Source organism: Komarekiella delphini-convector SJRDD-AB1, from assembly GCF_014831675.1.
In the GTDB taxonomy this organism is placed as follows: domain Bacteria; phylum Cyanobacteriota; class Cyanobacteriia; order Cyanobacteriales; family Nostocaceae; genus Komarekiella.
Genome location: NZ_VJXY01000002.1, coordinates 1 through 57,671, shown reverse-complemented (window position 1 = coordinate 57,671; position 57,671 = coordinate 1). Strand labels below are relative to the sequence as shown.

Genomic DNA, 57,671 nt, shown 5'->3' with positions numbered 1-57,671 from the left:
CCGCTTTCCGCAGCCCAGAAGTACCGGGCTTCTGATCAAGAAAAGGAGTAGTAGAGATTTGCTGACTGATATTCATAGATAATATTTAACAAAGCCTTTTTCACTATCCAGCTTTGCATAAGTTCGTAGCGAAAAAAATTGCCCCGCATTAAACCTTTGCGTTTCCTCTATGTCCCTGGAGTGTTTCGCGCGATCGCAACACTCAAAGGTATGACCACTATCAGACTGAATACCCAACTTAACTGAATGAATCAAAATCGGATCGAGCAAATTGAGTTGAACCTACGCGCAAAAGCACTTAATCAGCGCAAAGCCGCCTTAGATGAACTGGCAGAGTTTCCATCTGAAGTGGCTGTCCCCATACTCCAGAAGCTTGCTAATGAAAAAGATGTTGCGCTTTGTCGCCTTGCTGTAATGGGTTTGGGCAACCATCAAACTGAGGCTTCATTTCAAGCGTTGCTACAGATTCTAGAGCATAACCAAGATGGTAACGTGCTAGCGGAAGCGGCAAATTCTCTTTTTGAATTTGGTGATGTGGCGATTCCCTTGCTCCAACAGCTATTTGAGCGGTCTGACAATTGGTTAGTTCGCCAAACAGTGATTTCTCTGCTGATGGAAACCGAGCATTATGAGGTTTTATTTGCTGTTGCGGTAGAATCCCTGAAAGATGATACACAAACGGTTAAAGAAGCAGGTATTCTTGCTCTTGGTCAAGTGTTAAAGACATCTTTGCAGAATCAAGCCTTAGCCCTGTTAACAGAGTTTGCAGAAGATTCATACTGGCGAAACCGATGGCAAACAGCGATCGCTCTCCACGGCTGTCAACACCCCCAAGCCAGGTATTTAATGGCCCAACTTCAGCAGGATGAACATTTTCGAGTAGTGGCAGCTGCCTTAGAAAGTGCATCAGGATAGGAGTTTGATATTAGCAGTCAATCAAAAGTCGCAGTGCTAAGCTGTTACGCATTTAAATTAGATTTCTTGCATAAGTCGAGATACATTAAATCGAACCATAGATGAACATAGATAAATATCAGTATTCATCCGTGTTCATCTGTGGCTTGGTCTAACTTACCTTTTTTAGCCTCTGATAACAGTTTTTTGAATTTAAACAGGACTTACGCACTCAGATCCCCCAACCCCCTTCAAAAGGGGGCTTTAGAAGTTCCCCCCTTTTGAAGGGGAGCCAGCGCGGTCTTCTTTCAAAGGGAGAGGCTAGCGCCAAGGGGGTTTCCACGCCACTCCCCACAACGGATAGCGCAGCGAAGCGCGAGTCTTGTCTGCGACACGCTGCGCGAACGAGCGTCGGGAACCTCCGCAAGGGGGTGACTCCCCATGAGCGACTGGCGTGGGCTAGGGGGGATCTAGGTTTCAAGATTCAGTGCGTAAGTTCTATTAAAGACAACACAATTAAGTTAAATCAGTTTTTAAAGTTGATGGGTATAGTGCCAACTGGAGGGTAAGTCAAGCTAATGATTCAAGGTGGCGATGTCCAAGTAAACGGTATGCTTGAAACCCGACGAGGGCGGCGACTAGTACCAGGTGATCAAGTTACAGTGGAAGGACAGACTTTTGAGGTCAATTTAGCTTAAACAGGTTGAAATCTTTTTCAGGCTCCCAAAGTTACCACTGCATGATGAAATATACTTTAATTAAGTCATGAGATTTTGATATTCCTTAATAATAAGAAAATATACTCATAGCATTTTTTGAATAAAGAGTGAAAATGTCTAAAAAGATTATTAAATAAGAGTTTCATGAATTATGGAATCGGACATAAGTGTTCTTCTAAGAGATATAAAACGAAGTTAACTTAACATCTCAATTCCTGAACCTGATATAGGATTTACTTCCAAAAAGTAACTATCCATCATCAATAGAGTCTTTTGAAACTTTGATTAACAAGGCTTTTAGCTAATTAGACCTTGCTCAAAATTCCTCAAAGTAACTGAATTTACATTAAGTAGATCGGTTTAGTGATCTTGAAATAGCCAAAATTCTAGTAGCTATTGATTTCTCCAAAATAAAGTTTTAGCTTAATATTTAGTTCGCTATTCTACCGAACTGTAAAAATAAGGAAGTTACTCTTATGATGACTGAATCTATACTTACCGAAATGCAAGCTTGTAAACAAACATGTATCGAATGTCAAACTATTTGCATTGATACCCTCAAATACTGCAAGAGTCAGGGAGGGAAATATTCAGATATGACTATGATGTCTATGATGCGCGACTGTGCCGAAATGTGCATGATCTGCGTCAATATGATTAATGACGGTTCTGAATTTATGGGAAACACCTGTAGTTTGTGCGCCGAGATCTGCGATCGCACTGCAATAGCTTGCGAAAATATGGGTAGCGATGCAACGATGATGTTTTGTGCCGCTATTTGCCGCAGATGTGCTGAATATTGCAAAACGATGGGGCTAAATTCTGCTTCCTATTTCCGCAGGTCAAGTTTGGTGACGGAAGATACACTATTATCTAGCTGAATTACCCCAGTTCAGGTAGATTGAGTAGTAAAAAAGCACTAATAGCAAGAGCAGGTCTTAGCGAATTGGCAAGGCGATCGCAAATTCAGTTCCTTGACCTGCTTGAGATATGAAATTGAGTCGGCCCCCGTGTTTCTCTTCCACAATTTGACGAGAAATCGATAATCCCATTCCTGTACCCTTACCAACCGCTTTGGTTGTAAAAAGGTAATCAAACATTTTCTGCTGAACTTCTGGCAACATACCAAAACCGTTATCTATAATCCGAATTACAACATACTGATCAATCACGGTTGTTTGAATCCGAATTTGAGGAGTGACGGGTAAAGTTTCTTCTAAAGCATCGATCGCATTCGCAAGAATATTCATAAACACCTGGTTCAGTAGTCCTGGATAACACTCTACGTTAGGTAGCTCCCCGTAGTCCTTAATCACTTCAATTGCAGGACGATTTCCCACAGCTTTCAAGCGATATCCCAAAATGGTTAGTGTACTTTCCAATCCATCATGTACACAGAAGCGCACTTTCGCTGTGGCATCAGAACGTGAGAAATTTCGCAGAGAAATCGAGATCTCTTTAATTCGCTCTGTACTCAATTTCATGGAATTCAGCAGTTTTGCCAAATCTTGTAGTACAAACTCAATATCAACTTCTGTTAGTGTTTGCTCTAACTTCAGTGCTGCTTCAGGATAAGACTGTTGATAAAACTCAATTATTTGCGTTAAATAAGACACATACTCAAACGCTGGCGACAGGTTGCTCACAAGACATCCAATCGGATTATTGAGTTCATGAGCGATACCCGCAACCAGTTGTCCCAAGGCTGACATCTTCTCGCTTTGAACCAGATGCAGATGCGATCGCTGTAAATCCTGCAAGGCTTGAGACAATTCAGCAGTTCGCTCACTCACGCGCTGTTCAAGAATTTCATTTCCCTGCTGTAATTGTGTATTCTTCTCCTCTAAAGTTTTAGTCAGATACCGTAGTTGTAAGTGAACTTTTACCCTAGCAAGAACTTCCTGTTCTTCAAAAGGTTTGGTGATATAATCCACTGCACCTAATGATAGGCCCTTGACTTTGTTATCTGTATCTGCCAGGGCCGTTGTAAAAATAATTGGAATGGTTTGAGTTGATGGATTTGCTTTTAAGCGGATACAAGTTTCAAAACCGTCGATTCCCGGCATTTGCACATCCAACAAAATCAATTCAGGAGATTGCTGCTGAGCAATTTTGATGGCACTGACTCCATCCATCGCCATCCGAACTTTCAGCCCCACCTGTTTGAGTGCTTGAGACAGCACAGACAGATTTGTTGAATTGTCATCTACGATTAAAATAAATCCGGTCGTTGAGTTATCCATAGCCTATAAAATAATTCGTAATTTGTAATTCATAATTCATAATTCATAATTCATAATTCATAATGAATTGTTTCATGAAGATTATGAGTGCATTAAGCTCACAGTTTTCAGCAAATTCTGAGATTTTTTGAGCAAAAGGAATTAGTTGAGTATTTTCCTGAGCCAGTTTTTCGACTATCTCTACAAGTTCATCCAAATTTCCCATTTCAACCAATTGATTTAGGTGTTGCAAAATTTCTATTGGAGGTGCTGTGATAGTTTCTGGATTTAGTTTATTAATGTTAGCTTTTGTAGCTATGTATTGAGTTGTGTTGTTATAAATCCACTCTAATTTGAGGTAACGTTGAATCAACTGAAGTAGGCTCTCAGCCTCAATCGGTTTTGGTAAGAATTCATTCGCACCTGCATCCACACTTTTAAACTGATCCACTTCAAACACACTAGCAGAAGAAGCAATCACAGCCGTATCTTTGAACTGAGATAACTGACGCAGATGTCTGAGCATCTCAAAGCCATCCATGATCGGCATAACTAGATCAGTGATGATTAGGTCAGGATTCACTCTAACAGCTTTATCTAACCCTTCCTGACCATTGATAGCTTCAACCACCTCAAAGCCGATCGGTTCTAGCAAACTGTTTAAAACAGAGCGGTTTTCCCATCGGTCATCGATTACCAGCACTTTACGCATTGCTCCTTGATAACCGATGATCGTGCCCTGGTGAACAACTCTAGAGGAAGTTGCCCAGTCTTGAGCTTCGGGTAATTCCACATCAAACCAAAACGTGCTGCCTTGACCTAGTTCGCTCTGCACCTCTAATGTACTGCCCATAAGTAAAGCAATTCTTTGACTAATTGCCAAGCCTAGACCAGTTCCTTCTGCTTGTGTTTTAGCATTTCCTACTTGTTCAAATGGCAGAAAGATTTTCTCTAACTGCTCTGGTTTCATGCCAACGCCAGTGTCCTGAATCTGGAAGCGGATTTTGTAAAAGTTTTGAGTTGTTTTTTCTAACTGAGAACTTCTAATCGTTTCTACCTTAAACGTGACACTACCTTGATCGGTAAATTTTATGGCATTTCCTAGCAAGTTAATGATCACTTGGCGTAGACGCTTTTCATCAGCCCGAATGCCCGTGGGCAAGTCTGCATCCGGTTGATAAACGAAATTAATTCCTTTTTGCTCGGCACGAATCCGGCAAATTTCGGCAATGGCTTGTAAAAAGGACGGAAAATGGAGATCATTGGCATTTAATTCCATTTTCTGTGCTTCAATTTTAGCGAGGTCGAGAATATCGTTGATTAGCATCAACAGGTGAGAGCCGCATTGGTGAATGATATCAATACCTTTGCGCCCCTTATCGGTCATTAGTTCTGAGCGCTGGAGAATTTGAGCGTAACCAAGAATGCCGTTGAGAGGCGTGCGTAACTCATGGCTCATATTGGCGAGGAACTCGCTCTTGGCTTTACTGGCATTATCTGCCGCTTCTTTGGCATATTTCAGTTCTGCGGTGCGTTGTTCTACCCGGAGTTCAAGTTGTTGATTGGTTTTTTCAAGAGTGGTGAAGGAATCTCGTAACTGCTGTGCCATGCGGTTGAACGATTGGGCAAGCACACCTAGTTCTTTCACGTTTGAGGTTTCAACTTCTTGATCTAACTCTCCCTGGGCGATCGCTTCCGATGCTCGACTCAATCGTAAAATAGGTCGAGCAATCCAGCGAGAGGTGTAGATGCCCAAAACAGTCGCCAGTCCCAATGCACTCAGACACAAGTAAATGGTGTTAAGAGTGTTTGCATTGATTTGCCCCATGAAGTCTGATTCGGGCATGGCGACGACGACTAACCAATCTAGTCCCCATTCGTCTTGCCAGGGAGAAACTTGGACAAACTGGCGCTGTCCATTCAGCATAAACTCTAGCTGTTGGCTAGTTTGAATGGTTTTAAGATCACCAAAGTTCTCAATAAGATAGTTAGATGTCCCTTGAATTAAAGTATCTTTGATTTGAGTACCCTGTAATCGCTGTGGTTTTTGATTAACCACTGAGAACACTGGAGCATCGCTGGAGCTAGCCACCAAAAAGCCAGTGCGTTCTAGGATGAAAACTTTACTTGATTGGCTGACTTGAATTTGACGCAGAAAGTCACTGATTTGTGAAAGGCGCTGTTCTACACCAATACTGCCGATGAGATTCCCTTGCTTGTCGTAAATAGGTCGGCTAGTGGCGATCGCCAAGGGATAGTTATTAGTTTCCCATTGATAAATTTCACTCCATCCTGGTTTACCAGTTTGAATGCCCTTGGCGTACCAGCCTTCCTTCTGAAATTGATAACTTTTGGTGATTTCAAATAGTTTGATTGGCTTACCCTGAGCATTAGTTGTATAGTTGTACAGGTCAGGATTGCCATAGCGATCGGGCAACACCAAACTGATATCTGGATTGCCGTGATCTGGAATTGTGGACTCACGGTAGTATCCAGAAGCAATAAAGTTTCCTGTTTTAGATCCGTAAAGAATATAGCCAACATTATAGGTTTTTACTTGCTTAAATAAGAATTGAACTAAACGGTCTGAATTTTGTGGATTAAGCAATCCCAAGTCGAATTGTTCACCATTAATTTGAGTTAGATAACGAGTCGCTGCTGCATAGCTATCAAGGTGTTGATTGATGCGATGGCTTACTTCAGTCTGCAACTTAGCCGCCAGTTCATTTACTGCTTTTTGCCCGTTTCGTAGAGAAAGGTATCCAGTCAGTCCTACTGCTGCAAAGATCTGTAACATGAACGGAACAACTAAAACAATTCGTAGTGGAACTTGATCAGGGACTTTGGAAACTTTATGAATTGTAGGCTTAAATAGCATGGTAATAAAAATGCTTGAATATAGATATATACGCTATTGTTCCCTTTGATAACCCAAAATTTTTCACTCTGCCAAATGACAGCACAGTTCTTAATTTCTCCCAATCTTGGGCAATCTTAATATCGGCGCACTGTTCTAGAGTTTTTACAAAAGTTTTTAATTATAAACTGACTTGATTAAATGCTTGGCTCAACGCATCAACCAAATTTAAGCGTTCTGCCCAATCTGTTAGGTAAGCATAGTCTAAAGTTTGTTCCTGCAACTTGAGTATCCCCAATACATCGCGCCACTGTTTTTCAGATTGGCTACCCCTTCCCCACAGCAACTTTTGTAAAATCATATCTTCTGGTGAAGCTATCCAGAATGGAGGTATCCCATCTAAATCAGGTAATATCCTACGTGCCATTTGCGATATTGCAAATGGTGAAGTTTCATTAAGATACAGGTCAGCATTAGCGATAGTTTCTGTATGCGTAATGTTCAGCATTCGCTCACTTCCTCGTTTTAAATCTTCAACTGCGCCTGCCGGACAATAATATCCAGCAGCTTCAAGTGTTGTTACTAATAAATCAATTTGGTCAAGTTGGACTTCAATTACCAAATCTAAATCACGAGTTGAGCGAGGTTCACCATGAATGGAACTAGCAACACTACCACTAACGTAGTAAAAAATATTAAGGGACTCAAATAGTTGATGAAGTTCGCCTGCCAGAGTAATGGAATCTTGAATCCACATACTTTCATCAAAACCTTGTGGTTGGAAATTAGGAGTAAATTTTTCTCCTAGCACAGCACGAGAAAATACCCGACGAATATCCTCCAAGGAAGCACCTCGATTTCGAGATTTAATTCCTGCTAGAGATAACTTTTTCAACCCGCGTTCATGGGCCGCAAACATTTTTATGCGCTGAGCGATTGAGAGTTGCCGCAGCCGAGTAAATAGATAAATTTCAGCATTTATATTTGTATCAGTAGCCTGGGGTTGGTAATTTGGTTGTGTAGATATTTGTAATAAGCTCGCTTCACTAGTTCCAGTTTTGAATTTTATTTGTTGCTGTTTGATATTCATAAGCGTGGCTTTAGCCTGGGAAGAAAAAGCGATCGCACCTTAATCTTTAATCAGTGACTTGCCCTCTAGTAGACTTAATCTGTCCTCGCTTACTTTTACTGTCAAGACGTTTTTTTTGAGAACTACGAGTTGGTTTAGTGGGTTTACGTTTTTGGGGCAATATGACTGCGCTTTTGATGAGTTCTTTGAGTCGTTGCAAAGCCTCCTGCCGATTTTTATCTTGGCTTCGGTGTTCTTGAGCTTTGATGACAATAACTCCTTCCTGGGTAAGGCGTCGGTCATTTAGCTTCAAAAGTTGTTCTTTATAGAAAGCAGGTAGTGATGAAGCCTCAATGTTGAACCGTAAGTGAATGGCAGTAGAAACCTTGTTGACATTTTGACCTCCTGCTCCTTGAGAACGAATCGCGCTAATTTCGATTTCGCTATCGGGGATGATGATTTTGTGAGAAATTTGCAACATATTTTATATATAGCTTCTATGTCCCTAAGAGCGCAAAGCCTCGATATTGTCTTACATACCAGGTAGAGTAAAAGATGAAATCGATCAAGATGATAGATTCAATGTTACAAAAAGGCGTCGGGAAAACCCATTCCTTCTAGCGATGAAAGACGTCCCAACGCCGTTGACAGTCAACAGTCAACAGTCAACAGTCAACAGTCAACAGTCAACAGTCAACAGTCAACAGTCAACAGTCAACAGTCAACGTAAAATCCTATCCCCTTTGACGGGTGGGATGAGCTTAATGATGTAACCGATAATACAGTATTTTAAATGGGTAAATAGAGCGAACGCTATCTAGTGGGCGAATATCAAAAGGCAACTTAATAGTAAAAGTGCTACCTTTACCGAATTCACTTTGCACATCTATACTACCGTGGTGTGCCTGGATAATTGCTTGAGCGATCGCTAATCCTAATCCAGAACCGCCAGTGCTACGGGAGCGATGGCTATTCACTCGATAGAAGCGGTCAAAAATTCGAGTTATTTCCTGCTGCGGAATCCCAATGCCTGTATCTTGAATCTGAATAACGGCATAATGGTTACAGCGGTCTAAGCAAACAGTCACTTTTCCTGTTGGTAGCGTGTATTGAATTGCATTGATAATTAAGTTAGAAAACAAGCGATAAAGCTGATCTGCATTACCAATGACATTTAAAGGAGTTGACACCTGTACTGAAGATGTTAGCGTTACACCAGCTGCGATCGCCAACGCTGCAAATTCCTCTATTAAGTCGTTCACAATATCATCTAAACAGCAAATATCTTGTTGCATTGGCACAGATTGACGATCCAGGCGAGTCAGCAGTAATAAATCTGTAACAAGAGTTGTGAGTCGCTGGTTCTGACGTTGTAGAGTTTGCAGAATGTCCCGCGTCTCTATTTCATCTAATTGAGACATCATCAGCGCTGATTCTACTGTCGCTTGTGTTGCTGCTAGAGGTGTCCGTAACTCGTGTGCGGCATCTGCTGTAAATTGTTGGATTTGTCTATATGAGCGATAAATTGGTTGCATTGCTAAAAGAGCTAACCACCAACTAGCAACACCAACCAGAATCATGATGATTGGTAATCCCAATCCTAAAGTGAGTTTCACAGCAACAAGATAACTATTGAAGTCTGCTAGACTTCGCCCTACTTGGATATAACCCCAATCACGATTTTCTTGAGTGTGCAGAACCAAGGAAATCTGATGGTAGAAGTGACCTTTGCTGTCTTTAAGAGTTTGCCAAAGTTCCTTGTTAAAAACTAGGGGTAATCCCTCTGGGTAAGTTCCTGCGATCGCAATCAAGCGTCCATAATTATCGAAAAAACGTACATAATAATTACCTTGATTGATTGCACTTAAAATATGGCGTTTGGAACTTAACTGTTCTTGAATACAGCTAGTACCAACCACACAAATATTGGGTAAAAGTTTCTGTATAACTGGTTCTAATTCACCGGGTTGCTGTAATTTTAGTTCAATACTATCGTGCAAAGTTCCGGCGACAGACTCTAATTCTCGGTCTAATGTCATCCAATGGGTATGGGAGATTGCTCTGTAGATGCCGAATCCACAAAGGCTTAAAATCACAGCCATGACGAGTGCATACCACAGCGCCAAACGCAGACGGGTTTGCTGAAACAGTTTATTTTGATTCATAATCAAACATCGTGGCAGCCATGCAGCTTGAATTCTGTTTGTATGCTAGTAGTCTGTTTCATTGGGCTATTAGATCCCCGACTTCTTTAAGAAGTCGGGGATCTGTCCACTTGCAAGGTAGCCATAGTTCGTAGTGAGCAATTTATCGCTCAAAACAAGGATTATTAGGACTAAAGTCCTTACTACAAACTTTTATTTATTTACGCCTAGCTACTTATCAATGATGAGATTCAGACGATATCCCGTACCATGCAAAGTTTCAATTATATTTTCGCAACCACTATTAGCTAGTTTGCGACGCAGTAAACGCATTTGAGCAGCTACCACATTACTAATAGGTTCTGCACTCACCTCCCAAAGCTGATTGCGAATTTGTTCTGTGGTAACAATTTGGTTTGGGTGCTTCATAAAATATTCTAGTAACTGGAATTCTTTATTAGTCAGAGAAATCTCCTGTTTAGTCCCCGTAGTGTTTTGACTCACAACGATATTATTGCCGTAATCTAGAGTCAGGTTGCCAACAGTTAATTCCTGGGACTGAAATTGGGGCGATCGCCTCTGTAAAGCACGCAATCTTGCTAATAATTCCGCCATACCAAATGGCTTTACCAAGTAGTCATCTGCACCTGCATCTAAACCAGCAACTTTATCTTCCATTCTGTCTTTAGCTGTCAGCATTAAAACAGGCAGAGGACTTTGATGATAGCGTAGTTTTTTGCATAGATCTAAACCTGATATTCCTGGTAGCATCCAATCGAAAATAGCTAGCGTGTATTGTGTCCACTTATTTTCTATATATGCCCATGCATCATTACCATCCAGTACCCAATCAACTAAATATTTATGCTGGGTAAGAGTTCGCTTAATAGCAGCACCTAAATCTGGTTCATCTTCAACTAGTAGGACTCTCATAGAGTTTACCGATTAAAACTAAAACGTCCATCTACTTTTTCACCTTTAACATCAGCAGAAATTTTCACTTGATACTGACCAGATGCCTTTTCACTTAATATAGCTGTGTAGTGTTTATCATTAGCATCATAAGCAAAAGGAATAGTATTTTGTTTGCCATCCGGTAGCTGTACTTGAGCCGTGACTTTAGCATTAGGTACAGTTTCGTGGTTATCACCTGTTTGTAAATATAAATCCATGTGAGTTTGATTAGTTTCTTTCACTGGCACAAACTCTAAATGATATTTTCCTGTTTCCACAACTTGACCACCTTTAGAAGCACCATGCTTGCTATCTGTTTTAGTAGCAGGTACAACTTTCTCGGTTGAGGTAGAAGCAGTTTGAGTATTTTCTGTACTAACTTGATTACTGTTATTACAAGCTGCTAAAAAAAGTAGTGCTATTCCTAGAAAAACTAAATTTAATTTGAATGATTTCATCAATTTATTCCTCACTATAAATAATTAATCTTTGATTAAAAGGTGAATTACCAATCAAATACTGCGCCTACTTTTTTACCATCCTCAATAACTGACTGAGTTTGCTTAGTAGGCATCAAAAACTTACCAAACTGGGCATACAATGCAGGTAACACCAGCAATGTCAAGGCGGTAGAAGTAAACAACCCGCCTAATACTACTACAGCTAGGGGTTGCAAGATTTCTTTACCTGCACCTGTACCAATGACTAAGGGTATCATTCCTAAAGCTGAAGTAAGAGCCGTCATCAAAATGGCGACCAAGCGCTCCGTTGACCCCTCAAAAAGGACTTGGCGTAAAGGCATTCCCTGTGCAATCTTGCCATTGTAGTTGTCTACTAGCAGTAGTCCGTTACGCGTCGCCACACCAAACAGGGTAATGAACCCTACCAAGGAAGCCACAGAGATAATCCCACCCCCTAAAGCAATAGAAAATATGCCTCCTACCAACGCTAGAGGTAAGTTAATCATGATCATCAGCATGGCAGCAACAGATTTGACTGCAAAGTACATTAAGACTGCAATGATGACCATTGCCAATCCGCCAAAGACTAGCAAATTTTGGGTGGCTCGTTGCTCTGATTCAAACTGACCGCCGTATTGGATAAAGTAGCCTGTGGGTAACTGTATTGCTTGGCTGACTTTGTTTTGAATCTCCTCTACAGCCGAGCCTAAATCTCGACCGGAGACATTTGCAGAAACGACAATCAAGCGAGAAACATTTTCCCGGTTAATCGTGTTGGGGCCGGTTCCATAATCAATGCTGGCGACCTGAGCTAAGGGTATTTTTTGACCTGTAGGTGTATCTACCAACAAGTTGCGGATGATGTCTAAATTATTGCGTGATTCTGACTGCAACCAAACCACTAAATCAAATAATTGCTGGTCTTTGAGAACTTGAGATACAACTCGGCCATTAAGCGCGGTTTCTACCATATCGGTGAGATGACCAACAGTTAAGCCATAGCGAGCCGCTGCTTGCCGATTGAATTGAATTTGCACCTGTCTAATAGGAACTTGGGGTTCTAGTTGTAGGTCTACGAGTCCGGTAATTCCGGTCATAGCCGCCTGAACTTCAGAGCCAATATGGCGTAATTCTGCTAAATCAGGGCCAAAAATTTTGACTGCGATCGCACTTCTTACTCCCGATAATACCTCATCCATGCGATGCGAAATAAAGCCGCCAATATTGGGAGCAACTCCAGGAATCTTACCAAACTCCTCCCGCAGCTTCTCAATACTTCCTTCCCGGTCTTTTAATCCTTCCGCACTCAATTCCACATCTAAATGTCCCAAGTTGACCCCCCCTGCATCCGCATCACCAGCCGCACGTCCAGCCCGTAACTGCACCGTCTTAAATCGCTTATCGTCCTTTAGCGCATCCTGTAAGGCGAATCCAACTTGGTTTGTCGCCTCTAGAGAACTCCCTGGATAAAGCAAAACTGTGTTTACTAAGGATGGTTCTTGAAACTCTGGTAAAAATACCCTTCCCAAACTCAGTAAAATTACCACAGAAGCTACTAAGGATGCTCCCGCAACTACCAAAATAATTGTGGGGAAACGGATGGCAAAATTGACAAGAGGTCGATAAATGCGTTGTGATAAAGCACTTACCCAGGTATCATCGGCGGGTAATTGACGATTTGCAAGTAATATCGCACAAAGTGCCGGAGATAAAGTCATCGCCACTAATGTAGAAGCAAAAATTGATATCAAGTAGGCAACACCCATTGGCGCAAATATCCGACCTTCCACACCTGTAAGCATGAAAATTGGTGCAAAGACAACAGCAATAATCACCGTTGAAAAAATCACACTAACTCTGACTTCTACAGAAGTATCATAAACAACCTTAAAGGGATGCACCGGATTGCTTGCTACTTGGTTCTTCCGCAAACCCCGATAACAGTTTTCCATATCCACAATTGAGTCATCCACCACTGAACCAATGGCGACAGCTAGTCCCCCTAGTGTCATAGTGTTGATACCTTGACCGAACAAGCCCAGAATCATCATGCCAATTAAGACTGATAAGGGAATGGCGCTGAGGGTAATAATTGCGGTGCGCCAGTTCATCAAAAACATCAACAGAATAATGGAAACGATGATAATGCCATCGCGCAGAGAACTAGTAACATTTTCAATAGCAGCTTCGATAAAGCTTTCTTGCCGGAATGTTTCTGTGACTTTGACATCTTTAGGTAAGCCAGCTTTGACTTCTTCCATAGCCTTTTCCACGGCTTTAGTAACTGTGGGAGTATCATTCTGTGGCTGCTTGTTGACCATTACCACAATTGCTGGCTGACCATCCAAACTGCCATCGCCACGTTTTAAGCCGGCTCCAATACGGACATCTGCCACATCTTGCAGTAGTATGGGTGTTCCGTTGCGTGCCATTATTGCAGATTTCCCTAGTTGCTCAATTGATTCGATGCGCCCCAAGCCACGGATAATTAGTTCTTGGTCTGGATTGACCAAAAAGCCACCCGCAGCGTTGACGTTAGCTCCTCTAGTTGCAGATGTGACTTCATCTAAAGTGACATTGAAAGCTTTTAATTTTGCTGGGTCAAGCAATATTTGATACTGGCGAATGTCACCACCATAAGCAATTACTTGGGAAATGCCTGGTACAGCTAGCAATCTATTGGTAACATCCCGGTCAACTAAGCGCCGCACTTCCATGAGTGAGGTTGTTTCAGCAGTGAAGGCGTATTGTAGGACTGTGCCAATAGGGGAAGAAATGGGCGAAATTTGGGGATTTTCCACACCTTCTGGCAATTTTTGCTGTACCTGCTGTAATCGTTCTGTGACTAGTTGACGGGCTTGATAAACATCAGTCCCCCATTTGAAGATCACTTTGACGACGGAAATGCTGACAGCAGAGGAGGAACGTACTGTTTCTACTCCTGGTGTACCATTCACCGCGCTTTCAATTGGCAAGGTAATTAGTGTTTCTACTTCTTCTGGTGCTAGTCCTGGGGCTTCTGTTTGAATCTCAACTTGAGGGGGAGCGAAGTCAGGAAAGACATCTAGTGGCATTTGGGTGAGGTTATATGTACCCCAAATTGTGACTACTATTGCGAGTAGTACGACTATCCAGCGTTGAATTATTGACCACTTGAGGATGGCATTGAGCATATTTGATTTAAACGCAGAGGTACGCGGAGGGAAGCGCAGAGGTGCGCGGAGGTTTATTGAGGGGGGGTTGGGGATTGGGAGTTGTGATCAATAATTGGTGTTTCTGGTACTGGCGTTAGACGGGATTGAGTGCGGCGACTAGCCCAGTAAGTACCTGTGATAAAGGCTACAGTTGCTAGTGCTGTTCCTCCCCCAAGTCCAACCCACCAAGGTAATGAGGAGTTAGAAGTTGCTTTTTTCTCTTCTACTGTGCTGCTGTGCTGCTCCTCTGCTTTTCCCCCACTTCGCAGAGATTGGGCGTAAAGTTGCGGTGCGCGTTGGGTGACAATCATATCTCCCTCGAATAAGCCTGTCTTGACCTCAACCATGTCATCAGAGGTTTGACCTAATGTGACTTCAACTGGTTGGTAAGAATTGCCATTTTGGATATAGACAACTTTTTTATTATTAGCTTCTACTACAGCCGCGTTGGGAATAGCCAAGATAGCTGATGAGGTTTGGTTTGTTAAAACTTCTAACTCTGCAAACATTCCTGGTTTCAGTACACCACCAAGATTATCTATTGCGGCTTTCACAGGTACAACCCGCGTCTCGCCTGCTACTACAGAATTAATTACCGCAATTCGTCCGGTGAAAGTGCGATTTGGGACAGAAGCAACTTTGACGCTAACTCGTTGACCTGTTTTAACTTTGTCTAAATCTTTTTCATATATGTTTGCTGTGGCAAATACCTGATTGTTGTTGACAATCGTCATCAGCTTACCACCTGCATCCTCAAAGGTTTGACCAAGGGTAACTTCCCGATCAGCAACTTTGCCAGAAATTGGAGCTGTTATTGTCACCAGTCCTTTGGCATTGCCACGGATTCCTAGTTGTTGCAGCCGAGTTTCATAAGTGCTGTTACTGAGATTGATCCGAGATTTTGCTACTTCAACAGATGCCTGAGCGCGTTTAAGTTGATTTTCAGCCTCAATAACCTCTCGACGGCTATTGGCTTTGGTAAGTTCAGCTTTGGCTTGAGCTAGCTGGGTTTGCGATTCGAGAGCATTACGCCTTGGTAATGCACCTTGGGCAACTAATTCTTGATCTTTGTCATACTTTTCTTGAGCATAAGCCACTTGACTTTGGGCTTGGGCAATTTCAGAGTCGGCTATTTGTTGGTAGCGATCGCGGTTTTGTTGCGCTAACTTTAAATCAGCTAAGGCTTGTTGCAAATCAGCCTGACTTTGAGCCAGTTTTTCTTGGGAGTTAACCCGCAGTTCTACCAAATCAAGACTAGATACCACAGCAACGGGTTGACTTTGTTTAACTAATGCACCAGGTTCTACCAATAACTCAACCACTTTCGCCCCTGTAATTGGTGTGGTTACTTCTACTTGATTGCTAGGTAGAGTTTCAATTTGTCCTGTGGTTTTAATACCAATAGCTAAACGCTGGCTTTTAACTGGCTCAACTTTAATTCCTAACCGTTGGGCAGTTTGAGTGTCAACTTGAATGGAACTAGTTGCTGGAGTGGCTTCAGTTTCTCCTTGAAATTCATTTCCGTGTCCGCTGTGGGCTAAAACTACTACGGGACTTATCAATAACAGCAAGCTCACAAGTGTACTAGAAACACAATGCATGGTTACATTTGGTTGGAAACGCGCAGAGTCGGGCATCGCTATCAGAAATCCTGGAGTATGGGAGCAAAGAAACTGCGATCGCAATATTTGGTAAACAAAGCTAGCTTTAATTTATCGAACCGCCTTCTCTACGTTCGCGTAGCGTGTCGTAGACAGAGGCTTGCGCCAACGCGCAGTGTCTCGCAGAGAAGAACGCCAAGAATTCTAAGTTTTATAGATATTGAAACTTGAGGCTACTTGTTATACCAAGATTTACGCCACTGCTTCATTTGGTTAATCTCTGCGTCTTGCGATTTGATAATTTCTTGAGCTAAGTTTTTAATTTCAGGACGCTGAGACTTTTGCAAGGCATCTTTCGCCATAACTATAGCTGCTTCATGGTGAGGAATCATTGCGTTGATAAAGCGTAGGTCAAATTCTCCATCAGCTACACCCAAGTCCATGTTCATCATCATGGCTTGCATTTGCTCAGGTGACATCTCCATCATGTGACCCATTTTGGCATCATAAGCCATTGGTTTATCTCCCGCTTTGGGATACCAAGCTGTACGCCACTGTTTCATCTGCGTAATTTCTTGGTTTTGTGCTTTGATAATTTCGTCTGCTAGCTTTTTGATTTCAGGGTGGTTTGATTTTTGCTGTGCTTCTTTAGCCATTACCGTTGCTCCCTGATGATGCGGAATCATCGCATCAATAAAGCGTAAATCATAGTTGGCATCGGCTGGGCCTAAATCCATTGCCATGCTGTGGTTCATCATGCCACCACCATGATTCATGGGTTGCTTGTCACTAGTATCGGTAGCAATAGTAGTATTTGGTGCTTGGCTTGGGTTTTGGGAAGTAGTTGTAGAACAGGCTGTCAACACGCTACTAGAAAAAGAGGCGATCGCTAACAAAGCAAATGTCAAAAAGCTGTTTCTCAGAGTAGGGAGTTGCATAGGGATGATCTCAGATAATTTCCTAATTCTATTCTGGAGTCTCTAGTTAGCTGGAGAGTCAACCTTTTAAATATTTGTATTTTGCTTAGGTAATGAAATTACCTAGATAACTGGCTGCTCAAAACGCAACTGCGGCACTCATTACATAGTTTGACAGCCAAAAATGAAATTAGGATGAAATCAGGGTTGGTGCTAAGCTGTCGCGGATATAATCTGCACATCTTTTCGTGTTGGCTGTTGACTGTTGACGGTTGACAGTTAACCGTCAGCTTAAAAGCGTAATAGCTTACTCGTTGAGATATAGAAAATGCATTTAAATATGAAATCTGGATGAAATCCTTATACCCCAGTAGTTAGAAATGTTTATTACTTCATTGGTATGACGCTAATGCACCCCCAAATCTTTAAGGTGAGTCTAAAGGCAATAACGCCTTTAGTAAATCCAAAAAATTTCAAGAGGGTAGAAAAAATGGCTATACAAGAACTCACCTTGAGTCAAGTAAACCAACAGATGCAGCAGTGTATTCAAAACTGCTTAGACTGCCATAGTATCTGTTTAAATACCGTGACCTACTGCCTACAAAAGGGTGGTAATCACGCCGAACCTGCTCATATTCGGTTAATACTTGATTGTGCTGAAATTTGCAACACAAGTGCTAATTTCATGCTTAGAGCTTCTGACTTACATTCTCGTACCTGCGGCGTTTGTGCTGAACTGTGTCAACGGTGTGCAGATGAGTGCGATCGCATGGGTGACGATACTCAAATGAAAGCTTGCGCTCAAATATGCCGTCGCTGCGCTGATTCTTGTCGGCAAATGGCAATGGCAACTGCATAAGTCAAAGGCAGAGGGTAGAAGGAAGAAGCCATATTTTGCCCTCTGTTACAAGGCCTACGGTATACACACATCTGCAATTTTAAATCATAAATTTTACATAGTTATGTTGCTACCCCATAGAGCGGTAAAGTGAAGGTGCAAGATTTACCGGAGGTAGCAATGGCGCGTAAACGCTTGATTATCGAGATGGGAATGGGAATAGACCAACATGGACAAGAGCCGACAGTAGCAGCAGCCAGGGCGGTACGTAATGCGATCGCTCACAATGCTTTACCCGGTGTTTGGGAAATCGCTGGTTTGAGCGATCCTCATCAAATGATTGTAGAAGTTCAAGTCGCAGTACCCTATCCAGAACAGGTACGAGAAGAAGAGGTACTAGCTGTACTACCCTTTGGTCGGAAAACGCTCACCGTAGAATCTGGGGGGATGGTAGTTCAAGGGCGAGCAATTCCCGAACTCAACGATAAAAATGACGAAATGTTGATTGCGATCGCTGCTGTTACAGTTCTAATCGAAAATTAGTAGCTATTGCTAGGGCAACAAAGCAGAAAGAATATTGCTTGTATAATAAATGTTAATTTTGTAGTAAATCGTGCTACAAAGCGGTCTATTATGACCAAGGTTGGGACGGTCTACTACTAAGCTATTATGCATTTAAATTGCACATTACCTCGACATTCAGGTTGACTGTTAACCGTTAACTGTCAACAGTCAACAGTCAACAGTTAACAACTACAAAGAGTAGTTATTGCTTTAAATTGTCAATGAGGTATGCGTGAGTATTTTATTAAGTGGGTAAACAGCCCACTTTTGTCTTCTAAATTGGGTAAATACACGGTAACTACTAGTTGTGTTTTATAGTTACGAATGTCACTATCTACATTAGCGATCGTAGTGGTATGTGCTTGCCCTAAGTCACCTTAACCTTTTGGTAAACTACTATTCGCGTTTGCAAGTGTATATGGTTATCGCCGTACATTATCAGCTATTTCTAACTTGTTTTTATAGATACACTAATTTTAACTTCCTAGTCAGCTTAACGCAGACCTAAATTAGTTTTACTCATTAAAATAGCTCTTTGTTAAGACAAAAAATTGAGTTAATCAATGAAATATTAGCATAATTGTTTGTATTTACCCTAAAACTTGAGGATAGCTATACCAAAGCATACCTCACACTCCTTTGCAGCCAAAAACCTATATACTAGACTTGACTTTGATAAATCTGAAACTTTTGTTAATTGTGATACCAAAACCTATTAATTTTTAGAAGATGTTCTAGTGTATCTATAGTTTTTAAGGTTTAGTAAAAACTATATCCAGTATCATCAATAAACTGCATTAATGTGGTGCAAAAATCAAGAGGGGAGTGAAAACATGGATTTACGTAGAGATGCATTGCAAATCCTCAGAGAAACTAGTAGAACTTTTTATATCCCAATTAGTCTTTTACCAACAGGATTACAAGAAGCAGTTGCATCAGCATATTTGTGTATGCGTGCCATTGATGAAATTGAAGATCATCCAGAACTGGATAACCTTACTAAGGCAAAGCTGTTACGCATAATTAGCTTGACATTACAGGCGGGAGTTGATGGCTTCGCAGTAGATGCTTTCTCGGCAGGATTTAGTGAACACGAGAATACTTTAGCAGAAGTTACCGTTGGTATTAGAGAATGGTCGCTACTAGCACCTGAGACTATTGCACCCCGGATTTGGGATGCCACCGCCGCAATGGCAGATAGAATGGCTTACTGGGCAGAAAGAAACTGGAAAATTGATACAGAGTCGGATCTAGATCGTTATACATTTGGGGTTGCAGGGGCGGTGGGCTTGTTACTCTCTGATTTATGGACTTGGTACGATGGAACACAAACCAACCGGACTCAGGCAATTGGGTTTGGTCGAGGCTTACAAGCAGTTAACATCCTGCGTAACCATACTGAAGACTTAAAGCGTGGGGTAGACTTCTTCCCTGAAGGTTGGAATGCAGCCAATATGCAAGAATATGCGCGGCGCAATCTAGCACTAGCAGAAGCTTACACTAACTCTCTTCCTACTGGCCCAGCCTTAGATTTTTGTCAAATTCCCTTCACTTTAGCTCATGGCACTCTTGATGCCCTAGCTAATGGTAAAGAAAAACTTAGCCGTAGTGATGTTTTTGCACTCATAGAACAACTAGATGTGAACATGAAAGCTAGTTAGGGGCTAGGGACTGGGGAACTCGGGGCCCCCTCTGGGGATAAGGGGCAATGGGGACTGGCAACAGAGAAGAACTAATGACAAATGACCCTTGTACAGACGCGATTAATCGCGTCTCTAGTCTTAACAAATGACAAATGACAATTAAAGGAGAAATATTTCAGTGAAGAAAACTTTGTTCCTCAATCCTCCTTCTTTCGATGGGTTTGATGGTGGTGCGGGTTCACGATACCAAGCCAAGCGCGAAATTACTTCGTTTTGGTATCCCACATGGCTAGCACAACCTGCTGCCCTAGTGCCAGGTAGCAAGCTTGTTGATGCTCCTCCACATGGTCAAACATTGGAAGATGTATTGAAAATTGCCAAAGATTACGAACTAGTAATTATGCACACTAGCACGCCCTCACTGGCTAATGATGTCAAGTGTGCTGAGGCAATCAAAGCTACAAACCCAGATGTACAGATTGGCTTTGTTGGCGCACATGTGGCAGTATTACCAGAGGAGACACTACGCGATCGCCCGGTAATCGACTTTGTATGTCGCAATGAATTCGATTATACCTGTAAAGAATTAGCCGAAGGCAAACCTTGGGACGAAATCAAAGGTCTAAGCTACCGCGATCAAAATTCTCACATCCGCCACAATGAAGAACGCCCATTAATTCACGATTGGGATGCTATGCCCAGCGTCCTCCCAGTTTATGGGCGTGATCTAGATATTAGAAAATATTTCATCGGCTATCTACTGCACCCTTACATTTCCTTTTACACTGGGCGCGGCTGTCCGGCAAAATGTACATTCTGCTTGTGGCCACAGACAATTGGCGGTCATCTTTACAGACATAAAAGCCCCGAAGCAGTAGGACGCGAGATGGAAGAAGCCAAAGCCATCTTTGGCGACAAGGTGCGGGAATATATGTTTGATGACGATACTTTTACAATTGATAAACATCGAGCGATCGCTATTAGCGAACACATGAAGCGGCTTAAGCTTACCTGGAGTTGCAACGCCCGTGCAAACTTAGACTATGATACTCTTAAACAACTACGCGACAACGGTTTACGATTACTGCTAGTTGGTTTTGAATCTGGCAACCAAGATATTCTCAACCGAATTAAAAAAGGCATCAAGCTAGAAGTGGCGCGGGAATTTATGAAAAACTGCCACAAACTCGGCATCACCGTCCACGGTACTTTTATCATTGGTCTACCTGTTGAAACCCAGGAAACCGTAGAAGAGACAATCCGCTTTGCCTGCGAACTCAGTCCGCATACAATTCAAGTCTCTATCGCCGCGCCTTATCCAGGCACAGAACTTTATGAACAAGCCAAAACCAACGGCTGGTTTACAAACCAAGCTTTAGTTGCTAACTCTGGTATTCAAACCTCAACGCTGCAATATCCCAATCTTTCTAGTGCGGCGATTGAAGATGCAGTTGAGCAAATGTACCGGAAATTTTACTTCCGTCCCAAGGCAATTGTGCCAATCGTACGCGAAATGCTCACCGACCGACAAATGCTAGTACGCCGCCTGCGTGAAGGTGCAGAGTTTTTCTCTTACCTGAAAGAACGTCGAACTCAATCTGCGGCTAATGCACAATCTAATCAGACAGCTGTTGTCTAAAGGAACATAAGTTCAATAAACCTCTCCCTGTCTTGAACTTTAGTTCAAGTCTGTCTTTTTGGGGCAAGCGAGAGGTATAGTTTTGCATAGTAAAACTTCTGAAACACCAACCAATAATAGTTCTTATTTTCTCCACTCCGGTCTGTACAATGTTTACTAGTCCATCTATCTCGATGTGTGTCAATATTTATTTTCACTATATGTGATGGATGGCTTTTTTTACTCTCAGCACAAAACTGCCCCAAGTATTGATTGATCAAGAATATCTAGTTTCAAATCAAGTAAAACTTAGGAGTCTTTATGAGTACATTTGAGGAAAAAGCAAATTCTGAAGTAACTTTGAGCAAGACTAATAAAAACAAACTGCATTTAGGTTGTGGTAGAAAAATTTTGGAGGAGTATGTCAATATTGATATCTTCCCAGCGCCAGGTGTAGATTTAGTTTGTGATATAAACGAGGGGATTCCTTTTGAAGATAATTCTTTTAGTGAAGCGCTGGCAGTAGATTTTATTGAACATATACAGCCGACAAAAGCAATTAATTTAATGAATGAAGTTTATAGAGTTTTAAAGCCAGGAGGGATTTTTAGAATACATGTTCCTGAAGCTCCCGGAATAACTGCTTATCAAGATCCTACGCACACGTGTTTTTGGAATGAAGAATCTTTTTCTTATTACATACACCAACATTATAGACGAGAAAAATATGGTATTTACTATGGCATTATTGCGAAATTCAAATTAATTAGTTTAAAACGAAAAAGACACATGTGGCAAAAGTTTTTCAACAATTTAAATTGGAATTACTTAACAAACTATCTTCTTGATATAGAGTTAGAAGCTATTAAGTAATTGTCAATTGTTTGGCTAAAGGCAATAGTTTTTTAATAACCTGTAGGGCTTGGGGTGCGAGTAGCACCCCGACTTAAATAAAAATCAAATCGATAAATGATCTCGCTCGCCACCTCTGCAACGGCATTGGTGAGGGCAAATAAACGATACCTACAGTGAATAGAGCCACGGCTTGGCAACGTTATTAAAAAGCATTGACTTTAAAATCCTTATACAATATGAATTTTGAGCTTTGGTAAGAAACAGAAATTATCTTCGTTTCTTCCTTATCCCTAATATTCCATGCCCAATAATCAAGTAATCTTGCGATCGCATCGTCATATCATTATCAATGGTGATGACTTCGGTTTTTCTAGCGGTGTCAATCAAGCGATTATCAAAGCGCATGAACAGGGTGTACTGACCAGTACCAGCCTGATGGTAACAGGTGAAGCAGCCCAAGAGGCGATCGCTTTAGCACGCACTCACCCCAACCTAGCAATCGGTCTGCACCTAGTACTAGTGTGTGGCCGCGCGGTTCTGCTACCTGACCAAATTCCCCACTTGGTTGACTCAATAGGTAACTTTTCAGATAGCCCCTTACAAGCTGGGTTGCGCTACCAATTCCATCGCGCCACCCGTGAAGAACTGCGTCATGAAATCCGCGCTCAATTGGCAAAATTCCGTGAATCTGGGCTATCCCTTTCCCATGTTGACGGACATTTACATCTACACGCTCATCCAGTCATCCTAAATATTCTGGTTGAGTTGGCGCAAGAGTTTGATATTCGCGTCATCCGTCTGCCATCTGAAGAACTGGCGATGACCTTGAAGCTTGACCGTCGTGGATTATTAAATAAACTAGTCTGGTCGGGGGTATTTGGCGGACTACGCCGCTACGGTGAGGGTTTGCTGACATCCCACGGCATTAGCTTCGCTCAACGCGTCTACGGATTACTGCAAACTGGCAATATGACTGAGGAATACTTGCTTGGTCTAATACCCCAAATTCAGGCAGACTTAGTAGAAATTTATTCTCATCCGGCATTAGTTCACACAGGAGAACCACTGAATGGTTCGCTAAGCGCAGGTGAAACAGAACTCGCGGCTCTGTTAAGCGAGCAAGTGCGTCAAGTATTGGTTAGTAACGGCTTTGAGTTGACTAATTACGTGACAGTGAACCGTTTTTGAGAAGGCGTTACTGATGTAAAAACCTTAATAAATACTCAATTTGCTGTGGCGGTATGTTTTTTCAAATCCTCCAAGTTACAGACTTCCAAAGCTCTAGCATGGGTAGCTGAGAGCACAACGCGTGGAGCAACACCAGCATCAAACGCTTCTTGCCAACGAGCAGCACACAAACACCAGCGATCGCCTGGCTTCAATCCAGGAAAATTAAAATCAGGAACAGGTGTGCTCAAGTCGTTCCCTTGTGATTTGGTAAACGCAAGGAATTCTGCTGTAACTTGGGCACAAACAACATGCATCCCAAAATCTTGACCACCTGTATTACAAAACCCATCCCGGTAATACCCAGTCATGGGAGAAGTACAGCAGACTTCCAAATTTGTGCCTAGTACGTTTTTAGCTTCTGTCATAAAAATCTCCATTAGTCATTAGTCATTAGTCATTAGTCATTAGTCATTAGTCATTAGTCATTGGTCATTGGTCATTAGTCGGGAGACAGGAGACAGGAGTTATTTATTCTTCCCCTGCCCCCCCTGCCCCCTCTGCCCCTCTGCCCCTCTACCCCTCTACCCCTCTGCCCCCCTGCTCCCCTAATGCCCTTTACCTGCTCCTAAATAAAGTTCACCAACTTTAGGGTTATTTAACAATTCTTGACCAGGGCCGGAGATTGCATCGCGTCCAGACTCCAATACATAACCGCGATTGGCCATTTCCAAAGCTTTACGGGCATTTTGTTCTACTAAGACAATCGCTGTACCTGACTGGTTGATTTGTTTAACTTGGTCAAATACTTGTGTTACCAAAATGGGGGATAAGGCAGCAGAAGGCTCATCCAAAAGTAGCAAGCTAGGTTCTAGCATCAAAGCTTTGCCCATTGCTAGCATTTGACGTTCCCCTCCAGAGAGCGTACCAGCGCGTTGACGACGGCGATCGCTTAATCTAGGGAACATGGTAAATATTTTATCTTTGAGCGGTTTCAAAGGAATATTCCTGACAAAAGCGCCCATTTCTAGGTTTTCTTCGACGCTGAGGGAAGGGAAAACATTGGCAATCTGCGGTACATAGCACATTCCCCGCTGAACAATTTGATTCGACTTTAACCCTACGATATTCTCACCTTTGAAGCTAATTGTGCCTGTGTGGGGAACTAAAAGCCCAAAAATGGCTTTTGCCAAGGTGGATTTACCAGCACCGTTAGGGCCAATTACTGCCACCAATTCTCCTGGTGCAACCCGAAAATTCACACCTTGCAGAATATCTACATCTTTAATGTATCCTGCGTGGACATTTTGAACTTCTAGCAAATAGTCATTTGTCATTTGTCAACAGCTAAGTCAGCTATTAGTTATCGGTTATCAATGAGCAGCTTGTTTACTGATAACTGTTCACTGATAACTGTTTACTATTACGGGGTTTTTTGCAACTCAGGTCGTTCTTCTGGAAGGATTGCCCCTTCTACTGGGCAAACTTGGAGACATATACCACAATCGATACAAGTAGCAAAGTCAATCCAGTACCAATCGGTTCCTTTGGCATTTTTGCCTGGGCCATCATGAATGCAAGCTACGGGACAGGCATCTACGCAGTCGGCGACGCCTTCACAGACTTCAGTAACAATTGTGTGCGACATATTCTTGATTCCCTCTCTTCTGTATCGGCTATTTCTAGCCTAGCAGGGGACTGGGGGCTGGGGATTGGGGATTGGGGATTGGGGAACTCGGGGCCCCCTCTGGGGATAAGGGGCAATGGGGATTGGGGGCTGGGGACTGAGGGAAAAGGTTAAAGGGTAACGGGATGGTTTTTCCTTTTCCTCCTTACCTTTACCCCTTCGCCTTTTCTCAATACCCTATGCCCATCTCCCTTAACGCAATGGTTCAATTGTGGGTGAACCATCAGGTTTGATCCAGGCAATTTGGGCTATACTGCGATCGCGTGCATATTGTCGGATAGCGTCTGTATCCCTTCCTCCTAAATCTATTTCTACCCGCACCAGATGAGTAGAATCTCTGAGTTTTTGGGCGTAGGCAAAGGCTGCGGCATTAGCATTTGGTGTTTCTGGTGCTACTAACCAGTTACTAGCCGGGGTTGTTTGCGGTAATTGCTGAGTAGACAATAAAACTTGGTATAAATCTTCGATATTGAGTACAAAACCAATTCCGGGGATATTTTCACCTTGAGGATGATATAACCCCAAAAGTTGGTCGTAGCGACCACCCCGCCCTAAAACTTGGGCTTGTGACTCGGTATCACTAACAACTTCAAAGACGATACCAGTGTAATAGTCTATGGTTTGGATGAGACTGAGGTCGAGGATTAACGGGAAATTTTTCTCTGATTCCAGTAATTCTACTAGGGATTTGAGGTTATTCACCGCCTCTTGCTGCTTTTCATCTAAACTCAGGCTGCTGACTTTTTGCAACACATCCGCACTGTTTCCGCGCAAATCCAACATGATTCTGGCACGTTCGCGCAGTTCGTCACTTAGGGGCAGAGTATCTATAGTAATGCGGTCGAGATGAGCGATCGCTGTGCGAACCTGATCTTGTAAATTAACAGGGAAGGCACTAAGAAGCGATCGGGTAATTCCCGCTTCACCTAAAATTAAATGCCATCCCTTCAAACCCAGTGCTGCTAAACAATCTGCTACCAACAGTAGTATTTCCGCATTTGCCAGCAATCCGCCAGTACCTAATAACTCAACCCCGGCTTGATAAAACTCTTGCTGGGTATTGTGCTTGCTTTCCCAAGTGCGGCGAAACACATTGGCGTTATAGTACAGCCGTTGCGGATAAGTTACACCTGCCATGCGAGTGACAACGGTACGAGCAATCGATGCTGTCAATTCTGGACGTAGCCCTAATTCGTCATCTTCGGTATTTTGTAGTTGAATCACCATCTGGCGCTGAATGGCTTCCCCGGCCATTAGGGTATCCATACGCTCTAGAGTTGAGGTGATAATCCTGTGATATCCCCAACGGTGAAACACCTGCTGTAACCTATCTTCAATCCAGCGTTTTTTAGCCACATCCAAGGGCAATAAATCCCTGGCTCCCGCTGCTGGTTGATACACCATTATTTTTTCTTCCCACCAAACAAACCACCGAACAAACCGCCGCTCCCAGATTTATCTGGTTGCTTACCTCCATTATCAGCAGGCGTAGTCACTTTAGGATTACTCGGTTGTTGCCCCAATGCTTTATCTATTTTAGGTTTCCATTGCAACGCTATTTGGTCATTGGGATCTAATTTCAAGGCATTGTCAAAGTGAATTTTTGCCATTTTTAGCTGATTTTGTTTTAAATACACCAATGCAATCAAGCTATGGCAGTGACTATTTTTAGGTTCTAGTTTCAGGGCATCTTGCAGTTCTACTTTGGCTTGGGCAAATTGGTTTTTGTCAATCAAAGTTTGAGCGCGACGCACATACTGTTCTACAACTGAGTCTTCTTTTGCTGGTGCTGGCGCTGGTGGTGTATTTGCTGTATTTGGCTTGGACGTATCTGAGTTAATTTTGGGTTGAGTAGGTGGCGGCGCTGCGGATAATTTGCCCGCACTCCGCATTAAGTAGACTAAATTCAACTCACTAACTTGAGCAATGACTTGCAGCACTTGCTGTAAAGAATCATATTGGGTTTGGGCGATTTTTGCGATCGCACTTTTATAAAAGTGATCGATATTGGGCGCACCTGCTAACTGTTTAGCTAAGTCGGTGTTCAGTTCTACCGAGGCAGATTCTTGTACCAAGCGCCTACCCATTTGCGACAAAATTAGAATATATTCCGCGCGAGCCGCTTCACCAGAAAGTTTTTCATAAGCTGGGTTAACTAGCTTTGATAACAACTCGTTGGCTAGCTGTTTTTCCGCAGCACTTGCAGTAACACTACTATCAGGGTGCAAGCTGCGGGCAATTTTGATATAACGTTTGCGGATATCTTTGACATCCGCGTCAACTGGAATACACAAAACTGCGTGATGATCTATGAAATCATACCTAAAAAGTCCACGATCTATTTTAAAAGACATAGAGCGGTGTTGCACCAAAGGAGCAGTTAGATTTTATCTAGTTTACTTTGCTTGATCAGTGATTCGTCAGTAGTCATTTGTCCTCTCTTACAAAGTTCTGATCTAAGGAAGCCTTAGCTCAGACTTTGCGCTTTGTCATTTGTCAGGAGTTATTTATTCTTCCCCTGCTTCCCCTGCCTCCCCTGCCCCCACTCCTCCACTCCCCCGCTCCTCATACCCAGGCTGACAGTGGCGGAACTTGCAACAGTTCACGACTGAGAGTGTTGTGAATATAACCATTTGTGGCAAGAATTCTGCCTGACTCAATTTTTAAAGGAGTGCCATCGTAAGCCGTGACTTTGCCCCCGGCTTCTTGTAACAAAATTATCCCAGCGACAATATCCCAAGGAGAAAGTCCGCGTTCCCAGTAGCCATCGACACGTCCACAGGCAACATGCGCCAAATCCAGCGCTGCTGAACCGCTGCGCCTGACTCCCTGAGTGAGGTGGGTGAGGTGACAAAATTCTGCGTAGTTGTTATCAGATGTTTCGCGGCGATCATAGGCAAATCCTGTCACAAGTAAGCTCTTACTAAGTTCTGATGTTTGCGACACTTTGATCGGGCGACGGTTGCGTGTTGCTCCTAAACCAGCAGCAGCCCGGAATAGCTCATTATGTAAGGGATCATAAATTACGCCAACTTGCGGGATACCATTAATTAATAGCCCAATGGAAACTGCGAAAAAGGGATATTGATGGGCGTAGTTGGTTGTCCCATCTAAAGGGTCTATTGCCCAGAGGTACTCATTTTCTTGATTTCCTATTTTCCCTGATTCTTCCGCAAGGATAGAGTGCTCAGGAAAGTGGCGGCGCAAAACTTCTAAAATCAACTCTTCTGAGGCTTTATCGGCGGCGGTGACTAAATCACCAGGGCGTCCTTTTTCAAGGATTGCATCTTCTAACTTACCTAAGTAGCCTTGTAAAAGAGCACCAGCAGCTAGCGCCGCTTCGGTAGCAATGTCTAGAAAAATTTGGAGATTTGTCATTGGTCATTTGTCATTAGTTAAAATTCAAGGGTCAAGCGTCAACAGTACTGTTAGCGGATAGCTATGGTTTAGCCCGTGCTGAGTACTGAGTCACGAGTCAGTATTTATTCACCCCCTGCCCCTCTGCCCTTCTGCTCCCCCACTCCTCAAAGATTTTGGCGGCGAAACTCAGCGGGAGTGAGGCGCATGGGTTTTTCTGGGTTCCAGATTCCTTGCCCCATGAGTCTAGCCCATTGTTGGGCACGTTCTAAACGTTGGTTATATTTATGGTTAGGCGATCGCTCAACGAATAGTGCATTTCCTTGTTTAACTAATTCTTCATTCAATAACACCTTATCTTTCCAGACATAAGCTAGAGTCCGCCCGATTTTGTCTTTTGCTTCTAAATCAAACTCCAGTATTACAGGTTGTTCGGCATTGCCAGTCAGCTCCTCTAACTGTTCTTTTGCTGCTTCTCCCCAAGGACGCTGTCGCAAATCTGGTGCATCGACACCAATTAATCGCACTTGAGAAATTAAGTTTGGTTGTTCAGCCATTCCTAACACTTCCAAACTTTGCCCACTAACTACCCGCGCTACTTTTACTTGGGCTTGATTGTCTGCAAGCTGATTTTTTTGGCAACTCATTAGAAGCAATAAGCAAGTTAAAATGGCTATTTTTCGGCTCCAGAGGCCAAGATATGGGGGGATAAGGGAAAATGTTTTTTTATTTTTAGTACCCATGCAGTCAAACTTACTAGAACAATCATTGTTTTTTGAACTCGCCAGTGTGTTTGTTAGGCGATCGCCACTAGTAATACTTTGAAACTTGGAGCGATCGCTATTGCTTATTCCTCATCTAATGGCAAACCCGCTTTAACTTTCCCACGACCAAAATAGCGCCCAAACTGGAGTTCATAGACTTCATCTTCGTCTTGTGTCTCTACCTCTAAGTCGGAACGTGGGTAACTCACACACAGCAAAGCATAACCTTGCCGACGCAACTCTGGCGACAAGCCGATCGCCTCCGGTTGATAAATTTCTCCCGACAATACTCTGACAGCACAAGTGGTGCAAGCCCCATTGCGGCAAGAAAACGGCAATTCTACCCCCTGTTTTTCGGCACTGTGCAAGATATAGCGGTCTTCTGGCACTTGCAGGGTGTGTATTTTACCAGTGGCGCGATCGCGAACTCTAATTGTGTATGTACGGGACATGTGGATGTGGGATTTTAGTTTTGAGATTAAATCTAAAAATGTCTTCTTTTATCTTTGCATTTTCTGCGATTTCAAAGTACAATCGTAACTTGTGGCACCTGGAGAGGTGGCCGAGTGGTTGAAGGCGCAGCACTGGAAATGCTGTTATGCAGCAATGTATACGAGGGTTCGAATCCCTCCCTCTCCGTTCTTAAAGTTAGTCTAAATATACATAGTAGTTATAACCAGATTTATACAAAGACTCCTCATTAATTTTGATGAGCTATTAGATACCTGACTTCTTAAAGAAGTCGGGTATCTGACCACCGCCACTTGATTAATAGTCCAGCAAATTGCTTGATTAGGTTACACTAATTGATAAATAGAATGGACATGGATTTATATGCGCTTACCTATTGTTATTAGTGCGGGATTACTAATGTTGCTGGGTTTAAACACGCCAGTAATATCTAAATCTCCTATACAGGTTGCACAATCATCAGAGATTACGAACTCCAACTCAAAGCAATTAACGAATAATTCTCAATTAAAACAATTAAGGATTAATCGTCGATTGTGGCGTCAGCAAAAAATTAACAATTATCGCTATACACTTAGTAACGATTGCTTCTGTATCCCTGAAGCCAGAGGGCCAGTAGTAATTGAAGTACGTAACGGCAGAACGACTTCCATAACTTCCGTACAGACAGGTCAGCCAGTTGCTAATCCAGAGTTTTTCCGAACATACAACACAGTTCCTAAGCTGTTTAATTTGATTAGGAATACGATCAGCAGTGGACAATCCGAGCTTGCTGTAGAGTACGATCGGCAGCTTGGCTATCCAACCCAAATTAATATCGGTAATCTAGCTGCTGATGCCGGAATATTTACTACAATTGAGAATCTGCAAGAGATTCGTTAAGCTCATCTCACTCCTAAAAGGGGATGGGATAACACGAAAGACAGTTGACTGTTAACTGTTAACCGTCAACCATCAACTGTCAACGGTCTAAAAAAGCGTCTTTCATCACCTACCTAGAAGGAATGGGTTTTCCCGACGCCTTTTTATAAGTAGGAACTGGCATTAATTCGTACTGTAGTCAATGGGCGATCGCGCTGGATTTAAAGTTTAGGGATTGGAAGAATTTCCAGTCCCTAGTAGTCTGTTGCAAAAGTTTTGAGAGGTTCGTAGTAAGCACTTTAGTGCTTAAAAATCAAGGACTAAAGTCTCGACTACAAAGAAATATTTCTGATTGCAACAACTTGTGGTGATTAGAAGAAATTGGGAATACCTGTATCTAACACCAAATGCTGCTAAATCTGTAAATTAAATAAAAAATAATCCGAAATACGGCAAATTGTATTTGAATTTTAATATATGACAAGAGTAACTTATATAAGCTTCCTCGTATGCCAAAATACAGCGTTAGCGAAGTTTTAGAAATTCTTAAAAATCTTACGGCTGAAGAAAAACTGGAACTGCAACAGTTTTTACCCAGCGTCCTAGACACTATATCTACTGCTACGAAATCTTTAGAATCCCATTCTCAAAATATTGGAGGCATCAACATCGGTAGTGGTAACTCTGATATTGCATTTAATCAACTTCAGGCAGACAGGGGAAGCACACTCAATCAAAGCAGAACGCAAGCTAGACTTCAGAATGCTGATGTACAAGAAGCCTTAAAGTTACTCTCAACATTAAAACAAGATATTTTAGTCAGTAATGCCTTAAACCCTATTGAAAAGAAAACTTTAGAAGTTCCCATACAAACAATTGAGGAGGAACTGAAAAAGCCCAAGCCAGATAAAAGCTTAGTAGATCAAGCAATTGAAGCGTTGAACAAAGGATTAACAGGAGCAGCACAGCTAGCCGACCCAGTTTTAAAACTAGCCCCTCTGGTTGCTAACATGTGGGCAGGGATATGAGTGGAGAATTTCCTGATCGCCAGAACGAAGCTAGCCAAAATATCAGTAACGTTTCAATTGGTGACAGTAACGTTGTCACCTTTAACCAAACTCAGATTCTACAAATCTCTGTTGACGAGATTAAAACCCGCCAATTTAGAGAAACTTCACCCTACAGAAGCTTAAAGACATTTGAGCCAGAAGATAAAGACTTATTTTTTGGACGTGACCAATTTCTCACGGGTTTGGTAAATGAACTAGAACACACCAACCTAATTTTACTTTTAGGTGCTAGTGGTAGTGGTAAATCATCAGTTGTGCGTGCGGGGCTGATTCCTTGGCTACTAGAAAAAAAAGGGTCACAGTTAGTACACCTAACGTTTACTCCAGATGTTGACCCATTTGAATCTTTTTATACCAGCTTACGCAGTAAATATAGACAATCTGAAGCTCAAATTGCCCTTGAAGCAAAAACTGATACTTTAACTCAAGTAGTAACGAGGTTAAAGCAGCCTGATTCTTATTGGTTCATTTTGATTGATCAGTTTGAGGAATTATTTACTACTACTCAGCCTCAAAAGTGCGCTCAGTTTATTGCTAGCTTAGTGAAATTGAGTAAAAATAACTACCCAGGCGTCAAAATTGTGGCAACGATGCGGGCTGATTTTCTTGATAGGTTAAGCCCTTATCCTCAGTTTGTGAAAGCTACAGAGAAACATCGTCCACTCATTGCAGAAATGCAAGCCGATGAGCTGCGATTAGCTATTGAACAACCTGCGGCACATCATGGTGTAGTATTTGAAACTGGTTTAGTTGGAGAAATCATTAAGGATATTCAGGGACAAGCAGGTTACTTACCTTTATTACAGTACACTTTAAATTTAATTTGGGAAACAGAATTAACAAATGGTAGTATCCAAGACCGCACATTGAATACTAGTACCTACCGTCAGTTGGGTGGTGTGAGAGGGGCTTTGCAACAACGGGTAGATTCCATTTATGAGGCGTTACTCGAACAGGAGAAGTTAGCGACTCAGAGCATTTTTTTGAAACTGGTTGATATAGGTAAAGATTCTGAATCTGGTACTGAATGGAAGCCAGTCCGCAGAAGGGCATTGATGTCAGAGTTCAGCAATGAACTTGAACAAAATGTACTGATAAAATTGATTAATGAGAATTTATTGATTAGCAACATTCAATTAAAATCTCAAAAATCTACAGTAGAAATTACTCATGAAATACTGCTTACTTCTTGGACTAATTTAAATATTTGGATTAGAGAAAATCGTCAAGCTATAGCTTTACGTAATAGACTCAATGACGATGTCGCCCACTGGCAAGCAAAAAAAGCAGAAGATGAATTGTGGGGTGGTTCAAAATTAGAGCAAGTTTTAGAACTGCGAAAAGACTCTACATTTAATCAAGTTTTGGGTGGGTTTAGTCCTGCTGCAAATCAGTTTATTGATGCTAGTGTTGGTTTGCGCGATCGCATGCAAAGACGGAAAATAGCAATTGCGATCGCTTTCTCTGCAATCATTGCAGCAGGTGGAATAGCTTTTGGCTGGCAGCAGCAGCAGTCTAAACAAATTATTGAAGCTGTTTTCCTTAGCACAGATACAACAAAAATTCTCAACTCCTTACCTGATTTCTTGAAAGAAGCAGATAGGCTTAAAAATGAAGGAAATATAGAGGAATCCTTGCCTTACTACCGACGGGTAAGAGCAGAAACTATCAAGCTTATTAGGAACTTCAAAGACAATCCAGAAGAAAAATTAAAAATCCAAAAATTATCAGATGCCTCCGAAGAAGCTTTGGCACAGGTGATTAAAGCAAAGCTATTTAAAAATCTTGAGGATGAGTTAAACAATGGTCATTATGATAAGGCAGTCAAAAAAACTTATGACATTTTAATGTCAGAAAATATTGGAGCAGGGGCGGATCTGAACAACAATCGTAGACTTGATAATCAAGATGAAGCGGATTTAATCCCTTGCAAAACTTTAATTGAAATCAGACAAAAATGGCTTAAGCATACCAATAACTATTGTGATTGGTATGGAAAAGACTCTCACTATGAAGCTCCAAACTGCACACAGATAGGTAAAGAAACTTTAACAACAGCAATCTTTGAATTCCCCTATGATTATGCAATAAAACGGATTGACTTTTGCTCTGAAAAAATATAATTTTTCTGTTAGTTTAATAACTAAACATAGTAATTAATTCTCAATCAACTGCAATTAAAAAATCTATAAGAAAACTGTTTTATTTACCATATCAGCAACAAAATAGTATGAACAAAACCAATAATTTAACTCAGCTAAAGTCAGCTACAGCAACGTTAATAGTTCCTTTATATATTTTGGCAACTTTTACCACTAGTTCTGCTGAAGTTCCTAAAACTGCGGTGATTCACTATGCATCCGATCCTGGAGTCAGGCTGCTTCTGGGTGCTACAGATTCTATGGTGGCTAAACCAGGGCAGCGAATGCAACAGTATAAAGATGCTGTGGGAGTTCCTGGCTCTAAGAAATCCCTATCACGGCTTAGTCTTCCAAACCCAACGCATAACAAAATTGGAGCGTTAGTACAAGCTGGCCCTGCTCCTGTCAGCTCTGTTTACACATTTCCTTGTAAGGTGAGTGGTTCTGTTTACTTTGGTTGGCGAAAGCAAGGTGGTTCATGTAGTCATGGATTATGGGTAGTACCAGTTGCATCTCAGTTGCACAGTTCCAAAGTTCCATCTTTAGCCTCTAAGAATACCCACAGTGCCACAGCTTCTAAAAATCTCCGACAAGCTCAAGCTGTTTCTAACTTAGTTAAGTATTACTGTAGTACGGTAACGACCTCAAAAATAGATCAATGGATAACCTCAGCAGGTTTACCTTCATTAGAAACTGCTTGCCAGGAAGCTAGCCAAAAATGTGAAGAAACTACAGGTAGTAAATGTTTAGTAGCAAGCTTAGGCGATTGGAGTGTAAATGATCCTAATTTAGCAGTGTCGATGCAGTGTGGTAGTAATCAAAGTTCTGTGATTTCCGCACGTACTCGTCAAGGCAATGGTTCGCTGATAGACAGATTGCTTTTAGAAATAACGCAGATGTCTCAAGCTGTCAAAGGTATTAACTGTGCAGCTAGTATTTACCACCCAAACGAAGTAATTGTTTCACCTTCTAACGATGAGCTGACCTTAATCCAAACTAATGATAATGGTGGCAATGTAGAAATTAATGTTTTGGTTGGATCTGTGAATATTGTTTCGGTTGGAAGAACAAGCGGATTCAAAGTAAACAAAGGGTTCAGATATAGTCTAGGGGAAAATAAACCGACGCCGCTAGACTGCGATCGCATATTTAAATCGCAGCCTGTTCAGGAGTTTTTAAACACTGCCAACTGGCCACAGGAAGTCACAGGAGAACTGCAAAGTTACCGCTCAGGTTTCTGTAAATCTCCTGAGCGACCTACAGATAATGGTACTGGCCCTGTTATCGATATCATCTTTCCTCGTGGTGGAGGTGGTGGAGGTGGTGGAGGTGGTAGTCAAACTACACCTGGTGTTGGTAGCCCATAACAACTTCTAGTAGTCTGTTGCAAAAGTTTTGAGAGGTTCGTAGTAAGCACCTTAGTGCTTAAAAAATCAAGGACTAAAGTCCTGACTACAAACTTTAACAGTAAACAGTAAACGGTAAACAGTAAACATAATTGGGTTTAAGGAGAACCACTGAGGGGGCAAGTACTTCCAACTGAAAACTAATAACCCAAAGCCGATTAGTGACAGGCACTATCTAGCAGGTTTAAATCCCCCACCATAAGCCTTGATAACTGTTTACTGTTTACTGTTTACTGTTAAAACGTTCTTGCGCCGTCTTAAATGCTTCTTGCATTACAGACTGAATTTTCTGGGGATCGGGTTTTTTACCTCCCATTAAATCACCGAAGTAAACGCAAGCTGCTTCACCTAATGACCAAGTATAAGCAGCTGCCCAAGAAGCGGCGATCGCGCTGCCAAAACCAGGCACGAATTTGATTAACTCCCGTGCGATCGCTTGTGCTAAGAAACCGCCTGCGATCGCACTGACAATACCCCCAGCTTGAGATGGGGTTAGCGTTTGCCCATACAATTTTCCCAGTAAACCTACCATTGATACTTGCAAAGCAGTCAGAACCGGCATTGTGGCAAATGGCAATGGTACAGCTGCAAGGGTTGCGGACATGATCGCAAATGGCAAAATGTAACGGCGTCCAGCATCTCGGTAAAGATTGCCAATTTGCTCACCAACTTCCTCCTGATCCAATAACTGATACATTGCCTTAGCTTCTGCTTCTGGAAGCAGTTCTGCTAAAGCATCTCTCAGGGCTTCTAAGCCATAAAATACTGGAGTGTAGCCGTCTTCTTCCAAGGTGAAGTCAATCATTACAAAGCGATCGCACAGTTTTGCAAAAGTTTGCTGCATTGCGGCAAATGCGCGATTGACTTCCTGATAATCTGGCGGATAGGCAGGATGATCAGCAGTACTGGGGGGATAAACTTCATGTAAACAGGTAACTACTAGCAGACAGGGAATATCTGGATACTGCTGACGTAGCTGCTGAGCAATTTGTCGCAGCGTGTCCGTTGCAAAATCATTAATTTTGACAGTCAAAATCAGAACTCTGGCGCGGCGACTTTCCTGTTGCAGATCGCCAATTAACTCCTGAATGATTGCTTGAGTATTCTGATTTACATCTCCCAGCCCCACCGTATCAGTAAAAATCAGTAACGGCAGGTCATTGGAAGGATAAGCATAGCGCTGTGTATTTTGTGTGTGGGGGCGAAATCCCTGACCCACAATCTCGGCAGAAACTCCCGTCAGCCCTCTCACAATTGAACTTTTTCCGGCTTGGGGCTTACCAATCAAAAGAGCTTCAGTAGTTGGCAGTTCGGCGCGAACTTTTTCTAAAATCTCTGCAACTTGAGCTTCGCTAACGCTAAACCATTCAACAACAGTCTGTGCTAGTTGTTCTACGGGTAAAAGTTGCGTCATGCGTGCTGTTGCCTTGTTCCAGACACCAGTAATACGATTTGTCCAGGAATCATTACCAGACTTAGTTGTCACAGTATCAGGAGACAGCGCTGTGGGGGGATTTCCCGCGCCAGTCCGCTCAACGGGGGGAACCCCTGGCTGGCTTGACTTGATGCGACTGTCGTTTGATTCACTGAATTGCTGAGAATTATCTGACGGCGAGTCAGGATCACGTTGCTCAGTCATTCCCATCAAAACGGTAGATAGAATTTAAACTACATCCTGTCTATATCTATCGTACGTCAGCAGGGCATATTTGACTGAATTGCTTGCCCCAAATGAATTTGTGACAGTCTCCGTTTCAAATGCGACCTGTCCCCAGTTTTCTAGACCTCTTGCATAGTTCGCTGCATCTTTATTGTGGCAAAATAAAAGCGTCGTGCTGCTTGCCATGACACTTTTTCAAGGATTTGGATTAACTTTTACTACATTTGGACAAGAGGCACTGTGTTAACAGCACAGTGCCTATTTAATTGGTTGCAATTGGTTTTAACTAGCTTGCTGATTAACTCGTCTTTGCATTTCTGCGTCCGCTTCTTCATCTGTTGTGCATAGCACACCAGGACGAGAGCGAATAATGCTTAGATAGTACTGAAAAGCATCTTCATCTTGAGGATTGCGTCTAACGTAGTCACGCAATTCCTGCTCAGTCATTGCTTGGTAGCTTGGGCTAGTCATTCGATTATCACCTCCCCATTCTCAAGTATCTCTATTTGTATCGTCTCGCCAATTAACATGACTATTCGATTAGTGCGACTATCAAGCCTCACTAGGTTGATTGGTTGAAGCAAGTTACTCGCTCTTACACATCTTTGATAAAGTGCTTTTAACTGTGCCGACGTTGGTTCCATTTCACCCCCTTTTATATTCTCACCTGCAACGCTTGTGCGTCTTTCCATTTTTCCCGGCCTATACCGATTATTTTGGGGTTGATGAACTCCTAGCGCGATCGCTGTCAAGCAGAAATCGTATCCTATGAATTAGTAGTAGGATTTGGATACAGCATGGCAGACAACACTGATAATCTTGACTCATTTCGTGCTTTGGCACTCCAAGTTACGTGTCATGCAGTCAATCAAGCACGCGATCGCACTGAAGCGCGATCGCTTATCCAAGACTCTATCCACCGCTTAGCGCCACAAATTGCTGCTAGTATTGCGTTTATTGGCTTTGATTGTCGTTTAATTGTATTGCCAGAATATTTCCTCACAGGTTTTCCGATGGGTGAGTCTCTAACGGCGTGGGCAGAAAAAGCCTGTTTAGAGATGGCTGGTGCTGAGTACGAAGCACTTGGTAAAATTGCCCAAAAACATCAGATATTTTTAGCTGGGAATGCCTACGAACTTGACCCTAATTTTGTGGGATTATACTTCCAAACCAGTTTTGTCATTGACCCATCTGGCTCAATTGTGTTGCGGTATCGGCGGCTAAATTCTTTATTTGCTCCCACACCACATGATGTCTGGGATAAATATCTTGACTGCTATGGTTTAGAAGGAGTTTTCCCCGTTGCCAAAACTAAAATTGGAAATTTAGCAGCTTTAGCATCAGAAGAAATTTTATATCCAGAAGTGGCACGGTGTTTAGTAATGCGTGGGGCAGAGATTTTTTTACATTCCACTTCGGAAGTGTATAGCAGAAATCTCACGCCTAAAGACGCGGCAAAAATCACTCGTGCCGTGGAGAATATGGCATACGTAGTCTCAACAAATACCGCAGGTATAGTTAATAGTTCTATCCCCAGTGCTTCTGTAGATGGTGGTTCTCAAATCATTGACCATCGAGGAATAGTCTTAGCCCAGACAGGTGCAGGCGAGAGTATGGCAGCTTTTGCAGAGATTGATCTAGCTGCTTTACGCCGCGATCGCCGTCGAACGGGGTTAAATAATTTACTTTCACGCCAGCGCTTTGAACTATACGCACAAAGTTACAACCAGTCACACTTCTACCCCGCTAATACTATGCTAGAGGCAGAAGTAGATCGCAAACACTTCATTCAAACGCAGCAAACAACCATCGAGCGCTTAGCCAAGCTGGGGATAATTTGACCAAAAGGGGAATAGACCATTGGGAGTAATGATAAATGACAAGTGACAAATGACAAAACCAATAGAAGTTCGCAACCCCCGGACTGGCAAATTTGATTACGTGATTTTACCCCCGCCTCCAAAGCTGCTGGCACAGCAATGTAACCGTACACGGAGGGCGCAAGTTCGCTGGCAGCAGTTGGGTCTAGAGGGGAGAATTGAAGCCTTACAGCAGTGGAAGCAAGCCATATTATCGGGACGCGATCGCTTGACAGAAGCTTTGGTAAATGATACAGGAAGATTGTCAGTCTCAGTATTAGAAATAGACTCCTTCCTCGCTAGCATTGACCGCTGGTGTGGGTTAGCACCAGATTTGCTACAAGAGTTTGCCAGAAATACAGCCATCCCGTTTATCGCATTGCAACAAACTTCAGTTCCTTACCCTCTAGTTGGAATAATTAGCCCGTGGAACTTCCCGCTATTGCTATCAACAATTGATACCATTCCGGCATTATTGGCGGGTTGTGCAGTTGTTGTCAAACCTAGTGAGATAGCTCCCCGCTTCGTAGCACCGCTGATTACAGCACTCAATGCCATCCCTAAATTGCGCGACGTATTAAATTTTGTTGAGGGAGCGGGTGAAACTGGAGCTGCTCTGATTGAATGTGTAGACTTAGTGTGCTTTACAGGTAGCGTGGCAACGGGACGGAAGGTGGCTGAAGCTGCTGCTAAACGGTTTATTCCAGCTTTTTTGGAATTAGGAGGAAAAGATCCTGCGATCGTCTTAGAATCAGCCGATTTAGAATTAGCAACCTCAGCGATTTTATGGGGTTCAGTCGTCAACACAGGGCAGTCATGCTTATCAATTGAGCGGATTTACGTTGCTGAATCTATATTTGAAAAGTTTGTGCATCAACTAATAGCCAAAGCCTCTCGGCTTCAGCTAGCATACCCCACAGTTGAAACTGGAGAAATTGGCCCCATCATTGCCGAAAAACAGGCAGCAATTATTAGTGACCATCTTCTAGATGCGGTAGAAAAAGGAGCAGTAATTCACTCTGGTGGTGAAATTGAAAACCTAGGCGGCGGTTGGTGGTGCAGTCCCACAGTTCTCACTCAAGTCAACCATTCCATGAAAGTAATGACTGAAGAGACTTTTGGCCCAATTATGCCAGTGATGCCTTTTGCCACAGTCGAAGAAGCAGTGTATTTAGCAAACGACTCAATTTATGGACTAAGTGCTGCGGTGTTTGCCTCAGAAGCAGAAGCCTTAGCAATTGCTCACCAACTAGATGCAGGTGCTATCAGTATCAACGATGCCGCACTCACTGCCATCATGCACGAGGGAGAGAAAAATGCCTTCAAATTCTCCGGGATGGGAGGGTCACGCATGGGTGCAGCAGCGATTAAACGTTTCATGCGGAAAAAAGCTATTTTAATTAAAACTAATTCTACTAGCGACCCTTGGTGGTTTGATAATAGGGAGTAGGGAATTAGAGGTAATGACTAAACCTATTAAGTAGGTATAATTAAACATAAAATAAAATCCTAGCTCAGAAGTGAGATTCATCGCTCAAAACAAGGATTATCAGGACTAAAGTCCTCACGACAAACTTTTATTTACACCTAGCTACTTAACTTATCAAAAGGAGTTTTGTAATGTCTAATATTCGAGAAGGAATGCCAGTGCTTGCTCGTCATGAAGGTGATTGGGTAGGAACTTATACACTAATTGATACAGCAGGAAAAATCCTCGACAGCTATGAGTCTCACTTAACCTGTCAATTTCCAGAAAATAGCCCTCATCCTTACTATCAAATCAACCGTTACAAATGGGCTGACGGTAAAAAAGAGGAATATGAATTTCCCGGAACTTATAAAGATAATAAACTCTGGTTTGACACCGATCGCATTCAAGGAAAAGCATGGGAAGCGGATGATTCCATTGTTATTTTATGGTTTTCTTATAAAACAAACCCAGAACTGAACTTGTATGAAATGATCTACATTAGTCCTGATAATAACAATCGTGCCCGTACTTGGCATTGGTTTAAAAACAATCAAATCTTTCAACGCACCCTGATTCAAGAAGAACGACTAAAATAGTAATCTTAAAGCTCAAAAATGATTTTCCTTAATGCCTTTGTGTTAAAAATCATTTTATCGTTGAATTAAAGAGGGCTACCGCTTTACATTAAAGTGAAGGCATGTACACGCATGGCAAAAACAGACAAAATAAACTTTTCTAATCCTAGTGGTTTTCCAGAATTTCTTCCTAGTGAGAAACGTCTAGAATTATATTTGTTAGATACCATCCGTAGGGTATTTGAAAGCTATGGATTTACGCCTATAGAAACACCAGCAGTAGAACGTTTAGAAGTACTACAAGCTAAAGGAAATCAAGGCGATAATATCATTTATGGTATTGATCCCATTCTGCCACCAAATCGGCAAGCAGAGAGGGATAAATCCGGCGAAACTGGTTCGGAAGCGAGAGCTTTAAAATTTGATCAAACAGTTCCTCTAGCGGCTTATATTGCCCGTCACTTGAATGAATTGACCTTTCCCTTTGCTCGCTACCAAATGGATGTTGTTTTTCGCGGAGAGAGGGCAAAAGATGGGCGTTTTCGTCAGTTCCGTCAGTGCGATATTGATGTAGTTGCGCGTCGTGAACTTAGCTTACTCTATGATGCTCAAATGCCTGCAATTATCACCGAGATATTTGAAGCAATTAATATTGGTGATTTTCTCATCCGCATAAATAATCGAAAAATTCTTACAGGTTTATTTCAGTCGCTAGGGATTGCAGAGAATAAAATTAAATCCTGTATTGGCATCATTGATAATCTAGAAAAAATTGGTGAATTTAAGGTTAAGCAAGAGTTAGAAAAGGAGGATATTTTAGCAGAGCAAACTCAAAAAATTATTGATTTTATTAAAATTGATGGTACTGTTGATGAGGTATTAGATAAGCTCAAGCATCTCGCGCAAAATTTGCCAGAAGCAGAGCAATTTAGTCTGGGAGTTGCTGAAATAGAAACGGTGATAGCAGGCGTTCGTAATCTGGGAGTTGCGGAAAATCGTTTTTGTATAGATTTAGCGATCGCACGTGGTTTAGATTATTATACTGGTACAGTTTACGAAACTACCTTAATAGGACATGAAGCCTTGGGTAGTATTTGCTCTGGCGGCAGATACGAAGAATTAGTAGGAACATTTTTAGGCGAAAAAATGCCTGGTGTAGGCATTTCCATCGGTTTAACTCGTTTAATTAGTCGCTTGCTAAAAGCTGGTATTCTTAGTACCTTAGCTGCTACACCAGCCCAGGTAATGGTAGTAAATATGCAAGAAGATTTGATGCCCATTTATTTAAATGTGTCTCAAATGCTGCGTCAGGCTGGCATTAATGTTATAACTAGCTTCGACAAGCGAGCTTTGGGTAAACAATTTCAGCTAGCTGATAAACAGGGGATTCAATTCTGCGTAATTATTGGTTCTGAGGAAGCCGCAGCACAAAAGTCTTCTCTCAAAGATTTGAAAACAGGTGAGCAAGTAGAAGTCCCATTGGCAGATTTGGCTGAAGAAGTGAAACGTAGGCTGACGTAAATCCTTAGACAGAGTGTTATGAATAAACCAATCAAGCGAGCTTTTTTAGACACCGAAGATGGTCAAATTCTTTACAGGATTGGTGGTGAAGGAGAGCCTCTTTTGTTATTACATATGAACCCGCGTAGTAGTGATGAATATCACGAATTAATGCCAATTTTGGCAGAAAAATACCGCGCGATCGCAATGGATTTTATGGGTTTTGGAGATTCTGATAAACCGCCAAGGTTGTATTCGATAGCTGACTACGCTAAAACTGTCATTGCTTTGTTGGATGAGTTAGGTATTGAAAAAATAAACATTCTGGGAAATCATACGGGAGCTTTTGTTTCTGGAGAAGTAGCAGCAGCTTATCCAGAACGTGTTAATAAATTAATTTTATGTAATGTGGCTGGCTTCGGTGAAGCTGGAAAAGCCGATTTAATGAAGAGATTTAATGAAGGTTTTGTGATTAAAGAAGATGGTTCACACTTGATAGATAGATGGTTAGCTCGTACAAGGTATGTAGGTTCGGCTAAATTAAATCATCGATGGGTTTTAGATGATTTAAAATGCTTTGGCCATCCTTTATATGCAGTTTGGGCTGTGGGAAATTACTGCATAGAGGCCGCAGAAAGATTTAGTTTAATTAAATGTCCAACTCTGATTCTCTGGGGAATTGATGATGTGGAAGAATTTGAGAGATTGGGTTTAGCAATAGCACAAGATAGATATTTTCTCTCTCAAGCTGTTCCTCATGGTAAAGTTGTCGAGTTATCAAACGGAACTATTTGTATGATGAACCAAATACCAGAAGAAATTGCAAAGGTAGTACTCGAATTTTTGGATGATGTAGATGCTATCTAGACAAAACAGCTGTACACTTAATCTCAATTATCAATCCTGGCGTAGATAAACCAGTAATGCCGATGCCAGTCCAGGTAGGATAGTTATTAATAAAATAGCGGTCTTTTACTTGCATAAACAATTGTAAAAATGGAATAATATGCAATGGTTGATTGCAAGCAGTTGCTTCAGCTTGGAATTCCCCTAAACCATTACCAGTGACATGGTAAGTAATCATTTCTACAACATCATCAAAGTTAGCCCCTGCTGCATCCAGTACCTTTTTAACATTTTCAAAAGCCTGAACAAACTGGGCTTCTATACCTTGAACAATTTGTAAATTTTCATCTCTGCCTACCTGTCCAGAGATATACAAAGTATTACCAACTTTAACACCAGGGCAATAATGAAATTTCTCATAGAGAATCTCCATGCCTTTAGGAACGATCGCTTCACGAGTAGACATCACAAATTTCCTATAATGTTTTTAGCGGTGATCAGATCCCCGACTTCTTGAAGAAGTCGGGGATCTTGCAGCCCCGTAGTCTATCTACTCTTTTTTGGACTTTAAATAGCGTCCTCTAGGTGCACCTATTACCTGTCCGCGATTGTAAATTATGTTACCTCGCAAAAAGGTTGTTTTGACTTGTCCTGTTAACTCAACTCCTTCAAAGGGTGTGTAGCCTTGCTGCGACTCAGACTCAGCAGCGCGAACAATAAAGGTTTCATTCGGATCTAACAGTACCAAATCAGCATCGTAACCAACTGCAATGTCACCTTTTGAACTTAACCCAAACCTTCGTGCAGGATTCCAACTTAATAACTTAGCCATGTGATTGTAAGACATTCCCCGCTTGCTACCTTCACTAAATACACCAGAAAGTAAATATTCTGTACCACCAAAACCAGACTTCGCTAACCAAATATTATTCGGGTCTTTAGCACTTCTTTTTTGTTCAGCAGAACAGCAAGCATGGTCACTAACTATCCAATCTACTTGATGGTTAAGTACTGCTTGCCACAAATATTCTACGTCAGCACGGGGACGAATAGGGGGGTTAACTTTTGCCCAAATTGTATTAGGAGTATCGACATCTAATAGCAAATGTCCGACAGTAACTTCTCGCCGAAAATTAATATGAGGAAAAGCAGTTTGCATAGTTAAAGCTGCTTCCATTGCCTTACGCGAACTCAAATGCAACAAGTTAATATTTGCACAGTTAGTTTCATGTGCCAAATAGGAAGCAATGCAAATTGCTAAACCTTCAGAATGAGGGGGACGTGCTGCACTATATGCGCTTAATCCGCTAAGACTAGAGTCATTTTCAACTATTTTGGTGTAGGCGTTGAGAATTTCTGCAACTTCACAATGCAAACTCAAGCTGATAGTATCTCGCGCTTCTGGATGTGCTTCCATCAAGCGAGTTAGACCGCGCATAATAAATTCAAAATGGGCGAAGTCGTAGCGTTCCTCTTTATTAATCATCAAAAAGAGGTTTTGCTGGTCTGACAAACCATGCAACCCATAACCGCCATAAAACATGAAGATTTTAAACGAAGATATGCCATGTTCCTCAAATAGTAAAGGTATTTCGTCGATATGCTGGCTAGCTATAGGTGCGATGTGATAGCCATAATCTACAAAAAAATTATCTGCGGATAATGCCAATACTTCTGGGAAAAAATCGCGGTAGGAACCGCCTTTGTTGAGATAATACTGTCCTGTACGGATGTAATTGAGACTAGTTGTAACTCCCCCCATTGCTGCTGCTTTGGTTTCAGTCACAGCATCTTTATCGAGGGGTTGATAGATACCGATGTGCATGTGGGCATCCACGACCCCAGGAAAGCCCAGCAGGTTTTTGGCATCAAATACTTCTTTGGCTCTGTCTGGGCTAATATCAGGGGCAATCTGAGCAAATTTCTCATCTTTAATTCCTAAATCAAGTAGTTCAACAGCATCCTGATGGGGACGAACTACTCGCACATTTTTGATAATTTTGTCTAGTATGGGAGTTTCAGACACAGTAGACCTTACACTAAAATGAGTAAATAATCCAAAGTTTTAATGTTCAAATATAATATTATTCCACTTAAGTATTATATAAGTTCAGAATCATACCGAGATACAGACTAATTGCTCAGAACTACTCTCCTACGGTGCGATCGCAACTTAATATGTCCGAAGTATTGTTATAGAAGTTGATGAATTTCGTTGACTGCATTGGTTATTAAAAATGATGCCTTTTCAATTTCTTCTTTGGTTGTAAATTTACCAATACCAATTCTTAAAGCTCCCTCAATTACATTATTTGAAAGATTCATAGCTTGTAAAACGTGAGAGGGTGCAACAACACCTGATGAACAAGCTGCACCTGTAGAAATAGCTAATTGGTGGCGAACTCTAGCAATTATGGCACTATTAGGAATATCTGGGATAGAAATATGTAAGTTACCTGATAAACGGTTGTTTAAATCTCCATTCACCACAGCGAAGCTCGCCGAAGGCATCGCGTATGCGGCATTTTTATAACCGTTATCTCGCATGGCTTGGACTGCGAGGTGGGTGGGTACGATATCATGGGCGTTATTCATGGGTTTTCCTCCAAACGTCTTCCCAATTGTGAAAGGCTGATGCGACTGAACCAAAACCGGGGAGTTGACTATCGACAACCGTGACAATTTCGGCGGTATGCCAACCAAATTACTAAAGTGGGTTCATTGTTTCTTAGGCGTAAACCCAATTAGGGCTAAAACCTTGTATAGTTGCTAAAGAAATTAAAGGTAGAGTTGTTATTCTATAAGCCTTAATCAAAACTTCTAAATTTAATAAATCATCAGCCTGACTTACTTTTAATTCAGATACAAATGACTCTGTATATTTTAACCATTGATTGTTAGATATATTTTCGTAGGCAATAGTTAAACCTTTATGTTGTAATTCTACAAAAGCCTTAAAATATTCTTCAGATGGTAAATTATTAGACTTAGAAGAATTAACATATTTTGTCGTTGGAATTAAATTCCATAATTGATCATGAGCTACAAATGACCAAGGCAGATAATGATCTAATGAAATTTCATCCTTATCCAATTTAACTTTAGAATAAATACATTCAATATCCCGATGCTTTAAAATAGTTTTCCAATATTTAATTTGATTTGCCAAAGAATCTCTCTCTTGTGGCATGAATAATTTATTAACCACATTAGGGGTACTGGGGTTTCCTTGCTGCATATAATTTAACCATTCCCAAGATGCCCAGCCCCTAACTATTGTATAATTTTCCTCTAAATATTGAATCCAATCTGGATGTAAAATAATGGCGTTACAATTTCTTTGGTCTTCCGCGTTGAAGCAATATAAAGGCTTTTTAGTATGAAATTGATTGTTAGCTAAATTAATTATATCTGGATTAACATCATAATCCTTTAATCCTCTAGTCTCTTGAGTAAAGAAAGGACGAATTAAACGATAGGAAACATAGCGATTAATAGAAACAACAATATCATCAAGATTTTGGTGATTAATAGTATTGCGTAAAAGCTTTTTATCTGTATCTCTAAATTTTAAAATTGGTTCTGTAATTTCTAACTCAAGAGTATCTAATTTATTAGCAATTTGGTCTTGTATTCCAAAAGAGAGCTTAAAATATTTGTGAGGATACCAAGCATTAGCTAACATTTCCACAATAATTTCTTGAAAGCTAATAGGTGATAAAGTATCAAATTTTCTTCTTTTGAGAATATCTAGTAATGATAAAAAATATAGGTACTTGTAAGAATTAGTTATATTATTAAATATTCGAGCTAAAACAGTAACATCAACTTTGTCTGATAGCGGTAAATCTTGAGTAATGATTTGATTTTTAAGTAATATTAAATCTCCTAAATATACTTGAATAAACTCATTTGCGGCTGATTGATTAATTTTATTTAATGCCTTAACAATCTCTACAACAGTTTCAGCAGTAGGGTCAATTTTTTCGTGATACCAACGGAAGACAATTGGACGCTCAACACCTAAACCTGTCGCCAGTTGGCTTTGGCTGATGTTGTAAGACTCTAAAACCTGTCTGAGTGCTTGTCCTGCTTTTCCCATAGTTTTCATTATGACAGGACAAGGAGTAGACTTTGTTAACTTTTGTGATAACTAATTTTTTGAATTTAGTTAGCATTTATGATAACAAATGTCCTAGAAAACATTGAATACTATGCAAGTAGACAATTGGCAAATGTTCGATGAGGAGGGGAATCTAGCCGTTTCTCAGATGATGCAAGAGATTAAACAGGCCCTTTATAACCAACCTTTGCCAAAAGTACGTAAGCAACTTCACCAAAAAATTCAAGAGGTTTCAAAAAGACATGGTGAAGTTTATGACACAGAAGTTAGATATAGAATCTCATCTCGGTTGACTTTTTGGGCTTCTGAAGTTCATGATCTTAAATCTGTTTTTGGTTTTAATTCTCAATACTGGAAGCTGTAACACTATCCCTCAAGAGTTAGAACAGAACTATTTAGAACAGTGATGCTGCATACATCTGTCATAAGAACATTACTTAATCTTTTAACCTACGCTTCATTTCTAAATATTGCTGGAACTTGGGATCAGATATGCACTGATCAATGAACTTCTCTAGTTCATTCTTCATTGTGCTGTCAATAAATTGACAGTACTCCTTAAACAGCTCCTTCTTACCCTCTGGAAGATAGAAACCAAGATACTCTTGTCCCTGACGCTTCTCTGTCACAAACAACTCTTGCATATCATCAAGACTCATCATAAATCGTTAAGTTTCAATATACCTTTTGTAGGGTATATATAGTACGTACGGTACAGTTAGGCATGAAAGAGATTAATCCCACTTTGCAACATTAAACAGGTGCGTTATGGCAGAAGAATTTGTGAAATTAGAAGATAACAGCAGCAATCAAACCCAGGTCAGCAGAGAAAAGATAAAACACATATTAGTTGGTAGTCCTAATTTAGTCAGGAGGACTATCCAGGTTTTACATACTATAGGTTATGCAGAAGTAGGCTCTTGGTCTAAACCTGTAATAGCAGGTAGTTTAGGTGAATCAGGTGATGTAGTGAGTCTATTAATTAGATAGCAAGTCTAGGAAATAAAACGTGTAGGCAGTTGGAGCGATCGCGCCAACTCTTGATAATTTAAATAACTAGAGGATTCCTAATTAAATGACGCGTTTCATACATGACAAATTTGCCAAGGACTATCTGGAAGAATTACTAAAAGATTACGGAGAAGTCAAGCCATCAGAAAAAGTCTCAGGAGAGATTAAAGAAATAGATGTTTTCTTCACTCCTGACAAACAACAAAGCTCTAATTTACAAATACTGGGTTTGCTGGGAAGATTTGCTGAAAATCCTGCACTCATAGAACCCTTCCGCAATCCAGCTTCTACCGATGAAATATGCGACTGTATTCTAAAATTATTAGAAGTTAAGGCTCTCCTGCGACGAGAATCAAAAGCAAATAAAACCAAACTTCAAGACTCAGAAATTCCCAAATTGTGGGTTCTTACTCCAACTGTATCTGAAACTAGATTGTCTAGCTTTGGAACTATGCAAAAAGACGGTTGGTTATCAGGAGTACATTTTCTGCCAGAAGCCTTGCGAACAGCAATTGTAGCGATACATCAACTACCACAGATACCTGAGACGTTATGGTTGAGGCTTTTGGGTAGGGGAAGTGTGCAGTCACAAGCGATTATCGAGTTGCAAGCGTTACCATTAAATCATCCATACCAAAAAGCAACACTCGAATTAGTTTACAACTTGCGCGAAAACTTGAGAGTAAATCAAGAATTAGAAGCAGATGATCGGGAGTTAATTATGCGGCTAGAACCACTTTATCAAAGAGACAGAGAACAAGCCAAACAAGAGGGAAGGCAGGAAGGAGAACAAGACTTAATACTGCGTCAACTCAATCGCCGTATTGGGGAAATTAATGAATCATTAATCGAACAGATTAAAGGATTATCTATTGAACAATTAGAAAATTTAGGAGAAGGATTATTAGACTTTTCCAATGTTGCTGATTTAGAAACTTGGTTAAACCAACAATAAGGATAAATCAACAGTAGATTTGATAGGCTCAGAACCCCAACTTATCAAAGAAGTCGGGGATCTTGTTTTGTTATTTGTCCCCATCGTAATACTTATTTTAGCCGAAGTTTTTCCCCGTTATTTCATCAGATCGCTTTTCTTCAATTTTAATAACCGTCTCTGGCAAATCAGCATTTAAAATCCGTTCACTCAACTTTGCCAAAACCGCTTGTCGTAACTGCTGATCGTCAGGTAATTTAGCCAAAAATTCGTCAACAATCTGTTCAACCTGCGATTCTCTCCCATGATCCACCCATAGCATTCGATTGATTTCTTGACCATCTGGACGAGTCATTGTAATTCGTCGAGCTTCAAAACCTTCTCCCTTGGCGGCTACTTCCTTTTGCAAAGCTTCCAGATTCTTAAACCGTCGCACCAAATCCGCTAATTTCATCTCGAATGCAGTGGCATCATCATCTGTCCATGATTCAGCAGGTTTATCCGCAACAATCATCACCAAAGCTTCCAACCACTGAGAATCACTTGCGGTTTCATCGGATGCTGCTCGAATAAAGCGTTTTAGTGGGGATTCAATACATTTTCCGGCTAAATAATTTGCCCTTACCCGCAAATCTTCTCTGAGTTTTGTTTCCTTACTTCTGACCCCAAAGCCTTCATAAATCAGTTTTTGACAATCACTCAATAAGCGATCATAAGCTGTATGAATCTCTCTGAGGGCATGAACTAACTTAGTGCGTAAAGTTTTCGCAGTTACACCATCATCCCCGGCTTCAGCACCGATAGGGGGTAAATTACAAGCTGCTGGTAAAGCTTTAAACAACAAATCATCGGGTTCAACAGTAGTTTGTAATATCTTTAAAATAGCTCTAGGTTCATCTGCAAGCCGTCGGGTTTGTTGAGTATATTTAGGCAGTTTCTTCACAAATTGATAAAGAGGAGTAACCACTGTTAACAGGGTTGCATTACGCACTTTACCCAAATTTTTTAACTGAGGATTGCGTAAAATTGTTTCTAATTCTTTGAATACTTCCGCTCTTAATCCAACTACTGCAAAATACTTAACTGCAAACCGTTCAGGATATTTAACTAATAATTCAAAATGTTCAGTTCCCAATACTGGAATAAATGTACCGTCTTGATAAAGTCCCAAATCATCAGCGTGATACAACAGTACCGCCGCTAAAATCACCGGAACTGCACCTTGTTTCATACCGTAGGGAGGTGCTGCTAAATGTTGATAAAGTAAATCAAAAGTTTGACTTGTTTCTGTTGCTGCTAAACAAAAATTATCAACTGCTTCCCACAGAGAATTCAAACCCGAATTTTCTGATGGTGGGTAAAAATCCCAATACTCATCTTCCTGGCGATAAATCCCTGTTTCTTCTAACAGAGAATAATACATACTAACTTCAGGGCCATAACCTTCTAAAGCTAATCTCTCTTCATTTTGATGCTCCAACATTGCCTGAATCAATTCTCGTCTAGCCTTTACCCCTTGAGAGGTTAAATCTCGACGGTTAATTAATTCATTCCACAAAATTGCACTGCGATGATAAACGCGATCGCAAATCTCAGAAAGCTTACTATTAAAATCAGTAATGTTGTTAAGTGTTTCGACTTGTCCTTGAATCCAACATTGTTGATTTACTCCTACACTAAAGGACTGATTGAGAGTTTCATCTAAAAATTCTTCAGCTTCTTGTAAACGATAATTTACCTCTTTTCTCGCTACCCCATCAGTTTGTAACTCTCTTGCTGTTTTTTTGATATTATTTAAAGCCACAAATTCCAGGGTACGAATTTGCAAGATATCTAAGTTAACTGCACTTAAAATAACTAATGGTTTACCATCACTAGTTGTGGAAGGAACAGAATTAGGAATTTCTTCCTCTACCCAATACCCCACAAAACCGTCTGCATCCGCACTACTGCAAATTAACTGACTCAAATCTTGGGAGTTATCTAAATAATGCCGTTCAAAATAACGTAAAGTTCCCTTTTGATAACTGTGACGTTGAGCAACTAAAGGCCTTAAGGGACGGTGGAGAGATAACAGTTTAACTAAAGGCGATCGCTCTTGTCCTATGTAATTACTTAACTCACTGTCAACATTAAAATCAGAACCTTGCCAAATCCGCAATTCATCTAATTGACGACGATGAGTAATGAGATTCTGTTTTAGCAGTTTATCAATAATTTGTTGCCAATAATTAATCTGTGCTTCTGACGGGCGATCGCACATAGCTAAAGATACTAACGTTCTTGTCGCTCTCATTGAACCTGTAACTGTAATTAGGTTCAAAATGCCAATGGTTTTTAGTACCCTCAGACTATCTTCTTCTAAGCGTTTAGCATCACTAATTAAATCTTGAACTTCTATCCATCTTTGCAAATTAGGACGAGAAGCTAAACCCATCCCCGCAGCTTCAATAAAATAGTCATAAACCCGATCTAGCTTAAGAGTTGGTAAATGATCATCTCTGACCGATACTTCTTCTAAAAAATTACGAAATGATAAAGGCTCTCCACTGGTTAAAAAGGTGAATAAAGAGCGATCATTTTGAGCATAACGTTGACAGAGAGTTGGAAAGATCAAAGCAGATAAAGGATGTAGCGGATAAACTGCTTTAATAATTTTATCAGTTACTTCTTCATCTACAATTATTGATTCTAAATAGTTACTCCAGTCCTCAGAGTAACTATTAGTAGCGCAACTTATTGTGTCTGATGCTGAAGAATCAATTGCTTCTCCAATCAAGCTCATCATTTGTCCAGATGATTCAGTAAAGGCAATATCCTCAAATCGCCCTTGAATCTTCGCCCATTCGTTTTTTTGAACAGTTGCTAATCTTTGACTATATTCTGCAAAAGCTTGGTGTAAGATACCTAAAATATAAATAGGAGTTTTACTATCTTTTGGTAATTCAGCTAATTGTTGTAAAAGATATAAATCTTCAAAGCCTTGAGCATGAGCAGCATATTCTAAATTTTTACCCAGTTCATCAATAACAAGGAAAATACCAGTTTTAGATTCTTTAGCAACTTCTAACACCAAATTAGGAATTTCTTTACTATCAACTGTTCCACCATCATTAATCTCTGCTTCTAAATCTACCAGCTGACGAACAACATCAATTTTGTTCTTTTGGTTAACAGTCCAAAAACTGTCAACTCCTGTTAATAAAGCTCTGATAATAGTATGACTAATCGGTTCTCTTTGTCCCGTAGCCACAGCCCTAATTAATCCTATCGGGTTAATTTTATCTTGAATTAATTGATAGATATCACTACTTTTACCTAATTTATCTTCAGCTATTGATAAAGCTTTAAGGTACGTTTCATTCTTAGAATGAGCAGCAAGAGAAATTAAATAATGAGCAAAAGCAGATTTTCCAGTCCCATAAACACTGGTTAATGTCCAAGCTCTATTTCCTTCATCTGAATTAAAACTATTTAAAATGCGTTCTAGAGAATCAATTGCTCTTTTAGTAAGAACATAACCCTCTAAAGCTTCCACACTATCTAAATCTCTTTCTAAATTGATTGAACGAGAATAGCGACGCTGGAGACTAAAATAATGGGATAATTTTCTATTAGTCATAGTTGTACTCATTTTTATCAAGAATTATAATATTGCTTTAGAATTACTTCAGCTAAGATCTCTGGCTCATCAGTAAAAGATAACTGAATTAACCCGGCGGTATCCGAAAGAATTATCGCATCAAACTGTTTAGCCACTGTCTCAATAGCTGCACATAAAATATTTTCCGTCAGTTTAAATACCATCCCAGGACTACCTTCATCATAAAGTAGGCTAGGAATATTAATGGTTTTTCTTCCCTGACTTATCCAACTAGCATATTCTAAACAACTAGCGACTATAATTGATGCAGGTAAATTCGCTTTTGTGCCAATTTTAAACTGATAGTTTTTACCAAAATGACGAATTAATCCTAGTTCATTAAAAGGACAATCAATAGAATCTTCAATAGGGGTATTACCTCTAGTAAAATCCTGTGCAACATACATTCGTAAAATACAATTTACATCTTTGATAAAAGAAGAGTCAGCAATATTTTTATTGAAATTCATTATATAATCTTTCAATCCTAATAAAATGTCTTCTTTTGTAAACTCTAAATCCCTAAATATATTAAAAATATAGTACCAAGCAGCAGCTTCGCAAGTAGGTTTTAACAGATTCCAATGTAATAACCATAATGATGCTGGATCTTCTAAATAAGAGTCCCATCCATTGTTTCCTAAAAGCTTTTCCCCGAATGTTGTTGGTAAATTATTCTTATCAAGGATTTTGAAAGCACTACACCAATAGCGAATAGAGCGTACCATATTTTTACCAACACCTAAACGTACAGGAGCATCATCCTGTAAGAAAATTCCTGGATTTTTCTTTGCTGCATCAAATCCTTTTTTCAACCAACCAAAACGAGGGTGAAAAGTTTCATGGTTGGCAAATACTGGATTTACTGGATTTTCAAGATGTTTGAAGTTCAGACTAGTTTGGATCATGGTAGGATGTATATGATAGCAACTATTTTAGTTATTATGGCTCAAAATTAGACAATAGTTTTTATTTACTCAAAAAGTCTTGAAATTTAAATGATATTAATAAATTTATTTTCCCTAAAATTTTGAATGCTGATATAAAATTTTACATGCCTAGCTAAACTAACTCTAAAAAGTCTAAACCAGTCAACATAACATCATTTCCTTAAACCAATTAACATAACAGTTTTTTTGATACATACCAGAATTATAATATTATATATATAGCGTTTCTCTATTGGATAAGGTATATACAGGAGGGCTGATAAGCTAAGTTTGTCAATCAAGGATTTTGGTGTACCTGATGCGAGTAGCAACCGCTTTAGATAGTGGAATTGATCTAATAGCGTATATCCTTACTGTGCAGGAATAGATAAAAGTAATTCTCTGAGAGAGTCTTTGACAAGTATGGAGAATGTATTTATAAGTTTTATTAAACAGATATATCTTAATCTTTGGCTCAAAAAATAACACATTTTAGGCTATTTTTATCAGTTATTTCTTAAAAAACCAATATTTTTTCTTCAGGAGAAAAGACAATGGAAAATTTTAACGAATATCATCTAAATCCACAAGAATTTCCTTTTCTTGAAAGCTTTCAAGATAACTGGCAAGTGATTAGAGATGAGTTTAAACACTTTCTTCAGCAGGCATCTGATGAAGAATTAAAGTTTACTGACGAGGTTTTTGGGCCTAAAAGTAAAACAATCAAAACCAAGGGTAATTCAAAATACAGTGCTTTTGGTATTTTATTTCAAGGGTTATTTATTGAAAAATATATCCAATTGCATCAAATACAATATCCTGATTATGGATCAGATGATGCATCGAAAAAAGCACTTAGGTTAAGAGAGAAATATTTCTCAAATTTGGCTAAAGTGATAGAAAAAGTCAACTTTAGTAATGATGGCGTTATCAGAAATGTGTATTTTGGTACATTCCATCCAGGTTTAGATATCAAGTTGCATGTGAACAATAATCCTCACATGAATCGTGGGTATCTTGGATTAATTGTGCCAGAGGGGGATGTGGCTATGAAAATATGTCATGAGCAGCTTTACTGGTATGAAGGAAAATTCCTGATTTTAGATCACAGCTATCCACACTGTCCGCACAATTACACTGATTATGACAGAACTGTTTTGGTTGTAGACTTTTTTAAACCGGATAAGTCTAGAGAGGAAGTGATACGGTTTGAACAAGAGCAAGTTATACAACGTATGCAAGATAATCCTTACAGTTTAGGTGTTTTTGGTAAAAGCGATAAGGCTAATGAAGAAGATTTTATCAAGTATGGTTTAGCTCATCAGTTAGAGTGGGATAAAGCTTTATAAGGTTAGGCTACACAATAAAAACTCGCTGACGCGGATTGAAAATCAAGAATCTGTTTTTGCAAGTTTGTTATTTTTTTAACATTCGCGTAGCGTGCCGGAGGCATACCGCAGAGACGCGGAGAACGCAGAGAAATTGAGGAGTAAGGTCAATACACGTTTTGGAAATGAATGCAAAAACTTACAGAAAGTTAATAGTAAAGCAACTGAATCAAGATTTTAAATCTGCTGTTGAAGTTGTCGAGATTCCTATTCCCAAGCCTGCTGCTAGTCAACTTTTAATTCAAAACAAATTTGCTGGGATTAATGGTGGTTTTGATACTTTACTTTGTCGTGGTGATGTTCCTTATGTTAACTTGATTCCTCCTTTTGATTTGGGTGTGGAAGCGGTGGGAGAGGTTGTCGCTAGGGGTGAAAATGTTAAAGATTTTCAAATTGGTGATGCTGTAGTAACCACTGTGCGTGGTGGCGGTTATCGAGAATATCAGGTTATTGATGCAAACTTAGCGGTGAAGGTGCGCCAAGCAACACCAGAGTTGCTCACACTAATGCCTACAGGTGTATCAGCTTTAGTTGCATTGGAACAAGTGGGGGAGATGAAAAGTAATGAAGTTGTCTTAGTGACAGCAGCAGCAGGCGGAACTGGTCATATTGCGGTGCAATTGGCAAAGTTAGCAGGTAATCATGTCATTGGTACTTGTAGTTCTGAGGCGAAGGCGGAGTTACTTAAAGAATTAGGTTGCGATCGCATTATCAATTATCATACAGAAAATCTCAATCAAGTCCTCAAGCAAGAATACCCCAATGGGATTAATTTAATTTTTGAGTGTGTGGGTAAACAAGTTTTCGATACTTGCGTTGATAACTTGGCTGTGCGGGGACGTTTAGTAGTAGTAGGTTTTATTTCTGAATATGCGAAGAACTTAGAACAAGTTACCCAACCTCGCATTTATCACCAGCTATTTTGGAAAGCTGCTTCTGTTCGAGGTTTTCTCATGCCTCATTATCAAGAATATATGGTCGAGGCACGCGATCGCCTAATTTATCTCTTCTCTTCTGGTAAACTCAAAGTTGCCGTTGACTCAACCCAATTTAACGGTATAGAATCCATTCCTGCTGCTGTGGAATACCTCTTGAGTGGGCAAAATTGTGGCAAAGTAGTTGTCAGATTTTAGCTACAAATTGAATTTTTTAAACTAACTAATCGTAGTAATTTTATAACCTAAAATCTTAAATTTTACAAAAGTTTAGATATTAAAAGGCAATCAAAATGACACAAGAATCAGAAAATACTTTAAAAGTTGCTCAGCAGGCATTTGAGCATCTAACACATGGTATGGCTACAGGAGAATGGGAAGCATTATTAAATATGCTCACAGAAGATTTTACCCTTTGGTTTCCAATGGGTAAATTTCACGGTTTAAATATAGGAAAAGAGCGAGCTAGAGAGTTTTTCTATTATGTTTCTGAGTCTTTTAATCCAGGGTTGAAGTTGAATTCTCTTGACCGCGTTACTAGCAATGAAACAACGGCTGTTTTTGAGTTTCGAGATGAAGGGCTTTTATTCGGACAGCCTTACAAAAATCGGGTAGCCGTTTCTTTTGATGTACGTGGCGACAAAATCTGTGGCTATCGGGAATATTTTGGTAGTGATGGTAAATCGTATTAAATAATTCGTAATTCGTAATTCGTAATTCGTAATTCGTAATTCGTAATTCGTAATTATTTGATTTCGTTAGTTTCTCTCAGGGTTTAGTTGGTTGATTTCTTTGCACTTAGCTTCTGCGGCTTGATATGCTGCTAAGTAGTCTTGACCACCTAACATTACATCACCATAATACTCATAAGGTGGATCACCATAGATTGGTAGAGGATCGTCTTCTGGATAATCTTCTTTTGATTCTTCAATTACTGCTTTCAGTTTTTTGACGCTCAGGCTTTGTGCTGGAAAATACCAAAGTTCTTGAGGATTTTTATTCAGGTGCGGTAGTGTGGGATCGATTATCATTACTTCTGAGTCGTTGCCTAGCTCAATCCAACTGTGTTCAATCGGTCTGTATGGCTTGCCAGCAAAAGCTAAAAATCCCTGAACATATTTTGCTCCTTCCGTTACTAATGCTGCTTTGTAAGCATTATCAAACGGAGTACTAGCCCTGCTGTTTATGCGTTCAGCAGTTTTGATTGACAGCGTTTCATCCAATGGTTTGTTCATCAATAGCGAGGATTAGAGCAGCCATTAGAATATTTTATCACTTTGACTCATTGTCTTGCAGGGGAGTAGGGGGCAGGGGGGCAGGGGG

General features: G+C 40.8%; 54 protein-coding genes, 1 tRNA gene and 1 pseudogene (1 of these 56 running past the window's edge). 26 read left to right on the top strand and 30 right to left on the bottom strand.

What is annotated here, in order from left to right; genetic code table 11:
- Positions 1-76: the 5' portion of an alpha-D-glucose phosphate-specific phosphoglucomutase gene (locus FNW02_RS02960; RefSeq protein WP_191756108.1), read on the bottom strand. Its footprint begins 1,562 nt before the window's first position; 76 of the gene's 1,638 nt are visible here — the first part of the coding sequence; the start codon lies at positions 74-76; its stop codon lies off the left edge, out of view.
- 170 nt (positions 77-246) lie between these two features.
- Between FNW02_RS02960 and FNW02_RS02955 the strand changes: the two genes are divergently transcribed.
- The 3 genes and pseudogenes from FNW02_RS02955 to FNW02_RS02945 all read left to right on the top strand — a co-directional run bounded on the left by FNW02_RS02955 (position 247) and on the right by FNW02_RS02945 (position 2,494).
- Positions 247-915, top strand: a complete 669-nt coding sequence (locus FNW02_RS02955) for a HEAT repeat domain-containing protein (protein WP_191756107.1) — start codon at positions 247-249, stop codon at positions 913-915.
- Positions 916-1,436: 521 nt separating this feature from the next.
- Positions 1,437-1,592, top strand: a pseudogene (locus tag FNW02_RS02950) (RNA-binding S4 domain-containing protein).
- A gap of 497 nt (positions 1,593-2,089) precedes the next feature.
- Complete coding sequence (locus tag FNW02_RS02945) at positions 2,090-2,494, top strand: four-helix bundle copper-binding protein (protein WP_191756106.1); 405 nt, start codon at positions 2,090-2,092, stop codon at positions 2,492-2,494.
- A 57-nt stretch (positions 2,495-2,551) separates the two neighbouring features.
- Here FNW02_RS02945 and FNW02_RS02940 read toward each other — a convergent pair whose 3' ends face one another.
- The 4 genes from FNW02_RS02940 to arfB all read right to left on the bottom strand — a co-directional run bounded on the left by FNW02_RS02940 (position 2,552) and on the right by arfB (position 8,242).
- Entirely contained in the window at positions 2,552-3,856 is a 1,305-nt protein-coding gene (locus FNW02_RS02940) for a hybrid sensor histidine kinase/response regulator (RefSeq protein WP_191756105.1), read from the bottom strand.
- Positions 3,857-3,899: 43 nt separating this feature from the next.
- Complete coding sequence (locus tag FNW02_RS02935; protein WP_191756104.1) at positions 3,900-6,713, bottom strand: hybrid sensor histidine kinase/response regulator; 2,814 nt, start codon at positions 6,711-6,713, stop codon at positions 3,900-3,902.
- A gap of 160 nt (positions 6,714-6,873) precedes the next feature.
- Positions 6,874-7,782: a hypothetical protein gene (locus FNW02_RS02930; protein ID WP_225225387.1), complete on the bottom strand. Its 909-nt coding sequence runs from the start codon at positions 7,780-7,782 to the stop codon at positions 6,874-6,876.
- 46 nt (positions 7,783-7,828) lie between these two features.
- Positions 7,829-8,242: an alternative ribosome rescue aminoacyl-tRNA hydrolase ArfB gene (arfB, locus tag FNW02_RS02925; RefSeq protein ID WP_191756103.1), complete on the bottom strand. Its 414-nt coding sequence runs from the start codon at positions 8,240-8,242 to the stop codon at positions 7,829-7,831.
- Positions 8,243-8,288: 46 nt separating this feature from the next.
- Here arfB and FNW02_RS38335 point away from each other — a divergent pair, with 46 nt between their 5' ends.
- Entirely contained in the window at positions 8,289-8,534 is a 246-nt protein-coding gene (locus tag FNW02_RS38335) for a hypothetical protein (protein ID WP_225225386.1), read from the top strand.
- Here FNW02_RS38335 and rppB read toward each other — a convergent pair.
- From rppB to FNW02_RS02890, 6 genes are all read right to left on the bottom strand, one after another.
- A complete protein-coding gene (gene rppB / locus FNW02_RS02915) occupies positions 8,523-9,926 on the bottom strand; it encodes a two-component system sensor histidine kinase RppB (protein ID WP_191756101.1) in 1,404 nt (467 codons plus the stop codon). The two genes, FNW02_RS38335 and rppB, sit on opposite strands and share 12 nt — an antisense overlap.
- Positions 9,927-10,136: 210 nt before the next feature.
- Positions 10,137-10,838, bottom strand: a complete 702-nt coding sequence (gene rppA, locus FNW02_RS02910; protein WP_191756100.1) for a two-component system response regulator RppA — start codon at positions 10,836-10,838, stop codon at positions 10,137-10,139.
- A gap of 5 nt (positions 10,839-10,843) precedes the next feature.
- On the bottom strand, positions 10,844-11,317 hold the full coding sequence (locus FNW02_RS02905) for a hypothetical protein (protein WP_191756099.1): 474 nt from the start codon (positions 11,315-11,317) through the stop codon (positions 10,844-10,846).
- 47 nt (positions 11,318-11,364) lie between these two features.
- Positions 11,365-14,493, bottom strand: coding sequence for an efflux RND transporter permease subunit (locus tag FNW02_RS02900; protein ID WP_191756098.1), 3,129 nt, complete (start codon positions 14,491-14,493; stop codon positions 11,365-11,367).
- Between the two features lie 53 nt (positions 14,494-14,546).
- Positions 14,547-16,151 carry an efflux RND transporter periplasmic adaptor subunit gene (locus tag FNW02_RS02895; RefSeq protein WP_191756097.1) on the bottom strand — a complete coding sequence of 535 codons (1,605 nt, stop codon included), beginning with the start codon at positions 16,149-16,151 and terminating at the stop codon, positions 14,547-14,549.
- Between the two features lie 197 nt (positions 16,152-16,348).
- Positions 16,349-17,053: a DUF305 domain-containing protein gene (locus tag FNW02_RS02890; RefSeq protein ID WP_191756096.1), complete on the bottom strand. Its 705-nt coding sequence runs from the start codon at positions 17,051-17,053 to the stop codon at positions 16,349-16,351.
- Between the two features lie 469 nt (positions 17,054-17,522).
- Here FNW02_RS02890 and FNW02_RS02885 point away from each other — a divergent pair, with 469 nt between their 5' ends.
- The 6 genes from FNW02_RS02885 (at position 17,523) to hpnK (ending at position 23,738) form a co-directional block, all read left to right on the top strand.
- Entirely contained in the window at positions 17,523-17,891 is a 369-nt protein-coding gene (locus tag FNW02_RS02885; protein WP_191756095.1) for a four-helix bundle copper-binding protein, read from the top strand.
- A gap of 159 nt (positions 17,892-18,050) precedes the next feature.
- The gene (locus FNW02_RS02880; protein ID WP_191756271.1) at positions 18,051-18,413 is read left to right on the top strand and encodes a Lin0512 family protein; all 363 of its coding nucleotides are present in this window, start codon (positions 18,051-18,053) and stop codon (positions 18,411-18,413) included.
- Between the two features lie 854 nt (positions 18,414-19,267).
- Entirely contained in the window at positions 19,268-20,095 is an 828-nt protein-coding gene (locus FNW02_RS02875; protein WP_191756094.1) for a squalene/phytoene synthase family protein, read from the top strand.
- Between the two features lie 160 nt (positions 20,096-20,255).
- Complete coding sequence (gene hpnJ / locus FNW02_RS02870; RefSeq protein ID WP_191756093.1) at positions 20,256-21,716, top strand: hopanoid biosynthesis associated radical SAM protein HpnJ; 1,461 nt, start codon at positions 20,256-20,258, stop codon at positions 21,714-21,716.
- Positions 21,717-22,016: 300 nt separating this feature from the next.
- On the top strand, positions 22,017-22,568 hold the full coding sequence (locus FNW02_RS02865; protein ID WP_191756092.1) for a class I SAM-dependent methyltransferase: 552 nt from the start codon (positions 22,017-22,019) through the stop codon (positions 22,566-22,568).
- Positions 22,569-22,850: 282 nt separating this feature from the next.
- Entirely contained in the window at positions 22,851-23,738 is an 888-nt protein-coding gene (hpnK, locus tag FNW02_RS02860) for a hopanoid biosynthesis-associated protein HpnK (protein WP_191756091.1), read from the top strand.
- Positions 23,739-23,773: 35 nt separating this feature from the next.
- On the opposite strand, the gene FNW02_RS02855 is transcribed toward hpnK, so the two are convergent.
- From FNW02_RS02855 to FNW02_RS02820, 8 genes are all read right to left on the bottom strand, one after another.
- Positions 23,774-24,145, bottom strand: coding sequence for a DUF2237 family protein (locus FNW02_RS02855; protein ID WP_191756090.1), 372 nt, complete (start codon positions 24,143-24,145; stop codon positions 23,774-23,776).
- Between the two features lie 180 nt (positions 24,146-24,325).
- Positions 24,326-25,054 (bottom strand): ABC transporter ATP-binding protein, encoded by a 729-nt coding sequence (locus FNW02_RS02850; protein ID WP_191756089.1) that lies wholly within the window; start codon positions 25,052-25,054, stop codon positions 24,326-24,328.
- Between the two features lie 86 nt (positions 25,055-25,140).
- Complete coding sequence (locus tag FNW02_RS02845; RefSeq protein ID WP_191756088.1) at positions 25,141-25,365, bottom strand: indolepyruvate ferredoxin oxidoreductase subunit alpha; 225 nt, start codon at positions 25,363-25,365, stop codon at positions 25,141-25,143.
- A gap of 231 nt (positions 25,366-25,596) precedes the next feature.
- On the bottom strand, positions 25,597-26,808 hold the full coding sequence (locus FNW02_RS02840) for an ATP phosphoribosyltransferase regulatory subunit (RefSeq protein WP_191756087.1): 1,212 nt from the start codon (positions 26,806-26,808) through the stop codon (positions 25,597-25,599).
- On the bottom strand, positions 26,808-27,758 hold the full coding sequence (locus tag FNW02_RS02835) for a J domain-containing protein (protein WP_191756086.1): 951 nt from the start codon (positions 27,756-27,758) through the stop codon (positions 26,808-26,810). Before FNW02_RS02835 ends, FNW02_RS02840 begins: the two co-directional genes overlap by 1 nt.
- Positions 27,759-27,969: 211 nt before the next feature.
- On the bottom strand, positions 27,970-28,782 hold the full coding sequence (locus FNW02_RS02830) for an inositol monophosphatase family protein (RefSeq protein WP_191756085.1): 813 nt from the start codon (positions 28,780-28,782) through the stop codon (positions 27,970-27,972).
- 146 nt (positions 28,783-28,928) lie between these two features.
- Positions 28,929-29,504: a thermonuclease family protein gene (locus FNW02_RS02825; protein ID WP_191756084.1), complete on the bottom strand. Its 576-nt coding sequence runs from the start codon at positions 29,502-29,504 to the stop codon at positions 28,929-28,931.
- Between the two features lie 104 nt (positions 29,505-29,608).
- A complete protein-coding gene (locus tag FNW02_RS02820; protein ID WP_191756083.1) occupies positions 29,609-29,977 on the bottom strand; it encodes a 2Fe-2S iron-sulfur cluster-binding protein in 369 nt (122 codons plus the stop codon).
- Between the two features lie 100 nt (positions 29,978-30,077).
- Between FNW02_RS02820 and FNW02_RS02815 the strand changes: the two genes are divergently transcribed.
- From FNW02_RS02815 to FNW02_RS02795, 5 genes are all read left to right on the top strand, one after another.
- Positions 30,078-30,164, top strand: a tRNA-Ser gene (locus FNW02_RS02815).
- A 195-nt stretch (positions 30,165-30,359) separates the two neighbouring features.
- Positions 30,360-30,878: a DUF6174 domain-containing protein gene (locus FNW02_RS02810; protein ID WP_191756082.1), complete on the top strand. Its 519-nt coding sequence runs from the start codon at positions 30,360-30,362 to the stop codon at positions 30,876-30,878.
- A gap of 488 nt (positions 30,879-31,366) precedes the next feature.
- Positions 31,367-31,885 carry a hypothetical protein gene (locus tag FNW02_RS02805; protein WP_191756081.1) on the top strand — a complete coding sequence of 173 codons (519 nt, stop codon included), beginning with the start codon at positions 31,367-31,369 and terminating at the stop codon, positions 31,883-31,885.
- Positions 31,882-34,050, top strand: coding sequence for an ATP-binding protein (locus FNW02_RS02800; protein ID WP_225225385.1), 2,169 nt, complete (start codon positions 31,882-31,884; stop codon positions 34,048-34,050). Before FNW02_RS02805 ends, FNW02_RS02800 begins: the two co-directional genes overlap by 4 nt.
- 107 nt (positions 34,051-34,157) lie before the next feature.
- The gene (locus FNW02_RS02795; RefSeq protein ID WP_191756080.1) at positions 34,158-35,435 is read left to right on the top strand and encodes a hypothetical protein; all 1,278 of its coding nucleotides are present in this window, start codon (positions 34,158-34,160) and stop codon (positions 35,433-35,435) included.
- Between the two features lie 262 nt (positions 35,436-35,697).
- Here the strand turns inward: FNW02_RS02795 and FNW02_RS02790 are convergent, their stop codons facing one another.
- From FNW02_RS02790 to FNW02_RS02780, 3 genes are all read right to left on the bottom strand, one after another.
- Entirely contained in the window at positions 35,698-37,113 is a 1,416-nt protein-coding gene (locus FNW02_RS02790) for a GTPase family protein (RefSeq protein ID WP_191756079.1), read from the bottom strand.
- 303 nt (positions 37,114-37,416) lie between these two features.
- Entirely contained in the window at positions 37,417-37,605 is a 189-nt protein-coding gene (locus FNW02_RS02785; protein WP_191756078.1) for a DUF6887 family protein, read from the bottom strand.
- On the bottom strand, positions 37,602-37,778 hold the full coding sequence (locus FNW02_RS02780) for a DUF6888 family protein (protein ID WP_431356788.1): 177 nt from the start codon (positions 37,776-37,778) through the stop codon (positions 37,602-37,604). Before FNW02_RS02780 ends, FNW02_RS02785 begins: the two co-directional genes overlap by 4 nt.
- A gap of 153 nt (positions 37,779-37,931) precedes the next feature.
- Between FNW02_RS02780 and FNW02_RS02775 the strand changes: the two genes are divergently transcribed.
- The 5 genes from FNW02_RS02775 (at position 37,932) to FNW02_RS02755 (ending at position 43,406) form a co-directional block, all read left to right on the top strand.
- Positions 37,932-38,975: a nitrilase-related carbon-nitrogen hydrolase gene (locus FNW02_RS02775; RefSeq protein WP_191756077.1), complete on the top strand. Its 1,044-nt coding sequence runs from the start codon at positions 37,932-37,934 to the stop codon at positions 38,973-38,975.
- 49 nt (positions 38,976-39,024) lie between these two features.
- Complete coding sequence (locus FNW02_RS02770) at positions 39,025-40,443, top strand: aldehyde dehydrogenase family protein (protein WP_191756076.1); 1,419 nt, start codon at positions 39,025-39,027, stop codon at positions 40,441-40,443.
- 170 nt (positions 40,444-40,613) lie between these two features.
- Positions 40,614-41,060 (top strand): DUF3598 family protein, encoded by a 447-nt coding sequence (locus FNW02_RS02765; protein ID WP_191756075.1) that lies wholly within the window; start codon positions 40,614-40,616, stop codon positions 41,058-41,060.
- Positions 41,061-41,171: 111 nt separating this feature from the next.
- Complete coding sequence (hisS, locus tag FNW02_RS02760; RefSeq protein ID WP_191756074.1) at positions 41,172-42,560, top strand: histidine--tRNA ligase; 1,389 nt, start codon at positions 41,172-41,174, stop codon at positions 42,558-42,560.
- Positions 42,561-42,578: 18 nt separating this feature from the next.
- Positions 42,579-43,406: an alpha/beta fold hydrolase gene (locus tag FNW02_RS02755; RefSeq protein ID WP_191756073.1), complete on the top strand. Its 828-nt coding sequence runs from the start codon at positions 42,579-42,581 to the stop codon at positions 43,404-43,406.
- On the opposite strand, the gene FNW02_RS02750 is transcribed toward FNW02_RS02755, so the two are convergent.
- The 4 genes from FNW02_RS02750 to FNW02_RS02735 form a co-directional block, all read right to left on the bottom strand.
- Positions 43,399-43,851, bottom strand: coding sequence for a RidA family protein (locus FNW02_RS02750; RefSeq protein WP_191756072.1), 453 nt, complete (start codon positions 43,849-43,851; stop codon positions 43,399-43,401). The two genes, FNW02_RS02755 and FNW02_RS02750, sit on opposite strands and share 8 nt — an antisense overlap.
- Positions 43,852-43,935: 84 nt before the next feature.
- Positions 43,936-45,411 carry an amidohydrolase family protein gene (locus tag FNW02_RS02745; RefSeq protein WP_191756071.1) on the bottom strand — a complete coding sequence of 492 codons (1,476 nt, stop codon included), beginning with the start codon at positions 45,409-45,411 and terminating at the stop codon, positions 43,936-43,938.
- Between the two features lie 167 nt (positions 45,412-45,578).
- Positions 45,579-45,980, bottom strand: a complete 402-nt coding sequence (locus tag FNW02_RS02740; RefSeq protein ID WP_225225384.1) for a hypothetical protein — start codon at positions 45,978-45,980, stop codon at positions 45,579-45,581.
- 133 nt (positions 45,981-46,113) lie between these two features.
- Complete coding sequence (locus FNW02_RS02735) at positions 46,114-47,487, bottom strand: HNH endonuclease domain-containing protein (protein ID WP_191756070.1); 1,374 nt, start codon at positions 47,485-47,487, stop codon at positions 46,114-46,116.
- Positions 47,488-47,599: 112 nt separating this feature from the next.
- On the opposite strand from FNW02_RS02735, the gene FNW02_RS02730 reads away from it, so the two are divergent.
- On the top strand, positions 47,600-47,872 hold the full coding sequence (locus FNW02_RS02730; protein ID WP_191756069.1) for a hypothetical protein: 273 nt from the start codon (positions 47,600-47,602) through the stop codon (positions 47,870-47,872).
- A 73-nt stretch (positions 47,873-47,945) separates the two neighbouring features.
- Here FNW02_RS02730 and FNW02_RS02725 read toward each other — a convergent pair whose 3' ends face one another.
- Entirely contained in the window at positions 47,946-48,170 is a 225-nt protein-coding gene (locus FNW02_RS02725; RefSeq protein WP_191756068.1) for a hypothetical protein, read from the bottom strand.
- Positions 48,171-48,276: 106 nt separating this feature from the next.
- On the opposite strand from FNW02_RS02725, the gene FNW02_RS02720 reads away from it, so the two are divergent.
- Together FNW02_RS02720 and FNW02_RS02715 are read left to right on the top strand one after the other, a co-directional pair.
- On the top strand, positions 48,277-48,498 hold the full coding sequence (locus FNW02_RS02720) for a hypothetical protein (RefSeq protein WP_191756067.1): 222 nt from the start codon (positions 48,277-48,279) through the stop codon (positions 48,496-48,498).
- An 85-nt stretch (positions 48,499-48,583) separates the two neighbouring features.
- Positions 48,584-49,474: a DUF4351 domain-containing protein gene (locus FNW02_RS02715; protein ID WP_191756066.1), complete on the top strand. Its 891-nt coding sequence runs from the start codon at positions 48,584-48,586 to the stop codon at positions 49,472-49,474.
- A 97-nt stretch (positions 49,475-49,571) separates the two neighbouring features.
- Here the strand turns inward: FNW02_RS02715 and FNW02_RS02710 are convergent, their stop codons facing one another.
- Entirely contained in the window at positions 49,572-53,075 is a 3,504-nt protein-coding gene (locus FNW02_RS02710) for a hypothetical protein (protein ID WP_191756065.1), read from the bottom strand.
- A gap of 17 nt (positions 53,076-53,092) precedes the next feature.
- Positions 53,093-54,004 (bottom strand): DUF4007 family protein, encoded by a 912-nt coding sequence (locus FNW02_RS02705; RefSeq protein WP_191756064.1) that lies wholly within the window; start codon positions 54,002-54,004, stop codon positions 53,093-53,095.
- A gap of 575 nt (positions 54,005-54,579) precedes the next feature.
- Here FNW02_RS02705 and FNW02_RS02700 point away from each other — a divergent pair.
- From FNW02_RS02700 to FNW02_RS02690, 3 genes are all read left to right on the top strand, one after another.
- On the top strand, positions 54,580-55,374 hold the full coding sequence (locus FNW02_RS02700; protein WP_191756063.1) for an aspartyl/asparaginyl beta-hydroxylase domain-containing protein: 795 nt from the start codon (positions 54,580-54,582) through the stop codon (positions 55,372-55,374).
- Positions 55,375-55,538: 164 nt separating this feature from the next.
- Complete coding sequence (locus FNW02_RS02695; protein WP_191756062.1) at positions 55,539-56,546, top strand: zinc-binding dehydrogenase; 1,008 nt, start codon at positions 55,539-55,541, stop codon at positions 56,544-56,546.
- Between the two features lie 95 nt (positions 56,547-56,641).
- Complete coding sequence (locus FNW02_RS02690; RefSeq protein WP_191756061.1) at positions 56,642-57,040, top strand: nuclear transport factor 2 family protein; 399 nt, start codon at positions 56,642-56,644, stop codon at positions 57,038-57,040.
- A 66-nt stretch (positions 57,041-57,106) separates the two neighbouring features.
- Here the strand turns inward: FNW02_RS02690 and FNW02_RS02685 are convergent, their stop codons facing one another.
- On the bottom strand, positions 57,107-57,583 hold the full coding sequence (locus tag FNW02_RS02685; protein ID WP_191756060.1) for a hypothetical protein: 477 nt from the start codon (positions 57,581-57,583) through the stop codon (positions 57,107-57,109).
- Positions 57,584-57,671 lie beyond the last annotated feature (88 nt).

Bases quoted from the DNA above. Each gene is read 5' to 3' on its own strand.
- FNW02_RS02750 (WP_191756072.1), bottom strand. From the start codon at position 43,851: ATGTCTACTCGTGAAGCGATCGTTCCTAAAGGCATGGAGATTCTCTAT.
- FNW02_RS02875 (WP_191756094.1), top strand. From the start codon at position 19,268: ATGGATTTACGTAGAGATGCATTGCAAATCCTCAGAGAAACTAGTAGA.
- FNW02_RS02695 (WP_191756062.1), top strand. From the start codon at position 55,539: ATGAATGCAAAAACTTACAGAAAGTTAATAGTAAAGCAACTGAATCAA.
- FNW02_RS02940 (WP_191756105.1), bottom strand. From the start codon at position 3,856: ATGGATAACTCAACGACCGGATTTATTTTAATCGTAGATGACAATTCA.
- FNW02_RS02765 (WP_191756075.1), top strand. From the start codon at position 40,614: ATGTCTAATATTCGAGAAGGAATGCCAGTGCTTGCTCGTCATGAAGGT.
- FNW02_RS02725 (WP_191756068.1), bottom strand. From the start codon at position 48,170: ATGATGAGTCTTGATGATATGCAAGAGTTGTTTGTGACAGAGAAGCGT.
- FNW02_RS02800 (WP_225225385.1), top strand. From the start codon at position 31,882: ATGAGTGGAGAATTTCCTGATCGCCAGAACGAAGCTAGCCAAAATATC.
- rppB (WP_191756101.1), bottom strand. From the start codon at position 9,926: ATGAATCAAAATAAACTGTTTCAGCAAACCCGTCTGCGTTTGGCGCTG.
- FNW02_RS02955 (WP_191756107.1), top strand. From the start codon at position 247: ATGAATCAAAATCGGATCGAGCAAATTGAGTTGAACCTACGCGCAAAA.
- FNW02_RS02895 (WP_191756097.1), bottom strand. From the start codon at position 16,151: ATGCCCGACTCTGCGCGTTTCCAACCAAATGTAACCATGCATTGTGTT.
- FNW02_RS02795 (WP_191756080.1), top strand. From the start codon at position 34,158: ATGAACAAAACCAATAATTTAACTCAGCTAAAGTCAGCTACAGCAACG.
- FNW02_RS02850 (WP_191756089.1), bottom strand. From the start codon at position 25,054: ATGACAAATGACTATTTGCTAGAAGTTCAAAATGTCCACGCAGGATAC.
- rppA (WP_191756100.1), bottom strand. From the start codon at position 10,838: ATGAGAGTCCTACTAGTTGAAGATGAACCAGATTTAGGTGCTGCTATT.
- FNW02_RS02730 (WP_191756069.1), top strand. From the start codon at position 47,600: ATGCAAGTAGACAATTGGCAAATGTTCGATGAGGAGGGGAATCTAGCC.
- FNW02_RS02900 (WP_191756098.1), bottom strand. From the start codon at position 14,493: ATGCTCAATGCCATCCTCAAGTGGTCAATAATTCAACGCTGGATAGTC.
- FNW02_RS02775 (WP_191756077.1), top strand. From the start codon at position 37,932: ATGGCAGACAACACTGATAATCTTGACTCATTTCGTGCTTTGGCACTC.
- FNW02_RS02720 (WP_191756067.1), top strand. From the start codon at position 48,277: ATGGCAGAAGAATTTGTGAAATTAGAAGATAACAGCAGCAATCAAACC.
- FNW02_RS02825 (WP_191756084.1), bottom strand. From the start codon at position 29,504: ATGGGTACTAAAAATAAAAAAACATTTTCCCTTATCCCCCCATATCTT.
- FNW02_RS02705 (WP_191756064.1), bottom strand. From the start codon at position 54,004: ATGATCCAAACTAGTCTGAACTTCAAACATCTTGAAAATCCAGTAAAT.
- FNW02_RS02935 (WP_191756104.1), bottom strand. From the start codon at position 6,713: ATGCTATTTAAGCCTACAATTCATAAAGTTTCCAAAGTCCCTGATCAA.
- FNW02_RS02930 (WP_225225387.1), bottom strand. From the start codon at position 7,782: ATGAATATCAAACAGCAACAAATAAAATTCAAAACTGGAACTAGTGAA.
- FNW02_RS02740 (WP_225225384.1), bottom strand. From the start codon at position 45,980: ATGAATAACGCCCATGATATCGTACCCACCCACCTCGCAGTCCAAGCC.
- hpnK (WP_191756091.1), top strand. From the start codon at position 22,851: ATGCCCAATAATCAAGTAATCTTGCGATCGCATCGTCATATCATTATC.
- FNW02_RS02890 (WP_191756096.1), bottom strand. From the start codon at position 17,053: ATGCAACTCCCTACTCTGAGAAACAGCTTTTTGACATTTGCTTTGTTA.
- FNW02_RS02880 (WP_191756271.1), top strand. From the start codon at position 18,051: ATGGCGCGTAAACGCTTGATTATCGAGATGGGAATGGGAATAGACCAA.
- arfB (WP_191756103.1), bottom strand. From the start codon at position 8,242: ATGTTGCAAATTTCTCACAAAATCATCATCCCCGATAGCGAAATCGAA.
- FNW02_RS02755 (WP_191756073.1), top strand. From the start codon at position 42,579: ATGAATAAACCAATCAAGCGAGCTTTTTTAGACACCGAAGATGGTCAA.
- FNW02_RS02770 (WP_191756076.1), top strand. From the start codon at position 39,025: ATGACAAAACCAATAGAAGTTCGCAACCCCCGGACTGGCAAATTTGAT.
- FNW02_RS02885 (WP_191756095.1), top strand. From the start codon at position 17,523: ATGGCTATACAAGAACTCACCTTGAGTCAAGTAAACCAACAGATGCAG.
- FNW02_RS02710 (WP_191756065.1), bottom strand. From the start codon at position 53,075: ATGACTAATAGAAAATTATCCCATTATTTTAGTCTCCAGCGTCGCTAT.
- FNW02_RS02840 (WP_191756087.1), bottom strand. From the start codon at position 26,808: ATGGTGTATCAACCAGCAGCGGGAGCCAGGGATTTATTGCCCTTGGAT.
- FNW02_RS02820 (WP_191756083.1), bottom strand. From the start codon at position 29,977: ATGTCCCGTACATACACAATTAGAGTTCGCGATCGCGCCACTGGTAAA.
- FNW02_RS02810 (WP_191756082.1), top strand. From the start codon at position 30,360: ATGCGCTTACCTATTGTTATTAGTGCGGGATTACTAATGTTGCTGGGT.
- FNW02_RS02690 (WP_191756061.1), top strand. From the start codon at position 56,642: ATGACACAAGAATCAGAAAATACTTTAAAAGTTGCTCAGCAGGCATTT.
- FNW02_RS02780 (WP_431356788.1), bottom strand. From the start codon at position 37,778: ATGGAACCAACGTCGGCACAGTTAAAAGCACTTTATCAAAGATGTGTA.
- FNW02_RS02715 (WP_191756066.1), top strand. From the start codon at position 48,584: ATGACGCGTTTCATACATGACAAATTTGCCAAGGACTATCTGGAAGAA.
- FNW02_RS02845 (WP_191756088.1), bottom strand. From the start codon at position 25,365: ATGTCGCACACAATTGTTACTGAAGTCTGTGAAGGCGTCGCCGACTGC.
- FNW02_RS02945 (WP_191756106.1), top strand. From the start codon at position 2,090: ATGATGACTGAATCTATACTTACCGAAATGCAAGCTTGTAAACAAACA.
- FNW02_RS02790 (WP_191756079.1), bottom strand. From the start codon at position 37,113: ATGACTGAGCAACGTGATCCTGACTCGCCGTCAGATAATTCTCAGCAA.
- FNW02_RS02685 (WP_191756060.1), bottom strand. From the start codon at position 57,583: ATGAACAAACCATTGGATGAAACGCTGTCAATCAAAACTGCTGAACGC.
- FNW02_RS02855 (WP_191756090.1), bottom strand. From the start codon at position 24,145: ATGACAGAAGCTAAAAACGTACTAGGCACAAATTTGGAAGTCTGCTGT.
- FNW02_RS02805 (WP_191756081.1), top strand. From the start codon at position 31,367: ATGCCAAAATACAGCGTTAGCGAAGTTTTAGAAATTCTTAAAAATCTT.
- FNW02_RS02865 (WP_191756092.1), top strand. From the start codon at position 22,017: ATGAGTACATTTGAGGAAAAAGCAAATTCTGAAGTAACTTTGAGCAAG.
- FNW02_RS02700 (WP_191756063.1), top strand. From the start codon at position 54,580: ATGGAAAATTTTAACGAATATCATCTAAATCCACAAGAATTTCCTTTT.
- FNW02_RS02830 (WP_191756085.1), bottom strand. From the start codon at position 28,782: ATGACAAATCTCCAAATTTTTCTAGACATTGCTACCGAAGCGGCGCTA.
- FNW02_RS02835 (WP_191756086.1), bottom strand. From the start codon at position 27,758: ATGTCTTTTAAAATAGATCGTGGACTTTTTAGGTATGATTTCATAGAT.
- hisS (WP_191756074.1), top strand. From the start codon at position 41,172: ATGGCAAAAACAGACAAAATAAACTTTTCTAATCCTAGTGGTTTTCCA.
- FNW02_RS02785 (WP_191756078.1), bottom strand. From the start codon at position 37,605: ATGACTAGCCCAAGCTACCAAGCAATGACTGAGCAGGAATTGCGTGAC.
- FNW02_RS02735 (WP_191756070.1), bottom strand. From the start codon at position 47,487: ATGGGAAAAGCAGGACAAGCACTCAGACAGGTTTTAGAGTCTTACAAC.
- FNW02_RS02905 (WP_191756099.1), bottom strand. From the start codon at position 11,317: ATGAAATCATTCAAATTAAATTTAGTTTTTCTAGGAATAGCACTACTT.